Source organism: Salinactinospora qingdaonensis, from assembly GCF_039539445.1.
Lineage (GTDB): Bacteria > Actinomycetota > Actinomycetes > Streptosporangiales > Streptosporangiaceae > Salinactinospora > Salinactinospora qingdaonensis.
Genome location: NZ_BAABDD010000016.1, coordinates 57672 through 114157, shown reverse-complemented (window position 1 = coordinate 114157; position 56486 = coordinate 57672). Strand labels below are relative to the sequence as shown.

Annotated in this window: 49 protein-coding genes and 1 pseudogene (1 of these 50 only partly in view); 34 read left to right on the top strand and 16 right to left on the bottom strand. The window is 67.9% G+C overall.

All coding sequences use genetic code 11. The annotated features are described in order from the left end of the window. Window positions 1-830: 830 nt before the first annotated feature. The 9 genes and pseudogenes from ABD848_RS16705 to ABD848_RS16665 form a co-directional block, all read left to right on the top strand. Window positions 831-1655, top strand: a complete 825-nt coding sequence (locus tag ABD848_RS16705) for a hypothetical protein (RefSeq protein ID WP_344972965.1) — start codon at window positions 831-833, stop codon at window positions 1653-1655. Between the two features lie 33 nt (window positions 1656-1688). After that, window positions 1689-2738, top strand: a complete 1050-nt coding sequence (locus ABD848_RS16700) for an ROK family glucokinase (RefSeq protein ID WP_344972963.1) — start codon at window positions 1689-1691, stop codon at window positions 2736-2738. A 153-nt stretch (window positions 2739-2891) separates the two neighbouring features. Next, complete coding sequence (locus tag ABD848_RS16695; protein ID WP_344972961.1) at window positions 2892-3665, top strand: SDR family NAD(P)-dependent oxidoreductase; 774 nt, start codon at window positions 2892-2894, stop codon at window positions 3663-3665. Between the two features lie 12 nt (window positions 3666-3677). Then, window positions 3678-4451: a crotonase/enoyl-CoA hydratase family protein gene (locus ABD848_RS16690; RefSeq protein ID WP_344972959.1), complete on the top strand. Its 774-nt coding sequence runs from the start codon at window positions 3678-3680 to the stop codon at window positions 4449-4451. 276 nt (window positions 4452-4727) lie between these two features. Further along, window positions 4728-5879, top strand: coding sequence for an ABC transporter ATP-binding protein (locus ABD848_RS16685; RefSeq protein WP_344972957.1), 1152 nt, complete (start codon window positions 4728-4730; stop codon window positions 5877-5879). A gap of 8 nt (window positions 5880-5887) precedes the next feature. Continuing rightward, the gene (locus ABD848_RS16680; protein ID WP_344972955.1) at window positions 5888-7099 is read left to right on the top strand and encodes an ABC transporter substrate-binding protein; all 1212 of its coding nucleotides are present in this window, start codon (window positions 5888-5890) and stop codon (window positions 7097-7099) included. Between the two features lie 5 nt (window positions 7100-7104). Next, window positions 7105-7971 (top strand): ABC transporter permease, encoded by an 867-nt coding sequence (locus ABD848_RS16675; RefSeq protein ID WP_344972953.1) that lies wholly within the window; start codon window positions 7105-7107, stop codon window positions 7969-7971. Continuing rightward, entirely contained in the window at window positions 7968-8774 is an 807-nt protein-coding gene (locus ABD848_RS16670; RefSeq protein ID WP_344972951.1) for an ABC transporter permease, read from the top strand. The genes ABD848_RS16675 and ABD848_RS16670 overlap by 4 nt, the downstream gene beginning before the upstream one ends. A 158-nt stretch (window positions 8775-8932) precedes the next feature. Beyond that, window positions 8933-9189 (top strand): annotated as a pseudogene (locus ABD848_RS16665) (response regulator transcription factor); the annotation flags it as partial. Window positions 9190-9231: 42 nt separating this feature from the next. Here ABD848_RS16665 and ABD848_RS16660 read toward each other — a convergent pair. Further along, window positions 9232-11439, bottom strand: a complete 2208-nt coding sequence (locus tag ABD848_RS16660) for a SpoIIE family protein phosphatase (RefSeq protein WP_344972949.1) — start codon at window positions 11437-11439, stop codon at window positions 9232-9234. A 352-nt stretch (window positions 11440-11791) separates the two neighbouring features. Here ABD848_RS16660 and ABD848_RS16655 point away from each other — a divergent pair, with 352 nt between their 5' ends. The 3 genes from ABD848_RS16655 (at window position 11792) to ABD848_RS16645 (ending at window position 17165) form a co-directional block, all read left to right on the top strand. Next, window positions 11792-16150 carry a HAMP domain-containing protein gene (locus ABD848_RS16655; RefSeq protein ID WP_344972947.1) on the top strand — a complete coding sequence of 1453 codons (4359 nt, stop codon included), beginning with the start codon at window positions 11792-11794 and terminating at the stop codon, window positions 16148-16150. 89 nt (window positions 16151-16239) lie between these two features. Beyond that, complete coding sequence (locus ABD848_RS16650; RefSeq protein ID WP_344972945.1) at window positions 16240-16881, top strand: response regulator; 642 nt, start codon at window positions 16240-16242, stop codon at window positions 16879-16881. Window positions 16882-17000: 119 nt separating this feature from the next. Next, window positions 17001-17165 carry a hypothetical protein gene (locus tag ABD848_RS16645; protein WP_344972944.1) on the top strand — a complete coding sequence of 55 codons (165 nt, stop codon included), beginning with the start codon at window positions 17001-17003 and terminating at the stop codon, window positions 17163-17165. A gap of 47 nt (window positions 17166-17212) precedes the next feature. Here the strand turns inward: ABD848_RS16645 and ABD848_RS16640 are convergent, their stop codons facing one another. After that, entirely contained in the window at window positions 17213-18388 is a 1176-nt protein-coding gene (locus ABD848_RS16640; protein ID WP_344972943.1) for a GAF domain-containing protein, read from the bottom strand. Window positions 18389-18552: 164 nt separating this feature from the next. Between ABD848_RS16640 and ABD848_RS16635 the strand changes: the two genes are divergently transcribed. Further along, window positions 18553-19299 (top strand): ANTAR domain-containing response regulator, encoded by a 747-nt coding sequence (locus tag ABD848_RS16635; protein WP_344972941.1) that lies wholly within the window; start codon window positions 18553-18555, stop codon window positions 19297-19299. 99 nt (window positions 19300-19398) lie between these two features. Further along, the gene (locus tag ABD848_RS16630) at window positions 19399-19755 is read left to right on the top strand and encodes an STAS domain-containing protein (RefSeq protein ID WP_344972939.1); all 357 of its coding nucleotides are present in this window, start codon (window positions 19399-19401) and stop codon (window positions 19753-19755) included. A 68-nt stretch (window positions 19756-19823) separates the two neighbouring features. On the opposite strand, the gene ABD848_RS16625 is transcribed toward ABD848_RS16630, so the two are convergent. Continuing rightward, entirely contained in the window at window positions 19824-21110 is a 1287-nt protein-coding gene (locus ABD848_RS16625) for an HNH endonuclease signature motif containing protein (RefSeq protein WP_344972937.1), read from the bottom strand. 679 nt (window positions 21111-21789) lie between these two features. Beyond that, on the bottom strand, window positions 21790-23046 hold the full coding sequence (locus tag ABD848_RS16620; protein WP_344972935.1) for a glycosyltransferase: 1257 nt from the start codon (window positions 23044-23046) through the stop codon (window positions 21790-21792). A 996-nt stretch (window positions 23047-24042) separates the two neighbouring features. Between ABD848_RS16620 and ABD848_RS16615 the strand changes: the two genes are divergently transcribed. Then, window positions 24043-24804, top strand: a complete 762-nt coding sequence (locus ABD848_RS16615) for a PP2C family protein-serine/threonine phosphatase (RefSeq protein ID WP_344972981.1) — start codon at window positions 24043-24045, stop codon at window positions 24802-24804. A 197-nt stretch (window positions 24805-25001) separates the two neighbouring features. On the opposite strand, the gene ABD848_RS16610 is transcribed toward ABD848_RS16615, so the two are convergent. Both ABD848_RS16610 and ABD848_RS16605 read right to left on the bottom strand, forming a co-directional pair. Beyond that, a complete protein-coding gene (locus ABD848_RS16610; RefSeq protein ID WP_344972933.1) occupies window positions 25002-25652 on the bottom strand; it encodes a copper resistance CopC family protein in 651 nt (216 codons plus the stop codon). 119 nt (window positions 25653-25771) lie between these two features. Continuing rightward, window positions 25772-26035: a WhiB family transcriptional regulator gene (locus tag ABD848_RS16605; protein ID WP_344972931.1), complete on the bottom strand. Its 264-nt coding sequence runs from the start codon at window positions 26033-26035 to the stop codon at window positions 25772-25774. Between the two features lie 831 nt (window positions 26036-26866). On the opposite strand from ABD848_RS16605, the gene ectA reads away from it, so the two are divergent. The 14 genes from ectA to ABD848_RS16535 all read left to right on the top strand — a co-directional run bounded on the left by ectA (window position 26867) and on the right by ABD848_RS16535 (window position 40463). Further along, window positions 26867-27445, top strand: a complete 579-nt coding sequence (gene ectA, locus ABD848_RS16600) for a diaminobutyrate acetyltransferase (protein WP_425567573.1) — start codon at window positions 26867-26869, stop codon at window positions 27443-27445. 92 nt (window positions 27446-27537) lie between these two features. Then, the gene (ectB, locus tag ABD848_RS16595; RefSeq protein ID WP_344972929.1) at window positions 27538-28803 is read left to right on the top strand and encodes a diaminobutyrate--2-oxoglutarate transaminase; all 1266 of its coding nucleotides are present in this window, start codon (window positions 27538-27540) and stop codon (window positions 28801-28803) included. Window positions 28804-28914: 111 nt separating this feature from the next. Beyond that, the gene (locus tag ABD848_RS16590; protein ID WP_344972927.1) at window positions 28915-29319 is read left to right on the top strand and encodes an ectoine synthase; all 405 of its coding nucleotides are present in this window, start codon (window positions 28915-28917) and stop codon (window positions 29317-29319) included. Between the two features lie 81 nt (window positions 29320-29400). Beyond that, the gene (gene thpD, locus ABD848_RS16585; protein WP_344972925.1) at window positions 29401-30312 is read left to right on the top strand and encodes an ectoine hydroxylase; all 912 of its coding nucleotides are present in this window, start codon (window positions 29401-29403) and stop codon (window positions 30310-30312) included. Between the two features lie 365 nt (window positions 30313-30677). Then, on the top strand, window positions 30678-31586 hold the full coding sequence (gene ehuB / locus ABD848_RS16580; protein WP_344972923.1) for an ectoine/hydroxyectoine ABC transporter substrate-binding protein EhuB: 909 nt from the start codon (window positions 30678-30680) through the stop codon (window positions 31584-31586). 70 nt (window positions 31587-31656) lie between these two features. Beyond that, window positions 31657-32397 (top strand): ectoine/hydroxyectoine ABC transporter permease subunit EhuC, encoded by a 741-nt coding sequence (ehuC, locus tag ABD848_RS16575; protein WP_344972977.1) that lies wholly within the window; start codon window positions 31657-31659, stop codon window positions 32395-32397. Beyond that, window positions 32394-33041 carry an ectoine/hydroxyectoine ABC transporter permease subunit EhuD gene (ehuD, locus tag ABD848_RS16570; protein ID WP_344972921.1) on the top strand — a complete coding sequence of 216 codons (648 nt, stop codon included), beginning with the start codon at window positions 32394-32396 and terminating at the stop codon, window positions 33039-33041. Before ehuC ends, ehuD begins: the two co-directional genes overlap by 4 nt. After that, the gene (ehuA, locus tag ABD848_RS16565; protein WP_344972919.1) at window positions 33028-33849 is read left to right on the top strand and encodes an ectoine/hydroxyectoine ABC transporter ATP-binding protein EhuA; all 822 of its coding nucleotides are present in this window, start codon (window positions 33028-33030) and stop codon (window positions 33847-33849) included. Before ehuD ends, ehuA begins: the two co-directional genes overlap by 14 nt. A gap of 94 nt (window positions 33850-33943) precedes the next feature. Further along, entirely contained in the window at window positions 33944-34411 is a 468-nt protein-coding gene (locus ABD848_RS16560) for a flavodoxin family protein (RefSeq protein WP_344972917.1), read from the top strand. 84 nt (window positions 34412-34495) lie between these two features. After that, complete coding sequence (locus ABD848_RS16555) at window positions 34496-35398, top strand: CPBP family intramembrane glutamic endopeptidase (RefSeq protein ID WP_344972915.1); 903 nt, start codon at window positions 34496-34498, stop codon at window positions 35396-35398. 122 nt (window positions 35399-35520) lie between these two features. After that, entirely contained in the window at window positions 35521-36453 is a 933-nt protein-coding gene (locus ABD848_RS16550; RefSeq protein ID WP_344972913.1) for a CPBP family intramembrane glutamic endopeptidase, read from the top strand. 86 nt (window positions 36454-36539) lie between these two features. Continuing rightward, window positions 36540-37211, top strand: coding sequence for a GOLPH3/VPS74 family protein (locus tag ABD848_RS16545; RefSeq protein WP_344972911.1), 672 nt, complete (start codon window positions 36540-36542; stop codon window positions 37209-37211). 188 nt (window positions 37212-37399) lie between these two features. Further along, on the top strand, window positions 37400-39487 hold the full coding sequence (locus ABD848_RS16540; RefSeq protein ID WP_344972909.1) for an RNA degradosome polyphosphate kinase: 2088 nt from the start codon (window positions 37400-37402) through the stop codon (window positions 39485-39487). Continuing rightward, the gene (locus ABD848_RS16535; RefSeq protein WP_344972907.1) at window positions 39480-40463 is read left to right on the top strand and encodes an NUDIX hydrolase; all 984 of its coding nucleotides are present in this window, start codon (window positions 39480-39482) and stop codon (window positions 40461-40463) included. The genes ABD848_RS16540 and ABD848_RS16535 overlap by 8 nt, the downstream gene beginning before the upstream one ends. A 595-nt stretch (window positions 40464-41058) precedes the next feature. Here the strand turns inward: ABD848_RS16535 and ABD848_RS16530 are convergent. The 4 genes from ABD848_RS16530 to ABD848_RS16515 form a co-directional block, all read right to left on the bottom strand. After that, on the bottom strand, window positions 41059-42132 hold the full coding sequence (locus tag ABD848_RS16530) for an ABC transporter ATP-binding protein (RefSeq protein WP_344972905.1): 1074 nt from the start codon (window positions 42130-42132) through the stop codon (window positions 41059-41061). Continuing rightward, window positions 42129-42914, bottom strand: coding sequence for an ABC transporter permease (locus ABD848_RS16525; protein WP_344972903.1), 786 nt, complete (start codon window positions 42912-42914; stop codon window positions 42129-42131). The genes ABD848_RS16530 and ABD848_RS16525 overlap by 4 nt, the downstream gene beginning before the upstream one ends. Window positions 42915-43206: 292 nt before the next feature. Next, complete coding sequence (modA, locus tag ABD848_RS16520; RefSeq protein WP_344972901.1) at window positions 43207-44037, bottom strand: molybdate ABC transporter substrate-binding protein; 831 nt, start codon at window positions 44035-44037, stop codon at window positions 43207-43209. A 378-nt stretch (window positions 44038-44415) separates the two neighbouring features. Continuing rightward, window positions 44416-44826: a TOBE domain-containing protein gene (locus ABD848_RS16515; protein ID WP_344972899.1), complete on the bottom strand. Its 411-nt coding sequence runs from the start codon at window positions 44824-44826 to the stop codon at window positions 44416-44418. A gap of 229 nt (window positions 44827-45055) precedes the next feature. Between ABD848_RS16515 and ABD848_RS16510 the strand changes: the two genes are divergently transcribed. The 4 genes from ABD848_RS16510 to ABD848_RS16495 all read left to right on the top strand — a co-directional run bounded on the left by ABD848_RS16510 (window position 45056) and on the right by ABD848_RS16495 (window position 48931). Next, window positions 45056-46426: a sensor histidine kinase gene (locus ABD848_RS16510; protein ID WP_344972897.1), complete on the top strand. Its 1371-nt coding sequence runs from the start codon at window positions 45056-45058 to the stop codon at window positions 46424-46426. A gap of 2 nt (window positions 46427-46428) precedes the next feature. After that, entirely contained in the window at window positions 46429-47094 is a 666-nt protein-coding gene (locus tag ABD848_RS16505; RefSeq protein ID WP_344972973.1) for a response regulator transcription factor, read from the top strand. Window positions 47095-47124: 30 nt separating this feature from the next. After that, window positions 47125-48054: a DUF4097 family beta strand repeat-containing protein gene (locus ABD848_RS16500; protein ID WP_344972895.1), complete on the top strand. Its 930-nt coding sequence runs from the start codon at window positions 47125-47127 to the stop codon at window positions 48052-48054. 166 nt (window positions 48055-48220) lie between these two features. After that, entirely contained in the window at window positions 48221-48931 is a 711-nt protein-coding gene (locus tag ABD848_RS16495; RefSeq protein WP_344972892.1) for a M50 family metallopeptidase, read from the top strand. Between the two features lie 27 nt (window positions 48932-48958). Here ABD848_RS16495 and ABD848_RS16490 read toward each other — a convergent pair whose 3' ends face one another. The 3 genes from ABD848_RS16490 to ABD848_RS16480 form a co-directional block, all read right to left on the bottom strand. Next, window positions 48959-49444: an STAS domain-containing protein gene (locus ABD848_RS16490; protein WP_344972890.1), complete on the bottom strand. Its 486-nt coding sequence runs from the start codon at window positions 49442-49444 to the stop codon at window positions 48959-48961. A gap of 398 nt (window positions 49445-49842) precedes the next feature. Next, window positions 49843-52089, bottom strand: a complete 2247-nt coding sequence (locus ABD848_RS16485) for a glycosyltransferase family protein (RefSeq protein WP_344972885.1) — start codon at window positions 52087-52089, stop codon at window positions 49843-49845. Between the two features lie 376 nt (window positions 52090-52465). Beyond that, entirely contained in the window at window positions 52466-52999 is a 534-nt protein-coding gene (locus ABD848_RS16480; protein WP_425567570.1) for a DUF6069 family protein, read from the bottom strand. A 690-nt stretch (window positions 53000-53689) separates the two neighbouring features. Between ABD848_RS16480 and ABD848_RS16475 the strand changes: the two genes are divergently transcribed. Beyond that, the gene (locus ABD848_RS16475) at window positions 53690-54463 is read left to right on the top strand and encodes an SDR family oxidoreductase (RefSeq protein ID WP_344972880.1); all 774 of its coding nucleotides are present in this window, start codon (window positions 53690-53692) and stop codon (window positions 54461-54463) included. Between the two features lie 57 nt (window positions 54464-54520). Here ABD848_RS16475 and ABD848_RS16470 read toward each other — a convergent pair whose 3' ends face one another. The 3 genes from ABD848_RS16470 to ABD848_RS16460 all read right to left on the bottom strand — a co-directional run. Next, a complete protein-coding gene (locus ABD848_RS16470; protein WP_344972878.1) occupies window positions 54521-55195 on the bottom strand; it encodes a Uma2 family endonuclease in 675 nt (224 codons plus the stop codon). Window positions 55196-55353: 158 nt separating this feature from the next. Further along, entirely contained in the window at window positions 55354-56310 is a 957-nt protein-coding gene (locus ABD848_RS16465; RefSeq protein ID WP_344972971.1) for an ABC transporter ATP-binding protein, read from the bottom strand. Then, on the bottom strand, window positions 56289-56486 hold the 3' portion of the coding sequence (locus tag ABD848_RS16460) for a FecCD family ABC transporter permease (RefSeq protein ID WP_425567575.1). It continues 834 nt past the right edge of the window; 198 of the gene's 1032 nt are visible here — the last part of the coding sequence; its start codon lies off the right edge, out of view; the stop codon is at window positions 56289-56291. Before ABD848_RS16460 ends, ABD848_RS16465 begins: the two co-directional genes overlap by 22 nt.

Here is a 56486-nt window from a genome sequence, read left to right as displayed (position 1 = left end):
TCGTGGCGATCATGCCCCGACCACCGCCCCTCTCCCACCGTGCACAGACCCACCCCCAACCGAAACCACCCCGCCACCACCCCCACCCACCACTTACCCTCACCGCCCAACGTCGCCACCGGCCCCCAACGCACAGCACCGGTCTCCGAACTCCCCACCCACCGGCTGCTGTCGCCGCCTCCCGTCGCCACCCCCAGCCCGAATCGGCAGCACCGACAACTCGAGGCCCCAGCCACTAGCCGCCCCCGCCACCAGCACCCCCACGGGCGATCACCACCCCGCCACCCCACCCGCCGGCCGCCTTCGCCGCCCTGCGTCGCCGTCGGAAACCCCAGTGCACAGTGGCGGTCTCCGAACTCCCCACCCACCGGCTGCTGTCGCCGCCTCCCGTCGCCACCCCCAGCCCGAATCGGCAGCACCGACAACGAGGCCCGAGCCACCACCCGCCCCCGCCACCAGCACCCCCACGGGCGATCCCACCCGCCGGATCTACCTCGGCGCCGCCCCCACCTCCACCCCACCTCCACCCCACCTCCCCCACTCACCGTTCGCCTTCGCCGCCTCCCCAGCGCACACCACCGACACGCAGCCCCTCTCCCCATCGCTCGCCCTTACCTTCCGCCCCTCGCTGTCCTCCCCGGCCGGTTCGGTTACGGTTCGTCCAGCGCACACCATCGGTATCGGGAAACCTCCTCATGGGTGTGACGCGGCTCCCTCATCGTGTGGGCATAATCGGGCAGGGGCGCGTTGTTTCTTTCGCTGCCGACCCGCTCTCCAGACTCGAAGGGCAAGCCCCGCGCACTCCACGCGCGCGGGGCGGGAAGAGACATATGGCCGCATGGTTCACCGCTCACGTTGTTGCCACCGGTCGGTTACCGCTGTTCAGCTTCTTCGTGGCCTTCGTGGTCGGCTTCCTGCTCATCCGGCTGAGCGTGCGTCTGATCCGCGCTAAGGTGCGCTGGTGGCCGGGTAACGTCCGCGCCGGTGAACTGCATATCCACCATGTGGTGTTCGGGATCGCCTTCATGCTGTTGGGCGGTGTCGCCGCCCTGCTCGTGACCGAACGCGACGGGTGGCCCATCATTGTCGCGGCGGCTCTGTTCGGTTTGGGGGCCGCGCTCGTCCTCGACGAGTTCGCCCTCATCTTGCATCTCCGCGACGTCTACTGGACCGAGAAGGGGCGCACCTCGGTCGATGCGGTGTTCGTCGCCGTCGCCCTGTCCGGCATCCTCCTCATCGGCATCCGCCCCTTCGGGTGGGACGAGATCACCCACGGCGGTCCCCGGGACGGCGTCGTCGAGGTCGGCCTTGTCGCGCTCGCTCTGGTGAACCTTGCCGGTTCGGTGGTGAGTCTGCTCAAGGGCAAGATCTGGACGGGGCTGGCGGGCGTGTTCGTGCCGGTGATATCGCTGGTCGCCGCGGCGCGCCTGGCCGTGCCAGGTTCTCCTTGGGCGCGCTGGCGCTACCAACCGGGCTCGCGCACGCTCACGCTGGCTGTGCACCGCGACGAGCGGCTACGCCGGCCCATCATCCGACTCAAGATCCGGTTCCAGGAGATGATCGCCGGCCGTCATGACCTTATCGCCGAGCCTCAAGTCGAGTTGCCTCCCGTGGCGCACGCGCCGCAGCCGGCCCCCGGTGCGCCCCGAGCCTGAGGAGAGGATTGTTCCCATAGGGTTGCAGGTGTCATGGCATTAACCAGAGGCTCCAGCCGCCACCAGCGGGGGCTGACGATCGGTGTCGACATCGGCGGCAGCAAGGTCGCCGCCGGCGTTGTCACACCCGCGGGCCGGGTCTTGGCGCGGGCGCGCCTGGAAACCCCGCACCGCAGTAAGAGCCCGAAGATCGTCGAGGACACCATCGCCGAACTCGTGGCGAAGCTGCGCCTGGACTACCCGGTCAACGCCGTGGGGGTGGGGGCAGCCGGCTTCGTGGACGAGCAACGCGCCAACGTGCTGTTCGCCCCCCACCTGTCGTGGCGGGATGAGCCGCTGCGCGACGCGCTGCGCACGCGCTTGGGTCTTCCCGTGGTGGTGGAAAACGACGCCAACGCCGCGGCGTGGGCCGAAGTGTGTGCGGGCGCGGGGCGCGACGCCAGCGACGTCGTGGTCGTCAACCTCGGTACCGGCATCGGCGGTGCGATCGTCGTCGACGGCGTGCTCCAGCGCGGGCGCAACGGCCTGGCCGGCGAGTTCGGTCACATGCTCGTGGTGCCCAACGGGCACCGCTGCGAGTGCGGTAACCGGGGGTGCTGGGAGCAGTACGCCAGCGGTAACGCGCTCACCAGGGAGGCTCGGGAGTTGGCGCTGGCCGAGTCCCCGGTGGCTCGCGGGCTGCTCCAGGCCGCCGGCGGCGAGCCCGCCCGTATCACCGGTCCGATGGTCACCGAGCTCGCGCGCGAGGGCGACCGTGCCTGCACCGAACTGTTCGAGGATGTCGGAACCTGGCTCGGTGTAGGGCTGGCTAACCTGGCCGCCGCCTTCGATCCGGAGTTGTTCATCATCGGCGGCGGGGTATCGGCGGCCGGCGAGCTCCTCCTCGCCCCGGCGCGAACAGCCCTTGGCCGCCACTTGACCGGACGTGGCCACCGCCCCGAAGCCCAGGTTGTCACCGCCGCGCTGAGCAACGAGGCCGGGATCATCGGCGCCGCCGATCTCGCTCGCGACGCCTTGCCGCGCTGGCGGCAGGGCCGGAGGCAGGCGCGGTTGCCTCGCCCGCGCTTCCTGGCCCGCGCTTGAGGAACGCGCGGTCTTCCCCAGCTACCGTTTCTCCTGGGCTGCGCTCCCGCCCCCGCGCGTCGGTGATCGGGCGTGCGCCGGTGTGGCACGTCACCGCCCACCGACCGAACCCCGTTCTAGTTTGGGTGGGGTCTGATCTGTAGAGTGCCGGTCATGGAGCTGAATGGAGTTGCCGCCCTCGTTTCCGGGGGTGCGAGCGGGCTGGGCGAGGCCACTGTCAAAGAGTTGGCTGCCGCCGGAGCGACCGTGATCATCGCTGACCTCAACGCCGAGCGCGGCGAGGAGTTGGCCAAGAACCTCGGCGGGGTTTTCGTGTCCACCGACGTTTCCGACGAGGAGCAGGTCCAGGCCGCAGTCCAAGCGGCGGTCGACACTGGCAAACCGCTGCGGGTAGCTGTCTCCTGCGCCGGGATCGGCTGGGCTAACCGCACCGTCGACCGGCAGGGCACCCCCCACGACCTGGCGTCCTACCGGAAAGTCATCGACGTCAACCTGATCGGGACGTTCAACGTGCTGCGCATCGCCGCGGCTGCCATGGGCAAGACCGAACCTGTCGGCCCCGACGGCGCGCGCGGCGTCATCGTCAACACCGCGTCGCTAGCGGGGATCGAGGGGCAGATCGGCCAGATCGCCTACTCTTCGTCCAAGGGAGGCATCATCGGTATGACCGTCCCTGCCGCCCGTGACCTCGCGGCCATCGGTGTTCGGGTGAACACCATCGCACCCGGCATCCTTGACACCCCCATCTACGGCAAGGGGGACGACGCCGAGGTGTTCAAGCAGCAACTGGCGGCGCCGGTGCCTTTCCCCAAGCGACTGGGCACCGCCGAAGAGTTCGGTCAGCTCGCCCGCGCTCTCATCGAAATCGACTACCTCAACGCCGAAGTCGTCCGCTTGGACGGCGGCCTGCGCATGCCACCGAAATAGGAGAGGGCAGTCATGTCTGAGGCAACCGAAGAGGTTCACTACACCGCAGCGGACGGTGTCGCTGTCATCACCATCAACCGGCCCCGTGCCAAGAACGCCGTCAATGGCGCGGTGGCCCAAGGCATCGCCAAGGCCCTGGACGACCTCGACGCGCGGCCCGACCTCAGAATCGGCATCATCACCGGGGCCGGCGGCACGTTCTGTGCCGGTATGGACCTGAAGGGCTTCCTCGAAGGCGACATGCCCACCGTCGGCGACCGCGGTTTCGGCGGCTTTGCGCAGCGCCCGCCGCGCAAACCGCTCATCGCCGCTGTCGAGGGATATGCGCTCGCCGGCGGGTTTGAAGCGGTCTTGGCGTGCGACCTGGTCGTGGCGGCCGAGGACGCCACATTCGGCATCCCCGAGGTCAAGCGCGGCCTCGTTGCCGCCGGCGGCGGCCTGCTGCGGTTGCAGCACCGCATCCCGCGCAACATCGCCATGGAGTTCGCTCTTACCGGAGACTTCCTGCCCGCCACCCGCGCCGCCGAACTCGGCCTGGTCAACCGGCTCACCTCCAGCGGCGGCGCCCTGGAAGGAGCCCACGAGCTGGCCGCACGAGTGGCCGCCAACGCTCCACTGGCGATCACCGCCTCCAAGCGCGTCATCGTCGAGTCCGACGACTGGTCCAGCGACGAACAGTGGCAGCGCCAAGAGGAGATCACGGCCCCGGTCTTCAGCAGCCAAGACGCCATGGAGGGCGCCGCCGCCTTCGCTGAGAAACGCCAACCCGACTGGAAGGGCGCCTGACCCGCGTTCGCACGGTCCGGCCCGCGCGTCGCCTCCTCACCGCGGGCCGCGCTCGGCCCTTCCCCGGCCACGCCTTCCGGGGAGGGGCCTGCCGGCCGGCGTCGCAGCGTCCCGCTCGCCCGCGGGCCCGTCACGCCCATACTCCCCTTCACAAGGGGAAACCTGGCAGTCTGGTATCCGGGACGAGAGCGAGGCCACCCCCTGCCCCCTCGGTGGGGTACAGCGGCCCTAACGTCCCCGCAGCGGCTGGCGACGTCGACTGACAGGGGCAACGCGATGGCGACCACCGGCGAGCAGCCTTCCCCCTCCCGCACTACCGATGCCGCGCCTTCGGCGACCCCGCCCGCCATTGGTCTGGAGCACCTCACCAAGATCTACCGCTCCCGCGCCGGGGTCGTCACCGCCGTACGCGGCGTCGACCTCGCCGTCGAACGCGGCGAGTTCCTCTCCCTGCTGGGGCCGTCGGGCTGCGGTAAAACCACTGTCCTTCGCCTCGTCGCCGGCTTCGAGACCCCCACCTCCGGGACTGTGCGCCTGGCCGGCGCCGAGGTCACCGATCGGCCACCGCACCGGCGCGACGTCAACATGGTCTTCCAGAGTTACGCCCTGTTCCCCCACATGACCGTCGTCGACAACGTCGCCTTCGGGCTCCAGCGCAAGCGCCTTGCCCGAGCAGAGGTCAAGCGGCGGGTCCGCGAGATGCTGGACCTCGTCGAACTCGACGCCTGGGCCGGCCACAAGCCCGGCCACCTCTCCGGAGGTCAGCAGCAGCGCGTCGCGCTCGCCCGCGCGCTGGTCAACCGCCCCAGCGCGCTCCTGCTGGACGAACCGCTCGGTGCCCTCGACCGCAACTTGCGCCAGACTATGGGCACCGAACTCACCCGCATCCAACGCGAGCTGGGCCTCACCTTTGTCCACGTCACTCACGACCAGAGCGAAGCGCTCGCCCTGTCCGACCGCATCGCCGTCATGAACGCGGGAACCGTCGAACAGCTCGCTCCTCCCGCCGAGATCTACGAGCGCCCCGCCACCGCCTTCGTCGCCGGATTCCTCGGCACCTCCAACCTGCTCGCCGGGGTGGTGGCGGACCGCGAGGGGGTCGAACACGCTCTCCTCGACATCGGAGCCGGCCGGCGCCTGCGGGTGCGTAGCCACGCCCCCGAGGGGGCCCGGCTGCACGTCACGATCCGCCCTGAGAAGATCAGCCTCAGCACGACCGAGCCCGATACCGCCACTGACCGGCTGTCCGGCACTGTGCGCGAAATCGTCTACCTGGGAGCGAGCACTCACTACACCGTCGACGTCGGTCAGGGCACCGAGATCGTGGCCCACCGCCAAAACACCGCCAACGCCGGCAACATCGCCGAACGCGGCGACACCGTGTGGCTGTCCTGGCGCGGCGAACACGCCTACGTCCTGCCCCGGTAGGCCCCGGAATGGATGACCACGGCGCGCCCTCCCCGCGCCCCGCCCGCCACAGTCGCCGTGACCTGTTGCGTTACAGCGGCCTAGCCGCGGCGTCGACGCTGGCGGGGTGCGCTATCGAGGGCCGCACCATCGAGCCCGTCTCCCCCGAGCGGTACTGGGCGGGTCGCAGCCGCAACGGTCACCTCCGGTTCGCCAACTGGCCGTTGTACATGGACCCGCAGCGAACCCCGCTCACCCTGTTCCGGCAGCGCACCGGTATCACCGTCGACTACGACGAGACCATTCAGGACAACGCCTCCTGGTTCGGCCGAATCCGACCGTTGTTGGCCGAGGGGGTCGATATCGGCGCCGACCTCATGGTCATCACCAACGGCCTGGAGTTCAACCGGCTCAAAGCGCTGGGCCATCTCGCCCCGCTCGACCACGAGCTGCTGTCCACCTACGCCCAGTACGGCGCCGACCGCTACAAGCACACCTCCTACGACCCCGGAAACCGTTTCAGCGTCCCCTACGCTTCCGGCATCACCGGCATCGCCTACCACCCCGATCTCGTCGGCCGCGAGATCACCTCGTTCGACGACCTGTGGGACCCGGCCTTCGCCGGCCGGGTGGGCATGCTGGGGTCCCCGCAAGAGATCGCCAACGTCGCCCTGCTGCGCAACGGTGTAGCCCCGGCCGATTCCACCCCCACCGACTGGGAGAACGCCGCCAAAGCGCTCACCCGGCAGCGCGACCGCGGTATCGTGCGCGCCTACTACCAGCAGGACTACATCCAGCCGCTCACCAGCGGCGAGCTCTGGCTGAGCATGGCCTGGTCGGGCGACGTCTTCCAGCAGAACACCGTCGAAGGCGCCAACCTGCGGTTCGTGATCCCCCGGGAGGGGGCCACGATCTGGACCGACAACATGGTCATCCCCATCACCGCCAAGAACCCCGTGGACGCGATCACCCTCATGGACTTCCTCTACACTCCTGAGGTCGCCGCCGAACTGGCCGAGTACATCACCTACGTCGCCCCGGTGCCCCAGGCCCAGCGCGTCGTCGAGGAGCGGGCGCGCGCGGCCTCGGCAGAGCGGCGGCGATCCCTGCAACGCCTCGCCCAGAGCCCGCTGGTGTTTCCCACCGAACGGGACTACGCCCAACTGCACAACTACGTGCCACTACCGGCCGGCGAGTCGCAGCGGTTCACCTCCCTGTTCCTCGCCGTCACCCAGGCGTGACGCCTGTGAGAACCGCCCGAGCCACCCCTTACCTGCTGGTGCTGCCCGCCTGGATCTGGCTGGCGATCCTGTTCGTGATGCCCCTGTGCGGCATGCTGTCGGTGTCGCTGATGACCGGCAACGTCATCGACGGCTTCACCCAGACCTGGCACGTCGCCACCTACGCCGACGCCCTCGCCCGGTACTGGCCCCAACTGCTGCGCTCGTTGGGCTACGGGCTGTGCGCCACGGTGCTGTGCCTGGTCATCGGCTACCCCGTCGCCTACTGGATCGCTTTTCGCGCCGGCCGCCACACCTCGACCTACCTGCTGCTGTTGCTGCTGCCGTTCTTCGTCGCCCAGATACTGCGCACGATCTCGTGGCGGTTCGTCCTCGGCGACAACGGGGTCGTGTTGGCTCCCCTCAAGCACATCGGCCTACTCCCCGAGAGTGCCCATATCCTCAGCACCGCCACCGCCGTCATCTTCGGCTTGGCCTACACTTTCCTGCCGTTCATGGTGCTGCCGATCTACGCCGTGCTGCGACGCATCGACCACCGGGTCGTCGAAGCCGCCCGCGACCTCTACGCCGGCCGATGGGCGACCTTCGGCCGCGTGGTGGTGCCCATGTCGCTGCCCGGCGTGTTCGCCGGTGTCCTCATGGTCTTCGTCCCCACCAGCGCCGACTATGTCAATGCCGCCGTGCTCGGCGGCACCCACACCACGATGATCGGTACCATCATCCACGCGCAGTATCTGGTCACCAACACCTACCCCATGGCGGCAGCACTCACGTTCGCGCTCCTGGCCGCCCTGTTGCTGGCTATCTTCGGCTATGCCCGAGCGCTGGGGACCGAACGGGTCATGGCCGTAGCGGCAGGGCGGACACCATGACCGTCCCCCACCGCCGGCCTCGCGTCGACTGGGGCAAGTACGTCACGTGGGCCGTGCTGGCGTGGCTGTTCACTCCCATCGTCGCCATGGTCGCGTTCAGCTTCAACGACATCACCGGCCGGCACAACGTCCGTTGGGAGGGCGTCACCCTCAAGTGGTACGGGCAGGCCTTCGCCTATCCCGACCTCAACGCCGCCTTGCTCAACACCGCCCTCGTCGGCGGGCTCACCATGCTCATCGCCGGCACCGTCGGCAGCCTCCTCGGCCTGGCCCTGGGCCGTCACCGCTTCCACGGCCAACGGGCGACCACCCTCGTCATGGTCGCCGCTGTCTGCGCGCCCGAGGTCGTCGTGGGCGCGGCGCTGCTGTCGCTGTTTTTGACCGTGAACGTCGCCACCGGCCTGGTAACCACCGTGCTCGCCCACGTCATGTTCACCGTCTCCTTCGTGGCGATCACCGTGCGGGCCCGAGCCCTGACCCTTGATCCCCGCCTCGAAGAGGCCGCCCGCGATCTCGGCGCCGGCCCCTGGGCGACGCTGCGCCTGGTGACACTGCCGATGCTGTCCCCGGCCATCATGGCGGGCGGGCTGCTCGCCCTCGCGCTGTCCGTCGACGACTTCATCATCACCACCTTTGTCAGTGGCGAGATGACCACGTTCCCGCTGTGGATCTGGGGCGCCACCCGCCTTGGTATCCCGCCGCAGGTCAACGTCATGGGAACGCTGATTTTCGCCGTCGGGGGCCTCCTGGCCCTCACCAACGCCCTCCTAGCCCGGAGCCGCCGCGCGGGCCGCGGCCTATGACGCTCCATGACAATCGTCATGGTCGGCGCCCCACCATCTCTCACCCCGCACTGGTGACAGCCGCCTCTGCCCGCCCCGCCGGCACCGCAGCACCATGGAGCCATGACCACGACTCGACAGGCTCCCCCACCGAGGCCACCACCCCCACCGAGCCCGCCATCAGTGCCGGGGACCGCTACATCGACACCGAGTTGGCCGTCAGCGCCATGACCGCGGGCGAGAGCCCCCTCACCGGGCGCGAGACCGACGTGCTGCGCGCCGCCGCCGACGGTTCCCCCGTGGCGGCGATCGCCCGCCTCCTGCACCTGACCGAGGGCACCGTCCGCAACTATCTCTCCAGCGCCATCACCAAGACCGGCGCCGACAACCGCATGGCCGCCGGCCGCACCCACCCCAAGAGATGGGCTGGCTCTAGGGGCCTGCCGGCGGTGGAAAAAGGGGCGGTGAAGCTGGGGCGCTACAGGAACCGCAGCACCAGCATCGCTGTGTCGTCGGTGTGGCCACCGGGAGCGAAGTCCTCCAGGTCGCGTTCGATCCGGGAGATCACCGCCTGGGCGGTCAAGCCGGAACAGCCCGCGAAGATCCGGGTCAGCCCCTCGTCGCCGAGCATGTCGTTGTCGTTGCGGCGCTCGGTCACCCCGTCGGTGACGGCCAACAGCACCTCGCCCGGAGCCACCTCAACGGTTTCGGTGAAGAAGTCCACGTCCTCGAACGCGCCCAGCAGCGGCTGGGACGTGGCCAACGCCGTCACCTCGCCGCTGCGACTCAGCCGCAGCGGCAGCGGATGCCCCGCCGAGACCAGCCGAATCCGCATGCCGCCGGCGGAGCCGTCGGCGGCCACGATCGGCGTCATCTCCCCGTAGAGCATCGTCAGGAAGCGCGTGGTCGTCGTCTCGTCCAGGATCGCCATGTTCAGCCGATGCATGATGTGAGCCGGCGAAAAGCCCTCCCGGGCCAGAGCGCGCAGCGTGTGGCGGGCCAGGCCGGTGACCGCCGCCGCCTCCGGCCCCGTGCCGCAGACGTCACCGATCGCGAAGCACCATCGGCCGTCAGTGGCGAACACGTCGTAGAAGTCGCCACCTACCACGGTCCGTTCGCCCGCCGGCTGGTAGAACACCGCGTGATCCACCCCCGGGATATCGGGCTCCTTCTCCCGCGCCGGCAACAGGCTGCGCTGTAGCGCCTCGCTCATCGACGTCTGGTTGGCGTACAGGCGGGCGTTCTCCATCGCCGACGACACCCGCTGAGCCAGATCGTCGGCGACGTTGACGTCCTCGTGGGTGAACTCGCTGTCGGGCCGCTGGCCGATCGTCAACCGTCCTAGCTCCCGCCCGTGCGCCACCAACGGGATGCTGATCGCCGGTGCCGTGGCCAGTTCGGTCGTCAACTCGTCGTCGATACCGGCCCGAATCAGCTCCGCGCGCCGCCACAACGGCCCCGGCTCCTGCTGCTGGCGCGGCGGCAACTCGGTCACCAGGTTGCGTAGCACATCGGTGTAGTTCTCGTTGTGGTGCGTCGCATGCGCCAGCCGCCACGTCCCCAACTCGCCGATCGTGTGCACCACGCACCACTCGCCCAGCCGCGACGTGGTCAACTGGGCGGCCAGCGCCGCCGTCATCTGCTCGTCCAACGTGCCGGCCAGCAAGTCGCTGGCCTCAGCGAGGAAACTCAACGAGGCCCGACGGGTCAGCTCCACCCGCGCCAACCGGGCCCGCTCCACCGGAAGCGCGATCCGGTCGGCTCCATCCTGGAGCCGCTCGGCCGCCGCCTTACCGAAATGGCGGATTCGACGCGAGGCCACACCGATCAGGCCGGTGATGCGTCCCTCTACGATCAACGGCGCCGTCACCAGGGAACGCATCCCCGCCGCCGCCAGCCGTCCCCGGTGGGCGCGCGCCAACATCAGGTCGTCGTTGATCACGGGCCCGGGCTCGGGAGCTGCCGAGGGGAAGGTTTCCTCCGTCCGACTGCGGAACGGTCGCCACGGCCCCGAACTCAACCCCACCGCGGTGCGCACCTCCCACTCGGTCTCGTCGGTGGTGGCCAGCGCGATGTAGGCCGCGTCTCCGCCCAATGCCGCCTTCGCGTACTCCACTGTGCGTTCCAGCAACTCCTCCATGCTCAGCCGCGCCGCCAGCGCGGCGTCGAGCGCGGCCCAAGGGTTGGTGCGCTTGCCGCGCCCGCGCTCCCGCGAGCTGTGCGAGGACGTCGGTGGGGCCAACGACGAGCGGGCACTCGTCTGCGGCTCGGTGTCTGCCACCCGGAACCAGACCGCCTTGTCGTCGGCGCTGTAGCTCACGCCCCAACTTGAGGCGATCGCTCCGGCCAGCGCCAACCCCAGCCCGCCGCTGCGGGTCTCGTCGCCCGGTGACGTCGAGGCGTCGATGCGCAGCGCTCCCACCGTCGGAACGGTACGCTCAGGGACACGGTCGGCCACCACGACTTCCACCGCCTCAGGCAGCCGTCGCACGGACAGCTCAACCGTGGTTTCAGCATGGACGATGGCGTTGGTCACCAGTTCGCTGACCAACAGGATGACGTCGTCGGATGTGCGCTCGGCCTCCCAATCGCGCAGCGTCTCCCGCACGAACTCGCGAGCCTCGCTCACGGCTTCCAGGCTGGGGGAGAACTCCTTGTAGGCAACCTTTATCGCGTCATGTGGCATCGTGAAGCCATGGGGTTTCGTCTCGTAAAGTTGCGATCGGGGCGGAGCGCGGGACGGAACAACGCACAAGCGTGCGCTCGTATCCCCTCATTATGTATCTACCCTGGACGTGGTGGTGCGCTGGAACTCTAGGTCCCCCCGGAACGCCACGGAACTTCGGTCATGATGTCAGAACGTTCACGTACCGAGTAGCCCGGCCAACAACGTAATGCACCTCGGCTCGCCCTGGGCGGGCCCGACACGCTACGGCGCCCTCGCCCCCGACGCGCGCCACCGGAGGCTTCGCACGGCGCCCGCACCACTGCCACCGGCACAGCGGCCGTCCATGGATTTCGCCCGGAGGAGGGGAACGATGCCTGAGGCGATGAACGCTTCAGTGACGGACGGGGAGCTCGACGAGCTCCTGGACGCTCTCTACAGTATGCGCGACGGCGATTTCAGCGTACGGCTGAATCCTCGCGCCCAAGGCAAATACGGTGAGATCGCGACCGTCTTCAACCAGGTGCTCGACCACTGTGATCAGCTTAGCGACGAGCTACAGCGCGTAGGCACCGTCGTCAGCACTGAAGGGCGACTCACCGAACGCCTGTCGATCAGCCCCGCCAAGGGAGCGTGGGGCAAGAGCGTACGCTCGCTCAACCACCTCCTGGACGAGGTGAGCGAGCCCGTCACCTCCGTGGCCCAGATCCTCGACTGCGTGGCCAACGGCGACCTGTCACAGCGGGTCGACCTTACCAGCCGACACGGCTCCCTCCACGGCGACCTGCTGCGACTCGCGACGTCGGTCAACCGTATGGCCGACCAGATGTCCGGCTTCACCCTCGAGGTGACGCGCGTGGCGCGCGAGGTCGGTACCGAAGGCAAACTCGGCGGCAGCGCCCGCGTGGAGAACGTCTCCGGCGCTTGGCGCGACGTGACCGAGGCGGTCAACCAGATGGCGGCGCGCCTGACCGCCCAGGTGCGCGACATCTCCACCGTGACCGTCGCCGTGTCCCGCGGCGACCTCAGCCGCAAGGTCACCGTCGATGTCCAAGGCGAGATGCTCCAGCTCAAGGACACCGTGAACACCATGGTGGACCAACTGTCGACCTTCGCCGACGAGGTGACGCGGGTGGCGCGTGAGGTGGGGACTGAGGGCAAGTTGGGAGGTCGCGCCAACGTCAAAGGCGTCTCCGGCATATGGAAGGACCTGACCAACAACGTCAACTCCATGGCCGACAACCTCACCAACCAGGTGCGCGACATTTCCCAGGTCACCACCGCCGTCGCTCGCGGTGACCTGACCAGGAAGGTCACCGTTGACGTGCAAGGCGAGATGTTGGCGTTGAAGAACACGGTCAACACCATGGTCGACCAGCTCGACTCCTTCGCCGACGAGGTGACGCGGGTGGCGCGTGAGGTGGGGACTGAGGGCAAGTTGGGAGGTCGCGCCAACGTCAAAGGCGTCTCCGGCATATGGAAGGACCTCACCGACAACGTCAACTCCATGGCCAAGAGCCTGACCTACCAAGTACGCAACATCTCGCAGGTCACCACCGCTGTGGCCAAGGGCGATCTCACCAAGAAGATCACCGTGGACGCTCAGGGCGAGATGCTGGCCCTCAAGGACACCGTCAACACGATGGTCGACCAACTGGAGTCGTTCGCCGACGAAGTCACCCGCATGGCCCGCGAGGTCGGCACCGAAGGCAAGCTCGGCGGCCAAGCCCACGTCCGCGGCGTGTCCGGGGTCTGGAAGGACCTCACCGACAACGTCAACTCCATGGCCAACAACCTGACCCACCAGGTGCGCCAGATCTCCATCGTCACCACCGCCGTCGCTCGCGGCGACCTGACCAAGAAGGTCACCGTCAACGCCAAGGGCGAGATCCTCGAACTCAAAGACACCATCAACGTGATGGTCGACCAGCTCTCCGCGTTCGCCGACGAGGTGACGCGGGTGGCGCGTGAGGTGGGGACTGAGGGCAAGTTGGGAGGTCGCGCCAACGTCAAAGGCGTCTCGGGGATCTGGAAGGACCTCACCGAGAACGTCAACTCGATGTCGCACAACCTCACCACTCAAGTGCGCAACATCTCCCAGGTGACCTCAGCCGTGGCCGCCGGTGACCTCAGCAAGAAGATCACCGTCGACGTGCAAGGCGAGATGCTGGAGCTGAAGGACACCATCAACACCATGGTCGATCAGCTCTCGGCCTTCGCCACAGAGGTCACCCGCGTCGCCCACGAGGTCGGCAGCGAAGGTCAACTCGGCGGACAGGCCAAGGTCGACGGCGTCTCGGGCACCTGGAAACAGCTCACCGACAGCGTCAACGAACTCGCCGGCAACCTCACGACCCAGGTGCGCGCCATCGCCGAAGTGGCCAGCGCCGTCACCCGCGGCGACCTCACCCAGTCGATCCACGTCGGCGCCCGCGGCGAGCTCGCCACCCTCAAGGACAACATCAACCTGATGGTCTCCAACCTGCGAGAGACCACGGCGGGCCAGCGCGACGAGGACTGGCTCAAGAGCAACCTCGCCCGCATCTCCGGCCTCATGCAGGGCCACCGCGACCTCAACGAGCTCGCGCGACTCATCATGACCGAGGTCACCCCGCTCGTCGACGCCCAGCACGGCGCGTGCTTCCTGCCCGAGGACGACAACGACAACGACACCTTCCGCCTCTACGCGGGCTTTGGCTACCAGCCCGACGACCCCCGGCGCCGCATCACCTCCGGGGTCGGCCTGGCCGGCGAGGCCATCGCGCAGAAGAAGGAGATGATCATCAACAATGTCCCCGGCGACTACGTCAAAATCGAGTCCGGCCTGGGGCAAGCGCCACCGCTGAGCGTCGTGATCTTCCCGATCCTGTCCGAGGACCGGGTGCTGGGCATCATCGAACTCGCCTCCTACGGCGAGTTCCGCGAGATCCACCTCAATTTCTTGCGCCAGCTCATCGGGCTCATCGCCGCCACCATCAACACCATCCTGGCCAACTCCAAGACCGAATACCTGCTGTTGCAGTCCCAGCAGCTCACCACCGCCCTGCAAGAGCGCTCCAACGAGCTGCAACGCCAGCAGGAGGAACTGCGCCGCAAGAACGCCGAACTGCACAGTAAAGCCGGTCAGCTCGCCAGCCAGAACCGCGCGATCGAGCTACAGAACCGCCAGATCGAGCGGGCGCGGCGTTCCCTGGAGGACCGTGCCCACCAGCTCCAGGTGTCGTCGAAGTACAAGTCGGAGTTCCTGGCGAACATGTCGCACGAGCTGCGGACTCCGCTCAACAGCCTGCTCATCCTGGCCCGGCTGTTGGCCGACAACACCGAGCAGAACCTCACCTCCAAGCAGGTGGAGTTCGCCCAGACCATCCACAAGGCCGGCAGCGACCTGTTGCAGCTCATCGACGAGATCCTCGACCTGTCCAAGGTGGAGGCCGGCCGTATGGAGCTGCGCCCCGGCGACGTGTCGATCAACCAACTCGTCGACTACGTCGAAGCCTCCTTTCGCCCCATGGCCAGCGACAAGGGTCTCGCGTTCACGGTGGAGGTCTCCCCGGACATTCCGAACTTCCTGTGGACCGACGAACAGAAGATGCAGCAGGTGCTGCGCAACCTGCTGTCCAACGCCGTCAAGTTCACCAGTACCGGGGAGGTGCGCCTCCTCATCGAGCCGGCCTGGGCCCTAGAAGACGCTGACCTCGACGTCTTCGGCGAGCACGAGGAGGTCATCGCCTTCTCTGTGGCCGATACCGGTATCGGCATCCCCAACGACAAGCTCCAGGTCGTCTTTGAAGCCTTCCACCAAGGCGACGGCGGCACCAGCCGCAGGTTCGGCGGAACCGGGTTGGGGCTGTCCATCAGCCGCAACATGGCGCGACTCCTCGGCGGCGAGATCCGGGTGCAAAGCTCGCTCGGCGAAGGCAGCACGTTCACCCTGCTGCTGCCCGTGCGCCTGCCCGAAGGCACCAGCGAACGGCTCGACGCCACCGACGTCATGCCTCCCCTGGCGATGAGCGAGTCCCAATCCGACATCGAACGGTTCACCGAAGCCGAGGACACGCCCACCGTCCCTGTCGAGCGCGAGACCAGCGCCACTGCGCTCGAATCCGAGGACACCGAGGAGCCCTCGTCGGTCCCCGTCCTGCAAGAACCCCAAGCCGGAGCACAGGGGAGCCACGGCGGCCACGAGCCCCGAGAGGACCCCGAACGCGACAGTGTGCTGGCAGGCAAACGAGTGCTCATCGTCGACGACGACATCCGCAACGTCTTCGCCCTGACCAGTGCCCTCGAAGCTCACGGGTTGGAGGTGCTCTACGCCGACAACGGCCACTCGGGCATCGAAAAACTCGAAGCCAACGAGGATATCGCCCTCGTCCTCATGGACATCATGATGCCCGAACTCGACGGTAACGCCACGACCCGGGCCATCCGCGAAATGCCCCAGTTCGCCGATTTGCCCATCGTCTCGCTCACTGCCAAAGCCATGCAGGGCGACCGTGACCGTAGCCTCGAATCCGGCGCCTCCGACTATGTCACCAAACCGGTCAACCTCGACCACCTGCTTGACGTCATGCGGTCGTGGTTGGATCGGGGAGACACCGTGCCCCCTGAAGCGACCCCCGAAACCACCGAACCCGAAGCCGACAGTGCGACCGGTAACACGACAGGCAGCGTCGCCAAAAGTGTCGCCGGCAGCCACGACGACCACGAACAACGGAGCGGCGATGCGCAGTGAGCCAGCCCCCTACGGGGCACACGGTCACATCCCGGCGTCCGGACCGCCGAATCCGCGGCCGGCGAGCACCGGAAGGCGGGTGGGCGCCCGTGCCGCGTAAAGCCAACATCCTGCTCGTCGACGACCGCGAAGACAACCTCACAGCGCTGGAGGCCATCCTCACCTCCCTCGACCAGAACCTGGTCCGCGCCAGCTCCGGCGAGGCCGCGCTCAAGGCGCTGCTCGAAGGGGACTTCGCCGTCATCCTCCTCGACGTGATGATGCCCGGCATGGACGGTTTCGAGACCGCCGCCCACATCAAACAGCGCGAGAAGACCAAAGACATCCCCATCATCTTCCTCACCGGCGCCGGCATCGACCGCCATCAGGTCTTCCGCGGATACGCCTCCCGTTCCATCGACTACCTCACCAAGCCTTACGACCCGTGGGTGCTGCGCTCCAAAGTCGAGGTCTTCGTGGAGCTGTACCAGACCAAACGCCAGCTCTACGAACAATCCGCGCAGCTTCGCCGACAACTCGGCGACGACGGCAACGACAGTCGCACGCTCTCGGCTATCGACCACCTCGTCGCCACGACCGAAGAGATCGACGTCGAGATGGGACGCCTCCGCCAGCGGCTCCTTGACGACGAGCGCGAGACCGACGGTCACACTATGGCCATAGTGCGCGAACTGGGGCGTTCCGTATCCGAGATGAAGACCCTCGTCGAGGCGTTGCGCGGCCCCGAGTGACCTGCCCCAACGGCCGGCTGGTCTCCCCGACAGCCACGCCACGCCGGCCAGACCGCGGGAATCACGCGACAGCGTGAACTCTCTCCCCAACGGGCGGGGGGAGAGCTAGCCTAGAGGGCATGGATCTCGCGATCGTGTGTCCCGAATGCCAGGGCACCGGCTACCGCGTCAGCGTCGTCGGATACGTCGGCAGCGACATAACCGGGGAGATGGTCGTCCCTCGAGAATGCCGCTGGTGCAACAACACTGGCCGCATCCAAACCTCGGGATGGAGCTGGCCCTAACCCGTTCCCGTAGCAGCCCAGCCGGCTCCCCCGTCCCCATCTGGCACTCACCCGGTGGGCGGCGGGGGCAGCGCCAACCCGATGTGTTCCCCGATCTCCTCGATCAGCCCCAGGTCAGCTAGCCGGAACGAGCCTCGGTTACTGCGTCGGATCAGCGTCAACGCGCCACGTACCTCCTGGTGGGCGCGTAGCGGAACACACATCAGCGACCCCGCGCCCAGCACGCTGAGCAGCGGCACACCATCGGGTGTGCGCCCGAGCAGCGTCTCGTCGTCGATCAATTGGTACAACTGCGACTGCTCACCGGAGAGCACCTCGCGCACCAGCTCGGAGGCCAGCGGGTCCAGCTCCTGCACCAACGCGCGGTGCTCCCCTTCGCTCGGGCCGGCCACGACCGCCCGCCGTGCCTGCTGCGCACCTTCGGCCACGTCGCACAGATCCAGCACCACCCAGTCGGCGTAGGAGTCGGCGAGCAGCTCGGCCGCCTCGTCGAGCGCCAGCCCGGAGCCGCCCCCATCGGGGCCGGCGCTGCGCAGCAGCAACCGCGTCATCCGCGTCAACACATCCAGTCGCCGCGCCGCCAACACCACCACCTGCTCCTCTACCTCCGGCTCCAGCGGCGCGGGCCCCTCGTCGCCCCCTTCCAAGGTCGGCGACACCACCACCAGCACCAGCGGGTTGGTCTCGGTGGGCACGTCCAGCCGCGACAGCGTCAACCGCACGTCCTCAGCCCACCCGCGCCGCGCCAGCCGCGAGTCGAAAGACACCGGTTCACCGCCCCGCAGCACGGTCGCCAGCCATGACCGCATAGCGGCCCGGCTGCGCAGATCCACGAAGATAGCGAAGGGTTTGCCCGTTAGGTAGCCACTCGCACTGCCCAGTCGCTGCGCCCCCAACGTGTTGACGCGCCGGATATAGCCCTCGTGGTCCAGCAGCGCCACAGGCACGCTCAACTGCGTGAAAACGGCCCGCAGTACTGCCCGCTCCTCGTCGGCCGAACTACGCCGGGGCGTCCCACCGCTTTTCCCCGAATCGTTTTCCCCCGAACTCAGCCGTCCCGCGCACGCGCGCAGCAGCTCCTCAGCAAACCCCAACTCGGCCAATGCCGCGTCGGCCGTACTCGCGGCCTCACCGGGGTAGGTGGCGTGGGTGTCGCGCAGGGCCGTGATCCGGCCGCTCAGATCGGTGATCTCTCGTTCGAGATCAGTCAGGTTCTCCGCCACGTCCCCGCCTCCTGAGCTCCCGTCTGCTGGCTTGCCCCCGGCAAGGGACCGCGCCCCCATCCCCGAGGACGACGTTAATGCATGCTCTTGCTTGCCGGATTCGAGCGGTTACCGTGGGCGGGAAGGGGCGCCGGCCGGCGGAGCGACCGAAACGGGGCGAAGCGATGTGGGTCGAACGGTTCGCGAGAGACATCGGTGAGCTTGGGCAAACCGGGACCGGCACCCCGCAGCGCGCCCTTGACCAGATGAGCCGAGTGGCAGCGCGCGACATCCCCGGCTGCTCAGCCGCACTCATGGTGCTCTGGCGCGATCTCGGGGCCCACGGCCACGCGGCCCCCGCTGGACGTCACGTCGTCGTCGACTACGGCGCCTCCCACTCCGATCTCGCTACCGCCTTTGAATACCAGTACACCACCGACCAGGGGCCCACGGTCGCCGCGGTGCGCGACATGGTCACCGTACGGGTCGGCGACACCCTCCGCGACCAGCGCTGGCCCCGCTACACCAGCATGGCCGTCCAATGCGGCGATCGCTCCTCCGTGACCTTCCCCTGCGAGCTGGACGAGGAGGTCGTCACCTTCGGCCTGCACTCGGTGCGAGCCGACACCTTCGACGGGGAGCGGGTCACCCCGCTGGTCGTCCTGCTCGCCGAACACGCCGCCATGGCGTTGCACAGTGCCGGCCGCTACACCGACGCAGCCAAGGACGCCGCCCACATGCGGCGCGCCATGTCGGCCCGCTCCGTCATCGAACAAGCCAAGGGGATCGTCATGCACGCGCGCGGCTGTGACGCCACCGAAGCGTTCGAGGAGCTACGGGCGCTCGCCCAGCGTAAGCGGATCAAAGTCACAGAGCTCGCTCAGCGTCTGGTCGAAGAGAACGCTGCGGCCACCGGGACGGGTGGCGCCTGACCCCTGAGTCGGCGCGGTGCCTCTCGAATCCGGGATTGTCCCTGTGATCACGGTCTACGGAATATATGTGGCCACCCCAAATGACGCTAAGGTGGCGGAGTGGAGTTCACGTCCGACATAGCTGTCCGGACCGAGGGCGAGGTTGTGGTGGTGGCGCCGGTGGGCGAGCTTGATGCCACAACATCCCCACGGCTCGCCGAGACACTTGAGGCCATCATCAGCGCCGACACCTCCTGTCGAGGGCTCGTCCTCGACTTTTCCGGCGTGGACTTCTGCGACTCCCGCTGTATCGGGGTGCTCGTTTCCTCCTACCGGATGGCTAGGGACCGGGGGATCAGGTTGGCAGTCGCCGCTCCTCAACGTGGTGTGCTGCGGTTGTTTGTCATCGCCGGTATCGATCAGGTCCTCACGGTCGAGGACGATCCCCAGCGGGCCATGAAGACCGTGCTGGGCTAAGCGAGGGGTGAGCATGGGTCTGTCCCCCTCCGGCGGGGCCGGACGGGGCAGGGTGGGGGAGCTGCGCGTTAGCCGCCGGGTGGGTCGTGGATCGGGGGATGGTGCCGGGTGGCTTGGTAGTGCTTGTGCAGATTGTGGGTGCGGCAGAGCGGTTGCAGGTTCGCCAGGTTGGTGGAGCCGCCGCGACTCCAGGGGGTGACGTGGTCGCCCTGGCAATACCGTACGGGTACGTCGCACCCTTCGTGCCAGGCGCAGGTGGTGTGGTGGACCTGGAGGGCACGGCGTTGGCCGGGGGTGATCAAGCGGTGGGTGCGGCCGACGTCGAGGACGGTGCCGCTGGCGGGGTCGGTGAGGATGCGCCGCAGCCAGCAGTCGGTGGCCAGTGCGCGAACGGCCGCATCGGGCAGCAGGGTGCCGGTGTCGGTGCGGGCGGGTTCGGCGTGCGGTAGGGCTTTCTCCGCCGCTCCCGCTGCCTGGTGGTTCTGGTCGGCGGTGAGACGGCCCAGCGGCACGATGACGTTGAGCAGCGGCTTGCGCGGGCTGGTGGTGGGGGCATCGTCGCGGTGCTCCGCGGCCCACGTCAGGGTGTGGACGAGGGCGTCGAAGCGGCGCTGTCCCGAGGTGCGTTCGTCGCCGCTGGTGGGGGCGGTGTCGAGACAGGCGCGCAGGATCTCACCGTGGAGCGCGTCGCCCCAGGCTTCCAGGTAGAAACCGCCGCCCGGTGTGGCGGTGAGGTTGAGTGAGCGCTGCTCGTGGCGGTGCCGGAATTCTTGGTCCGCGCGATCGGGGTTCAACGCTAGCCGGAGGGTCCGCACGGCTCGGCCGATGTGTCCGCAGGTGGCCTGGGGGAGTCGGGCCACCTCCAAGAGCCGCTGTTCGGCGGCGGCCTGGAACTCGGTTGCCTCGGGCCACTGCTCAGTGCAGCGCTCGCGGGTGGCCTTCTCGACTCCGTGGGCCAGCTCGCCGTAGTGACCCAACGAGATCTCGTTCGCCTCGAAGGCGGCCTGGGCGTCGGGCAGTGTGGCGGCGGCCCGGGCGGTGGCGGCCAACTTGGTGGCGTTGCTAGCGGGTATGCCGGCGCTGGTCTGCATCCATTTTTCCAAGTTGGGCTGCCCGGTAGCGCCGCGCCCGGCGCTGCGGTGAGCTTGGTGGGCCGCGCGCGCCCACGCCGCGGTTGCATGGTCCAGGTGGGGCCAGAGGTCGGCGAGAGCCTGGGCCTGTTCACCGGCGACTCCCGGAGGGAGATCCTGCTCGGCGATCCTGGAGAGTTCCTGGGCAGCCTCAGCCAGCAAGGCGGCGGCGCGTTCGAGCCCATTGGGGCTAGGCGCCTGTTGCGGGCCGGGCTGCTCGATCATGTCTCCATTCTATCCGGCTTCTTTGGTCCATTCCAGCTTTCGGGGAAGAATTGTCGATTGATTTTCGAGGCTTCTGTGAGCTGCTATGGCTAAAGAAAATGTGCAGAAAAATCAAGAGGGAATTTGCTCTTGTGGATAACTTGTCCTCTGGATGTGTCGCATGGGGAATGGTGGGGGTGAAGGTGTGCCCCTCCTAGCCGAGGCGCGCCCGCCCCCTTGCTCGTCCTCGCTGCCCTAGCCTGCCGCTGCGGCTTCCGATGGGCAGTGCCTCACCCCAAAGGCGCCCCTAACGGCGGCGAGAACAGTTCGCGCGCTGCGGGCCCGCGAACCAACGCCCTGTTCTCCTCTGGTTGCGTCCTCTATTTGCCTCGCGTCGACCGGAATCGTGCGGCAGTTTTTCTTCTGGAGAGGCGGAAGTATAGCTTCAGCGTCTTCGAGTGAGAAAAGAAACGAAAGTATGTGGAAAAGATATCCCGAGGAGGACACGCCGTCCGGTGGCTGTGCCGGATTCCTGTTCGGCGCCGCGGATGTGGGGAACGGTGATCTCGCACAACCCGGTGTCGGAGCTGAAGAGCGCCGCCCGATGGTCGATCTCCGCGGTCTCGCAGCCGTTGGCCGTTGCCCTTTCCGCAGGTGGCGTCATGCCATCACTCCGGACATCAGTGTCGCTGTCCCCCGCCTAGTCTGGAGTGCTGTCGTGGGTGGCCGACAGTTCGCTCCCGCCGGTCAGCGTCTGCTCGTAGACGCGCACGGTCTCCTCGGCGACGCGCGTCCAGGTGAACCGGGAACCTGCCCGGTCGCTCCCGGCGATACCGAAGGCGGTTCGGGAGGTGGCGTCGGCGGCGAGCTGCCGCACAGCACGCGCCAGTCCCTCCGGGCGGGAGGTGCGCAGCAGTGTGCCGGTGGTGCCGTTGAGGACGGCGTTGGCGGTGTCGTTGCTGGCTTTGGCCACCACGGGCAGGCCGCAGGACATCGCCTCCAGTACGGCCCCGCCGTAGGGATCGTACTCACCGGCGGAGAGGTAGATCTCGGCCGAGCGCAACAGTCGCGGCAGCTCCTTGCGCGACACGTTTCCCACCAGCGTCACGCGGTCGTCGACGCCCAGTTCCTTGGCACGCAGTTCCAGGCGGCGGACGTGAGGGTCGAGGGCGAATTCCTCGGCCTCGGGGCCGCCGGCGATGGCCAGCTCGGTGTTGGGAACGCGGGCGATGATGTCGATGAGGTGTTCAGCGCCCCAGCCCGCGCTCAGGTTGGCCACGGATACGATGCGCCGGCGGCCCGCGCCGCTTCTCTGGTTGCGAGGCCATGGCCAGCCGCCTGCGCTGCCTTCGGGGGTGAAGTGGTCGGTGTCGACACCGTAGGGGATGACGTTGATGTGGGCGCGTGGCCGGCCCGCGCGCGTGAGTTCGAGGCGCTGGTCGGTGGAGTTGACGATCACCGCGTTGGCGCGGCCGGCGATGGCTGATTCCATGCGGTTGCGGTCCTCGCGGCGGGGCAGGCCGGCGCGTTGTTCGGCGCTGTTGAGCGAGTGCAGCGTCTGCACGATGGGTGGGGTGTCGATGGCCTCGGCGGCGGTGCGGCTGGCTGATAGGGCCGCCAGTCCGCTCGTCCAGTTGACGGCGTGGATGACGTCGGGTCTGTCGGCGGCGAGAGCGGTGGCGAGGTGTCTGGCGAAGGTTCCGGTGTGGTCGACGGCTTCGTCCTCGGTCAGGGGACGCTGTGGCCCGGCCTGAAGGTGATCGACGGTGACGCCACGCCCCATGCGGGCGTGATCCGGTGTGTGGGGGGAGCTACTGCGGGAGTAGACGCTCACGCGGTGGCCCAAGGCGGCCAACTCCCGGGCGAGGCAGGCGATGTGGACGCTGTCAGCGGTGCTGGTTCCGCCTTTGTAGGCAGTCAGTGGAGCGGCGTGTTCACAGATCAGGGCGATCTTCACTAGAGACTCCTCTTCGGCGAGACAGCGATGCTCGGCGAGATAGCGGTGCTCGACGAGGTAGTGGTGACGCGGTCGCTGCGGAAGTGGGTAAAGCGATCGGGGCGATCGCGGTGCGCGCCTTGGTCAGGCGCGCGGCGGGGGGTGCGTGACCCGGCAGCGACTGGGCTAGGGCGCGAAAGGCGACAAGAGGAAGGAGAGGGGCCGCAGCGGGGATCGTGGGAGGGAAAGAATGGAAAAGCAGCGGGAAGACGCATGGGGACCACACCTTGAGCCGTTCGTTCGATACGGAGGGCGTTCGTCGCCCTGACCGGCTGTCGCTGCCGGGTGCGAGCGGCCACCGGCGAAGGTGTGTCTGCGTCTTAGACACTCACTACTCGCCATTTTTCCAGATCCCCCTGGGGCAAACAAATGTCGTAGCCGGTGTGGTGCGGACACGTCGCCGCTCGGCAGGGGGAGGGGCGCACGGGCGCGGTGGAGCGCGGTGGGAGCGAGAGTTGCGGGCGCGTTTCGGCGTTGGCCGCTCGTCCTGCTCACGCCGCTAGAGTCGCCGGTGACGGGATTGCGGTGCGTTCGCTTGGCGCGGTTGCCGCGCGGGGTGGGACTTGTGTGGACGGTGTGGTTGTCGATGCCGGCGACGGCGGCTCTGCAAGAGTGGCGGCCTATGGTGGTCTGCTGCCTCATCCTACGGTCGCGCCGGTGCGCTCGCCCTGGTTCCGGCTGTTCACGTGCGTGGTTTTGACTAACCCCCGAAGGGCGCACAGGCTTTGCTATGCGGGCAGGATGTGGCCTGAGTGGGTTTCTCTTGCCTTGGGACAGTCACAAGAACTGCGCATCATGGCGATTTCCGCCATGATGTACGCGGATTTCGTCCACGGCCGGCGGTCCACCGATACGGTTACATGATCAACGCGCTTCATCCAACGTCCGGATGGGGCGTTGTTTGGGAGTGTGCGGCAGAGGCGGCAGACACTGCCGATGAAACAGGAGGTAGGGCGCATGGGTGTCGATGGCGGGGCAGTAACGGTTACGGCCCTCACGCACCGGGGCGCTGTTCGCAAGGCCAACGAGGATGCCGTGGTCATGGGGTCACTCACGGTCGCGGGGGCCGATATGAACGCGCCCGCCCGCTGTGTGCTGCCGCTGACCGGTTCGGTCGTCGTCGCGGTCGCCGATGGGCTGGGCGGCCATGCCGCCGGGGAGATCGCTTCGGAACATGCCGTGCACCGCATGGCGGAGAGTGGCCCCAATATTCAGCGTCCCGAGGATGTCGACGAACTACTCAAACACGTTGACGAGGAGATCAAGGAGCACGCCGGGCAGCACGCCGAGTTCTCGGGCATGGGAACGACGGTGGCCGGCATGCTCCTTACCAGTGAGGGCAACTTCTGGTTCAACGTGGGCGACTCTCGCACCTACCGGTTGCAGGACGGGCGGCTGATTCAGCTCTCCCAGGACGACTCCCCTTCGTTGCCCCCGGGGGAGGACGGCGCCCCGATCACCACGAATTTCATCACGCAGTCTCTGGGCGGCAGCGGTGCCCACGCGATGACCCCCCACGTGGGCCGGGACCCCGAGCCTGGTCCCGGGGCCTGGCTGATGTGCAGTGACGGGCTTTCCGACCTGGTGCCGTTGGAGGAGATGGAGCGCATTATCGCCAGCTCCGACGGCGACCAGCTCGCTGTGCACCGGCTGTGGGAGGCGGCGATGGAGGCATCGGGGCGCGACAACATTTCGATCATCCTCGCCCGCCGCGGCTGAGCCCCTCGCGTGTCCCCACTGGTGTGCTTTGAGGGGCGTCTCAGCGGCACCTCGCGGCCAAGCGAGGTGCCGCTGAGACGCCGCTAGGGCGTCATTCGGTGATGCTGCGCCCGGTGGGACCACTCCCGCCGCTCGCCTGGGGGCTGGGGTGGTCGCCGGCCGCGACGGCTGGCTTCGCGAGCCGGGCCTTGGGCCGCTCATCTTCGGGAGGAAGTGCCCCCCGAACCGCCGCGCCGTATCCGGATGAGAAGGATCACGATTAGCGCGACGATCGCAATCGCCACGATCGCCCCGACGACGGGGCCCATAGCCGACGTGGGCGACGACGTTTCGCTCGCCTCGTCGGCTGTCAGTGACGTGCTCGTTGCATCGGGGTGCGGTTCGTCTGGGGCGGCCGAAGTCGGCGTGCTGTCCGCTGCGGTTTCCTGTGCGGTTTCCTGGGGTGCGGCCACGGCTTGCTCAGGCAGCGTGAACGTCAGTTCGTCCTCAAGTGGGTGGCCGTCGGCCGAGATGATGCGGTATGAGACGGTGTACTCGCCAGCCGACTGTAGCGGCGCCAACGCGACGCTGGCCTTGCTGCCGTCGATGCTGACATCGCCCTCGCTGTAGCTCGCGCCCTGCGGGCCGGTGACGACGATGCCGTTGCCGCCTTCGCCGACCTCGGCGTTGAAGGTCAACGTGACGCGCTCGGGCATGCTGTCGACGGTGGCCCCGTCTTCGGGGAAAGAGCTGATCAGGGCGTTGTGGGCCTGGGCGGCCGGCGCCGGGCCCAGCACCAGCAGCAGCATCGCGGCCAGGAAAGCCGGCAGGGCGCCATGGCGCCGCATGACCGCGGGCATGGGGTGCATGTGATTACCTCTCGCGGGTGTTCGGTCGTGTGCGTCCATGTATTACGGACACACCGACGCCGCTGGGGCAACCGGGCGGGGAAACCTTTCGGCAGTACCGGCGGGATGAGAGAGCCGTTTCAGCTCGCTATGGCGAGCTCGCGGCGCATGGAGCGGCGCTCTTCGGGGGTGGTGCCGCCCCAAACGCCGTGTGCTTCCCCGGCGCGGAGGGCCCACCGTAGGCACTCGCGTTGGACGACGCACGTGCGACAGATGGCTTTGGCCAACGCGGCGTCGTTCTCCCCGGTGCCGGTGGTGGTCACGGGAAAGAACAGTTCCGGGTCGTACTGCCGGCACGCTCCTTGCAGGACCCAGTCTTCGCTTTCGTGGTAAAGGCGGTTCACCAGGTGCCTCCGATCCCTGGTTCGTGTTTTTCGCCCCGTGGCACGCCGCCGTGGGGCGGGTTGTGGCCGCCCAGCGACCGGGTCACTTCCCGGCGGTGGGAGGCGCGTCCTCGTTGCGGGCGGTCACGGGCTTTCCGCGCGGAGACGGCTCGCGCGCCCGAGGGACGCCACCACAACGTGACTCGACCAATTGTAGTACTACGTTTGGTCGTACTACAGGAGGTAACCGGCAAAACTTTTCCGTTGGAGGAACGGTCAGTATCGGCTGTGAGCTGCGCTTTTATTAGTCATATGCCGTGTTGGCGCCCCTGGAGTCCCGGTCGTTCGGCGCGCGGTGGGCTTCGCTGCCATTCGGCGGGTTCATTACCGCTGTGGACTGGGGTTTTGCATGGCGGCGGCTGTCTGTTGGCCGGGTGGGGCGGTTCCACTGGGGGTGCACGTCTCCATTCCCCATGGCGCCATTGAGACGTGTCTTACAGTGATGGGCGCCACGAGTCCAGTCAGATCGGCTAAGAACGTATTAATTCTTTGTGAGTTATGACACCCTTAAAATTTCGTCAGAGCCGCGTGGCGAGGACTGCGCCGAAGGGTTCCGCTCCAGCGGGGAGGTGTGTCGTGACTGGGGAGGCTCTCGGCATATGGCGCTCGAAAACCCTGGTGAAGCCAGTGGTTCCGGCTCAGTGGGGTGGGGGTACCTCCCCGGGAGGAAACCGGGTGGGAGGTTATGATCCAGACTAAATAGACAGGCCATACCCATTGAAACATAGGCGAAACATTTGGGGTCGAGCGAGGGAAATCGCTGCTCAGGAACGTTCGCTATGTTTTTGGTCCGTGCCTCAGCAACGAACACACGTCGCCGACCAAGACGACCCGGCCCATACCGAGGAGGGCGCCCGGGCCGCCCTGAGCGTTAGCTCCGATGGAGTGCGCCTAGGGGTGCCTTCGCTCGATGACGGTCGACACCTATGGGAACTGGCCCGAGACTCGGGACTGGACGTCAACTCGCCCTACGCCTATGTCATGTGGTGTCGCGACTTTGCAGAAACCACAGTCGTGGCCCGCGACGCCCAGGGACGGCTGCGTGGCTTTGTCACGGGCTACATTCGGCCCGGTCAGTCCGACACCTACTTCCTGTGGCAGGTCGCGGTGGACGGACAGTTCCGGGGGCGCCGTTTGGCCCGCCGCATGCTCGATCACATCGGTGATCGCATCGTCAGCGCGGGCTTGACGTATCTGGAAGCCACCGTGACGCCCGACAACACCGCCTCGCGCGCCCTCTTCGCCTCCTTTGCCCGCGACCGGGGTGCCGAGCCGGTATGGACGTCGCTGTTCGAGCGCGAGCACTTTCCCGACAGTGGTACCGAGACCCACGAACCAGAGGAACTCGTCCGCATCGGCCCGTTGTCCTGAAGCCTTCGCATCCGCCCAGACAACATCCATCGACCCACCCAGTCGTCAAAGCCACGAGCCCACGAACTTGGGGAAAGGATTCAAGAAGAACGATGGAGATCTTCGACCGTCTCGAATCAGAAGTCCGCAGCTACTGCCGTAGCTGGCCGGCTGTCTTCAACGAGGCGAAGGGCAGCTACCTCTATGACGAAGCGGGGCATCCTTACCTCGACTTCTTCGCGGGGGCTGGTTCGCTCAACTATGGGCACAACCACCCCGAGATCAAGACCAAACTCATCGAGTACCTCATGAGCGACGCCGTGGTCCACAGCCTGGACATGTACTCGGCGGCCAAACGGGAGTTCCTGCGTACCTTCGGAGAGGTCATCTTGCAGCCGCGGGGACTCGACTACAAGATCCAGTTCCCCGGCCCGGCGGGTAACAACGCCGTCGAGGCCGCACTGAAACTGGCGCGAAAATACACCGGTCGTGAGACCGTCATCAGCTTCACCAACGCCTTCCACGGCATGACACTCGGCGCGCTCGCGGTCACGGGGAACTCGATGAAGCGCGGCGGCGCCGGTGTGCCGCTCAACCACGCGGCCACGATGCCCTTCGACAACTACATGGACGGCCAGACGCCCGACCTGCTGTGGCTGCGCAGTCTGCTGGAAGACAGCGGTAGCGGGCTCGACAAGCCCGCCGCGGTCATCGTCGAGACCGTGCAGGGTGAGGGCGGCATCAACGTCGCCAGCCCCGAGTGGCTGCGCGGCCTGGCCGACCTGTGCAAGGAATACGAGATCCTGCTCATCGTCGACGACATCCAGATGGGCTGCGGGCGCACGGGGAGCTTCTTCAGCTTCGAGGAATCCGGCATCGTGCCCGACATCGTCACTCTGTCGAAGTCCATCAGTGGCTACGGCCTGCCAATGGCCCTCACGCTGTTCAAGCGCGAACTGGACGTGTGGGAGCCGGGCGAGCACAACGGCACCTTCCGCGGCCCCAGCCCCGCCTTCGTCACCGGCACCGCGGCCCTCGACACCTTCTGGCGCGACGACCGCCTGGAGAAGGAGATCCGCGTCAAGGGCGACATCGTTCAGGCCAAACTGCGCGAGATCGCTGACGAGCACCCCGAGCTTGGGCTCCAGACGCGCGGGCGCGGTCTCGCCCACGGGTTGGTTTTCGAGCGGCCCGAGGTGGCCGACAGCGTCTGTGAGGAGGCGTTCAAGCGGGGGCTCCTCGTGGAGACCTCCGGCCCTGAGGACGAGGTCGTCAAGTTGCTTCCCGCGCTGACGATCAGCACTGGGGACCTTGAGCGCGGCCTGGATATCCTCGCTGAGGCCACCCGTGCCGCCACCAAGGCGCCCCAGCCGGCCTAAGAAACGTATCTCCGCCGTCACACGGCGCATAGTTCGGGGGCTCCGGCAACGTTCCGGAGCCCCCCTCGTGGGGCACAACACCACACACAGCGACTAGAGGGGCAGCAAGACGTGATCGTGCGCAGCCTAGACGAGATCGACGGCACCGACGCCGACGTCAAGACCGACAACTGGAGGAGCCGCCGGATCGTCTTGGCACGGGACGGCGTCGGTTTCTCCTTCCACGAGACGGTTCTCTACGCCGGTACCGAGACCAGCATGTGGTACGCCAACCATGTCGAGCTCGTGCACTGCATCGAGGGCGAAGCCGAGATCACCAACGACGAGACTGGTGAGACCCATCACATAACGCCGGGGACGCTGTATCTTCTCGATGGCCACGAGCACCACACGGTTCGCGCCAAGACCGACTTTCGCGTGCTGTGCGTGTTCAACCCACCGGTCACAGGACGCGAGGTACACGACGAGAACGGGGTCTACCCGCTGCTCGTCGAGGAACCGGCGACCAAAGAGTGAGCCTTAGCACTGGTTATAACCGTCGCCGCCGGAAAAGTCGCCTACCAGCGTAAGGAGAAGATCCCTAGAGGGGGTATCGGCATGACTGCGTTGACGACCGATTTCGAGCAGCCGACCATGGACGACTACCCGACCCGCAAGAGCACCGAGCCTGCGCTGCTGTACCGCAAGGACCCGGTGGTGTGGGGTACCCCCGCCGACGGCCCTATGGACCAGTCCAGCCTCGACAGCTTCGACGAAAAGGGCTATTTGCAGGTCGAGTCACTGGTCACCCCGGAGGAAGTTGAGAAGTACCGCGCCGAGCTGGACCGCCTGGCCGGCGACGAGGATCTCAAACGCGACGAGCGCACCGTTGTGGAGCGCTCCTCCAACGAGGTGCGCTCGATCTTCGAGGTGCACAAGATCAGCGAGGTCTTCGCTGACCTGGTGCGCGATCCCCGGGTCGTCGGTCGCGCCCGCCAGCTCCTCGGATCTGACGTCTACATTCACCAGAGCCGTGTCAACTACAAGCCCGGTTTCGGGGGCGGAGACTTCTACTGGCACTCCGACTTCGAGACCTGGCACGCCGAAGACGGGATGCCTCGGCCTCGTGCGCTGAGCCTCTCGCTCGCGCTGACCGACAACTACCCCTACAACGGTCCGCTCATGATCATGCCGGGCTCGCACAAGACCTACGTCTCGTGCGTCGGTGAGACGCCCGAAGAGCACTTCCGGGAGTCGTTGAAGAAGCAGGAGATCGGCACACCCGATCAGGCCAGCCTGTCGATCCTGGCCGACAAGCACGGCATCGACCTGCTCACCGGCCCGGCCGGCGGCGGTCTGTTCTTCGACTGCAACTGTATGCACGGCTCCGGCGGCAACATCTCGCCCTACCCGCGCTCCAACGTGTTCATCGTCTTCAACAGCGTTGAGAACACCTGCGTGGAGCCCTTTGCCGCGCCTTCGCCGCGCCCGCCCTTCATCGGCGCGCGCGACTTCACTCCCGTGCGATAGGTCCCTGCTGCCCTGACGCGAAGGGCGCAACGATCCCATGCGGGGCCGGTGCCGGCCCCGCGAACCGCGCGTGAGGCAACTGCCGGTGACTGGGGCACCCGTGCGGCCCCGGTCACCGGCTTTTGTTATGCCGGCTTCTGTAACGATCAGGTACTACTTCGTTACTCATAGACGATCTTGGGCACGCATGTTCCCAAGTGTCAGACGTTCCGGTTACCCGGAACCCGGTTGGTTCTCGGAGGCGGCTGTTCCCCACGACATCTCTATCTCTGCCGGCCTCCGGCCAACCCGCCCGCATCCCACGGCGCCTCCCCTTATCGGGCGGGCGCCGTCCTGGTTCCCCGAGCAAACACGAGGTGACAAGGATGACCAGTAGAGGTCAGTGGCGGCGTCGAGACTTCTTCACGGTGGGCGGGATCGCGCTCGCCGCTGTTGGGTTGGCCGGGTGCACTCGCTCCGGCGATCCCCGCAGCGGTGGTGGTGGCGACGGGGGGCAAAGCACCCTGCAACGGCTCCGGGAGCAGGGCTATATCAGCGCGGGCTTCGCCAACGAGCAGCCCTATGGCTACACCAACGACGAGGGAGAGCTGACGGGGGAGTCGGTGGAACTGGCCAAGGCCATCTTCCCCGAATTGGGCATCGACGAGGTCCGCGGCGTCCAGGTGCAGTGGGACGGGCTGATCCCCGGGCTGACCGCCGGCCAGTTCGACTTCGTCGCCGCCGGCATGTTCATCACCCCCGACCGCTGCGAGGAAGTCGCCTTCTCCAACCCCGAGTACCAGGCCACCACCGCGTTCATGGTCCCCGAGGGCAACCCCGCCCAGCTCAGCGACTTCCAGAGTGTCGCCGACAATTCCGATGTCACCTTGTGCGTCCTCAACGGCGCGGTCGAGCAGGGCTACGCCGAAGAGTTGGGGGTGCCCGCCGACCGGATTCAGCCGGCCCAGGACCAGGCATCCGCCTACGAGTTGCTGGAGACCGGCCGGGTCGACGCGATCGCGCTCACCAGCATCTCGCTGCGCTGGCTACTCAAACAGCGCGGCGGCGACTTCGAGGTCACCGAGGGGTTCATCCCGATCGTCGGCGACCAGCGGCAGAGTAACGCCGGCGCTTTCGCCTTCCAACGGGGCGAGACCGAGTTGATCGACGCGGTGAACGACAAGCTGGCGGAGTTCAAGGACAACGGCAGGCTGTTGGAGATCCTGCGCCCCTTCGGGTTCACCGAGAACGAGCTTCCCGGCGACCTCACCGCCGAACAGTTGTGCCGGGCGTGAGGGGCGCGGGGCTTACATGGCGGCGTTGAGCGACTGGCTCGCCGGGATCGCGGGCTATCTGTACGACATCGTGCTCTTCTTCGTGGATCGACTCCCGCTGTATCTGGAGGGCGCCTATTACACGCTGGTGATCACGCTCGGTGGCTGCGCCCTGGCGTTCGTATTGGCCATGATCGTGGGCGTCATCGGCTCGACCGACAACCCGGTGGGGCGGGTGGTCGCCAACGTCTACGTGGAGTTCTTCCGCGGGGTCGCGGCGCTGGTGCTGATGTTCTGGCTGTTCTACGGGCTGCCCAACGTCACCCCCTACCAGTTGGCTCCGGTGTTCGCCGCGATCTTGGCGTTGGGGCTCAATGTGGGCGCCTACGGCGCCGAGAACGTGCGGGGCGCGATCAAGGCGGTACCAAAGGCCCAGTACGAGGCCACCGTCGCGTTGAACCTGCGGTGGTTCCAGCGCATGCGGCTGGTCATCCTGCCACAGGCGTGGGCGCAGATGCTGCCGACCTTCGGCAACCTCGTCATCGAGCTGATGAAGGGCAGCGCCGTGGTCGCTCTCATTGCGATCTCGGATCTGACCTTCGTGGCCCGCCAGCAGAGCAGTGCCTCGGGCCAGACGCTGGCGGCCTTCGCCAGTGCGCTGGTGATGTACTTCGTTATCGCCCAGACGTTGCAGTTGGGCGTGCGCGTGCTGGAGCGGCGGGCCAACCGCAAGCTCGGTCGGCTCCCGGCCCGAGGGCGCTCACCGCGTCCGCCGCGCTCGCCACGCTCCCCGCGTTCGCCGAAGGTCCGTGCGGTCGGGGGTGTGCGATGACGTGGGACTGGCAATTCACGTTCGACCTCCTGCCGCCGCTGCTGGTGGGGGTGGGCTACACCGTTCAGGCCACCGTCCTGGGCTATCTGCTCGCGCTGGCCGCGGGGCTGGCGGTGGCCCTGATCCGCCGTCTTCCCGGTATCGGCCGAGGGGTGTTCTGGGTGATGGAGTTCATCCGGTCCACGCCGCTGCTGGTGCAGTTGTTCCTGGCGTTTTACGTGCTGCCCGATGTCGGGATCGTGCTGAGCCCGATGGTGACCGGGGTGATCACGCTCGGAATCCACTACGCCGCCTACACCGCCGAGGTGTACCGCTCCGGGATCGAGGGGGTGCCCAGGGGGCAGTGGGAGGCCAGCCGAGCACTGAGCCTGCCCCGCTACCGGGTCTGGGGTGCGATCGTGCTGCCGCAGGCCGTGCGCAAGGTGATTCCGGCCCTTGGTAACTACCTCATCGCGATGTTCAAGGACACGCCGTTGCTGTTCGCGATCACCGTGCCGGAGATGCTGTCGGTGGCCCAGCGGCTGGGTTCGCAGCAGTTCCGCTACTTCGAGGCGATGACCATGGTGGGGTTGTTCTTCGTCTTGGTCAGCGTGCCCTCTGCTCTCCTCTTCCGCTATCTGGAGCGACGCTATGCAGCAGTCTGACGGTTTCGAGGCCATGGCGCCGGAGGCCGGCACCGCCGGGCGGCCCTTCATCAACTTCGACCGGGTCGTCAAGCGCTACGGCGACAACGTGGTGCTGCGCGAACTGGACTTCGCCGTCACGGCGGGGGAGCGGGTCACCCTGATCGGCCCCAGCGGATCGGGGAAGACGACGATCCTGCGGCTGCTGATGACGTTGGAGCGCGTCGACGGCGGCGTCATCTGGGTCGACGGCGAGCCGTTGAGCCATGTCTACAAGGATGGCCGGCTCATGTCCGCCGGGGAGAAGCACATGCGTCGGATTCGGCGCAAGATCGGGATGGTCTTTCAACAGTTCAACCTGTTTCCCAACATGAGTGTCCGGCGCAACGTGACCGAGGCGCCGGTCCACGCGCTCGGGCTGTCGCGCGACGAGGCCGACCAGCGGGCCGAGGAGCTCCTCGACATGGTGGGACTGGGCGAAAAGATCGACCAGCACCCCACCCAGCTCTCCGGGGGGCAGCAGCAGCGGGTCGCGATCGCGCGCGCCCTCGCCATGCGCCCGGAGATCCTGCTGCTCGACGAGGTCACGTCGGCGCTCGACCCCGAGTTGGTCTCCGGCGTGCTCGACGTGCTGCGCGAGATCGCTGAGAACACCGATATCACGATGCTGTGCGTCACCCACGAGATGCAGTTCGCCAAAGACGTCTCGCATCGGGTGTTGATGTTCGACCACGGCCAAGTTGTCGAGGAGGGAACGCCGGAACGCATCTTCAACGACCCCCGCGAGGATCGGACTCGCTCCTTTCTCAAGGCCGTTGTGGAGGCCTGACCGTCGAGGAGCCGCGTGCCTCGGGCGGGGAGGAGGGGCGCGCCTCGTTCTCCCCGCCCACGGCGGGCGGGGCCGCGCCTGCTAGCTATGGGGTATGGCACGCTTGCTCATCGTTCACCACACTCCCTCACCTGCCACCCAGGCCATGCTGGAGTCGGTTCTGGAGGGGGCGGGCACCGACGAGATCGAGGGCGTCGAGGTGGTCAGCCGGGCCGCTCTGGGAGCCACGCCGGTTGATCTGCTCGCCGCCGACGCGGTGATCCTGGGAACCCCCGCCAACATCGGCTACATGTCGGGGGCGCTCAAGCACTTTTTCGACACCGTCTACTACCCCTGCCTGAGCGACACCGTCGGGTTGCCCTACGCGCTCTACGTCCACGGCAACAGCGACACCACTGGTGCCGTGCGCGCTGTGGAGTCCATCGCCACGGGGATGGGGTGGCGTCGGCACCGTCCGCCGGTCACCGTCACCGGCGAGGTCACCCGCCGGCAGCGCGAGGCCTGCTGGGAGTTGGGTGCTGTGACCGCGCTCGCCGCTGCCGAACGGGCCCAGGGAACATGAATCGCGACATACCGTAATCGTTTACATCCATTGGGTTTCTTTCGGGGCAGACTGGAGGCTGATCTCGGGGAGCGGGAAGTGGATGTGGCGAGAAAGACAATCCTGTGGGGTGGGCTGGCCGTATTCGCGCTCGCCCTCGCGGTGACCGGGTATGCGCTGCTGACCACTGGCTTGGCTCCGTTGCCCCCTGTGCCGTTCACCGTGTGGTTGCCGGTGGGGGTGGGGCTGCTCCTGCTGTCGCTGATCACCCCGCCGGCTCGCAGCGCCGAGCTGGAAGCGCGGGTGCGCCACGCTATGGCCCCCCACTCCGTCGAGCGGGAGTTAGGTTATCTCGCCTTCTGCCTGGCCGGCTTCATCTTGGGGATGATCGGTCTTTCCGGGCTGCTGGGCCTGCTCTACGGCAACATGGCCAACCTCGCCGCGCCAGCGGTGCGGCTGCTGTTCCTGCTCTTCATCCCCTTGCTCCTCGTCGACTGGGCCCAGGTCGGGCGGGCGGGGGACCGTCCGACGATCCCGCGTATCGCCATGGCGGTAACCGAGCCGTGGCGCTGGCTGGGGCTGATCGCGGTGCTGGTCGGTGTGGTCCTCCTCGCTTCGGCGGTCGACCTGGCCACGATGATCGCCGATCGAGCCCTCCCGGTCGGCCTGCTCGGCATTGTCGTCACCATCAGCGTCCCCGAGGAGATCTTCTTCCGGGGGATGGCACAGACGCGCCTGGAGATTCTGGTGGGCCGGTGGAGCGCCGTCCTCCTGACGTCGCTGTTCTTCGCTGCGACCTATGCGGCCATGGGTACCGATGTGGATGTGGTGCGCGGGGAGGCGACGCTGCTCCACGGCGACCTGTTGCGCGCGATCGCCACCTATGGAGTCTGGGGGGTGTTCTACGGCTACTTGTGGTCGTGCTACCGCAATATATGGCTCAACATCATCCTCCGCTCCTGCGTAATCGCTCTCATCACTATTCCGCTCCAGCATCCGCCTGGATGATTGCTTTTGCTTGTGACCAGCGGTTTCGTGGGGAAGAGCACGGAAAGCGGCAGGCGGGGTGGCGGGGCCACGCGCGGCACCGAGGGGTCGCGGCAGCGATCCGGCCACAAAGGGGTGGGGAGATGCTCGGGCAAGGGGCGCGCCGGACCATCCTGCTTGTCGGGGCGGTGGTGTTCGTCGCGGCGGGCGGCTACCTCTATGTCACCGACCACACCGTCGTCACCCAGGCACAGGGCCGGGTGAGTAACCCGATCTGGACGTTGTGGCTGCTCGTCGCCGTCAGTGCGGCGTGTGTGCGGCTGCTGCCGTGGCGGGCGCCTGACGCTGTGCTCATGAGCCGGGTGCGCACTGCCATCGCCGGCCACGACGTCAGGCGCGAGATGGTGGTGCTGTTGGGCTGTCTGGCCGGCGTATACCCGCTCTACTGGATGCTCAGCCAGTTATTGGCGCTGGTCGATCCCAAAGTGGCCGTCTTGGCCTACTTCACGGCCAAGGTTGTGTTACTGCTCATCGTGCCGGTGGTGTTCGTGGGCAGTAGCGGCCTGCTGCGGCGGGGAACGGGCGGCGCCGACCTGATGGAGCTGGTCACCTCCGTCACCGACGTGTGGCGCTGGGCCGGTCTGGTCGCCTTCGCTGCCTACTTCTACCTGCATTTCTTCGCCCCGTGGGCCATGGCGGTACCCGCGCGGGACCGGCTTCCCGAGGACTATGCGGCACTGCTGGAGGTGCTGCTCGTGTTGGCTACGGCCGCGCTGCTGGAGGAGTTCTTCTTCCGTGCCCTGCTGCAAACGCGGCTGGAGCTGCTGTTGGGGCGCTGGTCGGCGATCGTGGTCACCTCGCTGTTGTACGCGCTGGCCAGCCTCATCGCTGCTGAACCGCCGGCCGGGCCGCTGCTGGCGGTGGCTATGGCGGTGGCAGTGCAAGGGGCGGCGGGGCTGCTGTACGGCTACCTGTGGTCGCGCTACCGCAACATCTGGGTCAACTTCCTGTTCCACGCCGGGGTGAGTGTGCTGGCGATCTACCCCGAGCTGACTGTGGGCGGCGCCCCGGGTTAAGCCCGCCATAACGGGTAATGGTCAACAGAACCAACGGATATGGTCGTCTGACTTTCCCCGTGGCTGAGAGGAGACCGCCCAGCGCCATGACCGATCCACTCATCGCTGAAGACCTGCTGCTTGTCGCCCACGCACCTGATACCGGTCGCCCCCTGACCGACGCGACGCGGCTCACCTGCGGTCTGGCCGGAGCGCTCCTAGCCGAGTTGGCTCTGCTGCAACGGATTACGATCGAAGGGAAGCACCTGGTGGTGGAGCCCTCCCACCCAGACACCGGTGACTCTGATCTCGATCCTGTCCTCCACCAAATGGCCGCCCCGTCGCGCCGACGCAAAACCAAGGACTGGGTGCAGCGGTTGCAGTCGGGTCGGCTGCGCAACCGGTTGCTGCAACGCGCTGTGGCCGGCGGACTGCTGCGGTCCGGTTCCTCAACCGTGCTGGGGATCTTCCCGGTGCGCCGGTATCGGCCGGTGGCTGTCGACCGTCGCGAGCAGTTGGTAGCCGAGCAGCGCGGGATGCTCACCGGCGAGTTGACCCCCAACTCGCGTGGAGTCGCGCTGTTGGCGTTGATCAGCGCGGTGCACCTCGACGGCAAGCTCTTCCCCGATCTCCCCCGCGCGCAACGTCGCCAGATGACGAAGGCGGTTCTCCGCGACGACCGGATCGGTTCGGCGGTGCGCGAGGTCATCCAATCCATCGAGATGGCCGCCGCTGCCGCCACGGCGGGTGGCGCCGCTGCCGCGGGGAGCGGCGCGTGATGAAACGGCTCGCCATTATCGCAGGTTATGGTGTGTTTCCAGCGGTAGCTGGTGCGGCTTGTGAGAAATTTATCGACTTCTCTGCTCGTTCCGATAAGGATAGAAGGGTATAGACCACGGTGAAGTAGTCATATGGGAGCTACTCCGGCGTTCGCCGACGTTCATGGATATGGGGGACTCTGCTGACTGTGAGCGTGGAATCGGTTCATAAACCACAAACCGGTGACGGCCTGCCCGGGGATAGATTCCTGGACCGGGAGGAAGGGTGGCTGCGGTTCAACCAGCGCGTGCTGGAACTCGCGGAGGACACGGACATCCCCCTCCTTGAGCGGACCCGCTTCCTCGCCATCTTCGCCAGTAACCTCGATGAGTTCTTCATGGTGCGCGTGGCCGGTCTCAAACGTCGCCTGGCCACCGGGGTCGCCCTCTCCTCGCCGAGCGGTCACCATCCGCGTGCCCTGCTGGAACGCATCGCGGAGGTCACCCACGAGCTGATGCTGCGCCACGCCCAGTGCTTCCACGAGTCGGTTTCGCCCAGTCTGGTCAAGGCCGGCATCCGCATTGTGCGCTGGAACGAGCTGAGCGAGGCCGAGCGCCAACACATGCAGCGGTTCTTCCGCCGCTCCATCTACCCCGTCCTCACCCCCTTCGCCGTCGACCCCGCCCACCCCTTCCCCTACATCTCGGGGCGCTCCCTCAACCTCGCCGTCACCGTCCGCGACCCCCACACGGGCCGGCGCATGTTCGCCCGGATCAAGGTGCCTTCGGTGCTGTCGCGTTTCATCGACCTGGGCGAGGACCGCTTCGTCCCGGTGGAAGACGTCATTTCGGCGCACCTGCCCCAGTTGTTCGAGGGCATGGAGATCCTGGAGCACCACGCCTTCCGGGTTACCCGCAACGCCGACCTCGAAGTCGACGAAGACGAGACCGACGACCTCGTGCAGTCGCTGGAGAACGAGCTGCTGCGCCGAAGGTTCGGGCCGCTCGTGCGGTTGGAGGTCGAGGAGACGATCTCGGAGTCGGTGCTGGAGATCCTCAGAGAGGAGCTGGGCGCCGAGGAGGAGGAGATCTACCGGGTTCCCGGTCCCCTCAACCTGGCGGGCCTGGACCAGATCGCCGACCTTGACCGGCCGGAACTGAAGTACTCCCCCATGGTGCCGGTGGAGCCGCGCTCGCTGACCCAGGAGGATTTCTTCGCCACGCTGCGCGAGCGAGAGCTCCTCGTCCAGCACCCCTACGAGTCGTTCGCCACGACCACGGAGCGGTTCATCGCCCAGGCGGCCACCGATCCCAAGGTGGTGGCGATCAAGCAGACCCTCTACCGCACCAGCGGGGACTCTCCCATCGTGGAGTCGCTCATCGAGGCGGCCCGCGCCGGCAAGGAGGTCGTGGCGCTGGTCGAGATCAAGGCGCGCTTCGACGAGCGCAACAATATCCAGTGGAGCCGCAAGCTTGAGGACGCCGGCTGCCACGTCGTCTACGGGGTCGTGGGTCTGAAGACCCATTGCAAGCTCGCTCTTGTCGTCCGCCAAGAGGAAGACGGCGACTTGCGCCGCTACTGCCACGTCGGCACCGGAAACTACAACCCCAAGACGGCCAAGGGCTACGAGGACATGGGCCTGTTCAGCGCCGAACGCGAGGTCGGCGAGGATCTCAGTGACCTGTTCAACCACCTCACCGGCGTCTCCCGCAAGAAGCACTACCGTCGACTCCTGGTGGCGCCGCACGGGCTGCGCCAGGCGCTCATGCGCCAAATCCAGCACGAGATGAACAACCACCTCCAGGGCAAGCCGGCCCGTATCCGGATCAAGGTGAACTCCTTGGTCGACGAGGAGATCATCGACGCGCTCTACGACGCCTCGCGCGTGGGGGTGCCCATCGACCTGTGGGTGCGGGGCAGTTGTGTGCTGCGCCCCGGCATCCCCGAGCTCTCCGAGACGATTCGGGTGCGCAGTATCCTCGGCCGGTTCCTGGAGCACTCGCGGGTCTTCATCTTTGAAAACGGTGGAGAGCCGCAGGTCTACATCGGTAGCGCCGACCTTATGCCGCGTAATCTCGACCGTCGGGTCGAGGCCCTGATCCGGGTCGTCGACGCCGGACAACGGATGCGACTGGTGGGAATGATGGATCTGGCGATGGCCGACAGCACGTCGTCGTGGCACATGGACCCCGACGGGAACTGGACCCGATTCACCCACGACGCCGCGGGGACGCCGCTGTTGGACTTGCAGAACACGTTACGGGGAGATCGGCATCTACGGGTCGTCGATGCCTGAATACGCGGACGGGCGACCGGTCACCGTCACCAGCGCCTTCCCCAACCAGGCAACCGCGCCGGGCGGCTACATGGAGCCCATACGCGCCGGCGGGGCGGTGCTGTGGCGCGAGATCGACACCGAGATCGAGGTCGCGCTGATCCACCGCCCGGACCGTGACGACTGGACGCTGCCCAAGGGCAAACTGCGCAAAGGCGAGCACATGTTGACCGCCTCTGTGCGCGAGGTGACAGAGGAAACAGGGGTACGGCCGTTCCTGGGGCGGCGGCTCCCGCCACAGCGCTACCTCAAGGACGGCTGGCCCAAGCAGGTCGAATGGTGGGCCGCCACCCCGGCGCGGGGACAGTCCTCCTTCACCCCCAACGAGGAGGTCGACGCCCTGGAGTGGGTGGGCCTGATCGAGGCCCGGCAACGCCTCACCTATGACCACGACGTGCAGGTCCTCGACAACTTCGTCGCCGGGCCGGCCCGCACGGCTCCCATCATCCTCCTGCGCCATACCTCGGCCGGCGAGAAACAGAACTGGCCCGACAACGACCTGCTGCGCCCCCTCGACGAGACGGGGCGCGCTGACGCGCTGGCCTTGGCCGACGTGCTCGCCGTCTACGCGGTGCCCCGGGTGGTCACCTCGGCCGCGGCGCGCTGTTCGGAGACGGTGCTGCCCTACGCCGTCAGCAACGACGCCGAGGTGCGCACGGAGCGGTTGTTCACGGTGGGCGCGCTGGACGCCGGTCCCGAGTCCTTCGACCGAGCCGGCGCCCAAGCGGAATTCGTGTCCCTAGTCGGCGAGCGCCGTCCCACCATCGTGTGCACCCACGGCGAGTTGATCGCCGACCTCATGCGTGCGGCGCTGGACAAGCTCGGCTCCCCCGTATCGCAGCAGCTCACCCTCCGCAAAGGCACATTCTGGGTGCTGCACGTCTCGGTGGAGAACGGGTCGCTGGCCGCGATCGAGCGGCACCGAGCCAGCGAGTGAGTCACGCCCCCTTTTTTCCGCCTGAACGATTCAGGTTGAGGATATGGGGCCGTCGTGTGTCCAATGGTCCCCGATAAGCCCCCGGAGCGGGGGGTTGCGGCGGGGTGTGGTGGTGCTGGCCTGAGGAGAGTATGGGGGGTTTCCCGTCGTTCGTGCCTCGATCGCTGCGCGATCTCGGCAGCCTGAGGTGGGCTGGGGTCGAGGTGGGGCGGATACCGCATGAGGGGGCTGTGGCGGGGGTGGGTGTGGCGGCTCAACGCCTTGTGGGGCCCTCGGCCACCACCCTGACAGGGATCGCCGCCTACCGCCGTATCCCCCGCCGCAGTGGGGCCGTCGTGGTGGGAGCGTTTTGGGTCATGCGGGAGCGTGCCGCAGCGGGGCCCGTGAAGCGGGTCCTGGGGCGCAGCATCATCGCGCGCGACCGCGACATCCCGTGCGGCAGCGACGTTTCCTCACCCCTGGGCTGTCCATCGTTTCCGCTCACCCCCAGCCACAGCGCCCCTTCAAGCTGCCGAGATCGCGCAGCGATCGAGGCACGAGCGAACGAAGAACACCCCCCACAGCCCCCACACCCCAGCCGCCCGAACAACAGAACCTAGGCGGGGTAGCAGGCCACCTCTGCGGCCTTGACCGCGGCCCACACCCGGTCGCCGACGTCGGCGCCCAACTCGGCCAGCCCGGCGGGAGTGATGTCGGCGCTGAGCGCCACCTCGCCGCGCAGGTGCACCCGCACCTGATCTCCCAACCGGTCGATGCCCTCGACGGTGACCGGCCACATGTTGCGCGGGGTGCCCTCCGGCGGTTCCCGGAACAGGGCCACGGCGCTGGGGGGAAACGCCACGAACACCTCGCCGCTGTGCGCGCTCGCGGTGACGATGCGGGGGACCGCTGCCTGGGCCAGCGCCACGTGCGTCCCCGACGCCGTTCCCCGGTACAGGTTGAGCCCGACCAGGCGGGCGACGTAGTCGGTGCGGGGCCATCGGGCGATATCGGCGGGCGGGCCGTCCTGCACTACGGAACCGTCTTCGACCACCGTCACCCGGTCGGCGAGCACCATCGCGTCCAGTGGATCGTGGGTGACCAGCACGGTCGCTCCGCCGAACCCGGCGAGGTGGCGGCGCAGCTCGGAGCGCACCGTGACACGGGTGTGGGCATCCAAGGCGGCCAGTGGCTCGTCGAGCAGCAACAGCCGTGGCGCTACGGCCAGCGCCCGCGCCAGCGCCACCCGCTGGGCCTGGCCTCCCGACAGCGACCGCGGTCGGGCCGCTGCGTAGTTGGCCAGCCCCACGCGCTCCAGCAGCTCCGCGGCCCGGGCGCGGGCCTCGCGCCGGCGCACTCCTTGGCAGCGGGGGCCGAACGCCACGTTTTCCAGCGCGCTCAGGTGCGCGAACAGGAGGTAGTCCTGGAAGACCATCCCGATCGGGCGGCGTTCGACCGGTGCCGTGGTCACGTCGGTGCCGTCGAGGTGGATGTGGCCGTCCACGATGGGGGTGAGGCCGGCGAGTGCGCGCAGCGCCGTGGACTTGCCGGCCCCGTTGGGGCCCAGCAGGGCCACGACTTCGCCGGGGGCTACGGTCAGGTCGAGGCCGAGCCGGAAGGCGCCGCGGCGGACCAGGAGCCGGGCCGCCAGGGCCGGCGGGCTGGGGGTGGGGGGCGTGGAATCGGTCATCCCGGGCTCACCCACCGGTCCCGGAGGGTTACCAGGATCAGCAGGGACACCACCAGCAGCACCAGGCTCAGCACGATCGCGGCATCGGGACTGTCCTGCATGGCCAGGTAAACCGCCAGCGGCATGGTCTGGGTGCGGCCGGGGAAGTTGCCGGCGAACATGATTGTCGCGCCGAACTCGCCCAGGGCGCGCGACCAGCACAGTACGGCGCCCGCGACGATCCCGGGGCCCACCATGGGCAGCGTGACCCGGCGGAAGATCGTGGTGCGCGAGGCCCCGAGTGTGGCTGCGGCCTCCTCGTAGCGGCGGTCGGCGCCGCGCAGCGCCCCTTCCACGCTGACCACGAGGAACGGCATCGCCACGAACGTCTGGGCCACCACCACCGCCGCGGTGGTGAACGGTAGCGAGTACCCCGTCCAGGCGTAGAGGTACTGGCCGACCACGCCGGTGCGCCCGAGCACCAACAGCAAAGCGACCCCGCCCACCACGGGTGGCAGCACCAGCGGGATAGTCACCAGCGCGCGCACCACGCGCCGCCCCGGGAAGGCGACACGGGCCAGCAGCCACGCCAAGGGCACACCGAACCCCACCGAGAGCGCTGTGGCCACGGTCGCGGTCGTCAGGGACAGCCGGAGGGCATCCATGACCTGCGGCGTCATGAGCCGGGCCCCCAGGGTCGGCCAGGGTGCGCGGATCAGCAGTCCCGCGAACGGCAGAACGAGGAACACCAGCCCGATCAGGGCGGGCAGCAGCAGCGGCCAGGGCGGGCGCCCGGTGGCCACGCGCGGGCTCCGTTGCCGTCGGGGGCGGCCATCGCGGGTGAGGGACCGCGTTGCCGCCCGGCCGTCGTCGTTCACCGGCCACCTCCGGGGAGGGGGCCGGCCAGCGGCGCTGCTGTCTGGCCACGCCGTGGCCAGACAGCGGCTATAGCCGCGTCGACCTGCCGGGCGACGAGAGCGGCCGTGGCCGCCGCCCAGTGGCAAGGTGGCGGCGCTGGGCGGTCGCTGCGCGGAGGCTGCGGGAGGTCGGGGCGTGTCGCCGTAGTGGTGGGCGTGGCGGCGAAGGACAGCGGGCTCACGGCGTCTGGAACCCCGCGTCGGTGAGGAGCTCGCTGCCCGCCGGGGAGGTGACCGTGTCGAGCCACGCTTGGGCGAGCTCGGGGCGGGCAGTGTCGCTGAGCACCACGATCGGGTAGTCGTTGACCGCCGTCGTCGCCTCGGGGACGTCGATACCTTTCACCTGGTCGCCGGCGGCGATGACGTCGGTGCGGTAGACCAGTGCCGCGTCGACCTCGCCCAGTTCGACCTTGGTCAGGGCAGCTTTGACGTCTCTTTCCCAGGAAGCGGGCGCAACATCGAGTTCGGCCTTCGCCATCACCGTCTGCGACGCCGCTCCGCAGGGCACGTTCTCGGCGCACAGGGCGACGGTTGTGCCTTCGCGGGCCAGGTCAGCCAACTCGTCGACCCCGGCGGGGTTGTCGGGCGGCACCGCGATTTGCAGCGTGTTGCGTGCGAAGATCTGGGGGTCACCTGCCGCGCGTCCGGATTGGGTGACTAGGTCCATGGTGTGGGTGTCGGCTGAGGCGAAGACGTCGGCGGGCGCGCCCTGCTCGATCTGGGCGGCCAGGTCGGAGCTGCCGGCGAAGTTGAGTTCGACGTCGACACCGGGGCGCTCATCCTCGAACCGCCGTTCGAGGTCGCTGAACGCGCCCGTGAGAGAGGCGGCGGCGAACACGGTCAGCTTCTCCTGCCTGCTCTCGTCGGTCACCGGTCCGCAGGCGGTGGTGGCCAGCAGCAGTGTTGTGGCCAGGGCGGCGACGGTGCGCGAGGGTTCGCGCGGCCGGGCAGGGCTCGATGGGGCGGCCGGACCGGGAACCGAGGTGGGAAAAGCGTGCTGTGCTGTCATGACTCCTGGCTTTCGAGCCGTGGCTGGTCGCGACCGGCCGGGCGTCGTGGAGGTGCCGGCCGGTGGCGACCATGGTGGGCCGCTGCGCTTCACCCCCGCGGTTTTCTCGCTGACCCGGCTCCCCGCCGGGACCGTGGCAGCCATGCGGACAGCTCCGTGGTCTTGTGGCGCGCCCCTCACCGGCATCGCCAGGCTGGTTCGGGCCGGTGTCGGCTGGGTTCTGTGGTGCCGACGTCTGGGTGTGGGGGCTGTGGGGTGTTCTTCGGTGGCTCGTGCCTCGATCGCTGCGCGTTTTCGCCAACTTGGGGACGACAGTGGATGCGCTCACCCGTGTGCGCCCACCGACTGCCCCTCGCTGCCCGTTCAAAAAAACAGAACCTAGGCATGCGGGCTCCCCGACGAGCCGGCGGCTTCCACGATGACATTGGTCGACTTGACGAGGGCCGTGGCCACGCGGCCTACCTCCAGCCCCAGATCGTCGGCGGCCTCCCGGCTCATCAGCGACACCACACGCTGGGAGCCCACCTGTAGCTCTACCTGTGCCATGACGCCGTCGCGGGTCACGTCGGTGACCAGGCCGCGGAACCGGTTGCGCGCCGAGGATAGGTTCAGTCCGGGGTTGTGGCCGGTGCCGGAACGCATGAATTCCGCAAGGTCGGTGCCCGCCACGATCCGCCACCCTTGCTCATCGCGTTTGGCGGCCAGCCGTCCGGAGTCGATCCACCGCCGTACGGTGTCGCCGCTGACCCCGATCAGTTCGGCGACCTCGCTGATGCGGAAATTCGTCATGGAAACACCATACACATCGCAATTGCCAGCGAAAATAGAAATATCATCCGCAGGTGCCAGTGATGATCGCAAAACTATTCGCATCCGCGAATCCACGGCCGTGCTCGGCCGCCTCGGGAGTAGCGGTAGGGACAGCACTACCCCGAACTGGTGTGGTGTCGCCATGGCTCCGCGGGCCGCAGCGTCCTAGGTTGAACAGGAAGCCATACCACGGGGGAGGAGAGCAGACATGGGTGAAGCGCCGGCGGCTGTTCCCGACGCCGCCGCGGCGCCCGGCACTCCCGACGAGCCGGCCCTCCGTCCGTGGCAGCGGCGCGTCTTCGCGCTGCTGCACCTGCTCACCACGTTCGCCTTGGCGCCGCTGTACCTGCTGCCCGCCGTGCTGTTGTTCGCCGGCGTCAACCAGTACTCCACCGAGGTCTACGACGCGCTCACCGGACAGTGGTCGCTGCCGGGCCTGCTCGCGGCCACCGTCGCGCTGCTGGTGCTGCCGTTGAGCCTCCTGCTCGCCCGGTTGTGCTGCTGGTTGCAGAAGCGGCGGCTTGCGGCCATGTTCGGGATCAGGGAAACCAGCCTGACCGCCTCGCGCGAGGATCGGGGGGCCGTAGCCGCCGCGGTGGCCTACCTCTTCGGCCGAGAGGCGTGGACGGCCCTGCTCGCCTGTACCCTCGTCGGCCTGGTGGGCTGCACTGTCGGACTGCTCGCCTTCGCGCTGGTCGCCTACGGAATCGGTACCGCGGTGGGCACCGTCCTCGCCGTGGGCTATGTGCTGCTGGGGAGTATGGCCGGCACCCTGTCGCTCACCTCCATCGCCAACCTCGCAATGCCGCTGGTGCTGGCCGCGCCCGCCCCACTCCTGCTGGCCCTCGGGATCTGGTCAGCGCCCACCCTGGCGCGCCCGGAAATCGCGCTAGCGCGGCGCCTGCTGTTCGACCCTCCGGACAAGCGGGTGCGTCACCGCCTCGTGCACCTACAGGACACCCGGCTGCGCATGGTCGACGCCGCCGAGGCCGAACGTCGCCGCATCGAGCGCGATCTCCACGACGGTGCCCAGCAGCGCCTGCTCGCCGTCACTATGACGCTGACCCGGGCGCGTGCCAAGTTCGACCGCTCCCCGGAGCAGGCGCGTGCGCTGCTCGTCGAGGCTCAGGAGGAGGCTAAGGCCGTCATGGCGGAGTTGCGCGAGGTCGCCCGCGGGCTGCACCCGCGGGTCCTGAGCGACCATGGGCTGTCCGCCGCCCTGCCGGTGGCCGCCGGGCGCTGCCCAGTGCCGGTGTGGGTCGACGTCGACCTGCCCAAACGTCCCTCCAGCCGGGCGGAGGGCATCGCCTACTACGTCTCCTGCGAGGCCCTGACCAACATCGCCAAACACGCCCAGGCCACAACGGTGCGGGTGCGTTGCGAGCGCGTTGCGCGCCGCCGCGGCGATTTGCTGCGCGTCGTCGTCACCGACGACGGGGTGGGCGGAGCCGACCCCGAGACCGGAACGGGCCTGTACGGCCTGTGGGACCGGGTCAACGCCGTCGACGGCACGCTCGTCGTCGACAGTCCAGCCGGCGGGGGCACGGTCCTCACTGCCGACATCCCCTGGGAGGCATGACCGTGCGCGTGATCATCGCTGAGGACTCGGTACTGCTGCGCAGCGGCATGGCCAAGCTCCTTGAGGACGAGGGCATGGAGATCGTCGCCGCTGTCGGCGACGCCGACGAGCTCACGGCCGCCTTGGACAAGCACGGCGACGTGGACCTGTGTCTCGTCGACATCAGGATGCCGCCCACCTACTCCGAAGAGGGGATGCACGCCGCGATCGACATCCGCCGCGATTACCCCGGTGTCGCCGTCCTGTTGCTGTCGCAGCACGTGGTGGGCCGCTACGCCGCCGAACTGCTCGGCGGCGGCGCGACGAGGGTCGGTTACCTGCTCAAGGACCGGGTGGCCGACATCGACGAATTCATGGTCACCGTACGGCGCGTCGCCGACGGTGGCACGGCAATCGACCCGGAGGTGGTTGCGCAGTTGCTGAGCCGTACCGATCACAGTGCGCTGGACCTGCTCAGCCCCCGTGAAGGCGAGGTGCTGGCCGCGATGGCCGAAGGGCTGAACAACGCCGGCATCGCCGCGCGGCTGGTCATCACCGAGCGCGCTGTGGAAAAGCACATCAGGGCCATTTTCACCAAGCTCGACCTGGGCCACGACGACCACGACCACCGGCGAGTGCGCGCGGTCCTGCGCTACCTGCGCGGCTGTGGCGACGACACCGCCTCCTGACAGCCCCTGCGCCCATGAGAGGAAACGAGCATGACCTTCACCAGTCGCGGGCTCTACGCCACATCGAGCAAGATCCCCCGCCGGCGCCGCTACGGCTGGCTCGCTTTCGGCGCCGCCGTCGCTGTTTTGGCGGTGCTCCTGGGGGGCGTCAACGCGCTCGGCGCGATCCCGGTCGCCGTCGAGGGCAGGAACGACTCCTTCGAGGGGGTGCACGAAATCGTCATCGACAACGCCACCGTGGGCGAGGTCACCGTCACCGGCACCGATGACGGCGCCGTCACCGTGCAGCGGGAGTTGCAACGGGCCGTTACGGCCACGCCCGAGGAGAGCCTCGCCGCCGACGGCGGCACCCTGCGTGCCGAGGCCACCTGCACCGGAGGGTGGCTCTTCCTCGGAAGTAGCTGCGCCATCGACTACGAGATCCGGGTCCCCGCCGACGCCGACATCGCCATCGACGCCCGAACCTCCACCGGCGACATCACCGTCACATCGGTGCGCGGCGACATCACCGCCGCCAGCAGTACCGGGGAGTTGCGGTTCGAGGAGGTCACCGCAGCGTTGGATCTGGAGACCAGTACCGGCGAGGTCGAGGCGTCGGGCTCGGGCGAAAGCGCCACGGTCACCTCATCCACCGGTTCGGTCGACTTGGCCGACTTCACCGCCGACCGTTTCGACGTGCGCACCTCCACCGGCGATATCGCCATCGGCGGCGGTTTCACCGAGGTCGAACTCCAGACCTCCACGGGGGAGGCCACCATCGAGACCGGCGAGACCTTCGACAACATCACGGCCAACACCGGCACCGGGGATCTTGAGATCGAGGTTCCCGAAGGGGCTTACCACGTCACCGGCGACTCCACCAGCGGCGACCGCGAGGTCGACGTCAGTACCGACGCCGCCGCAGCAGCCAGCATCGACGCCACTACGACCACGGGCGAGGTCACCATCGAGGCGGATTAGCCCGCTTCTGGGGCTCCCGTGGCGGGGAGCGGTCGCCTCGGGGCCGTCCCCCGCGTGCACCGGCGCCGTGTCTGGATATGTCGCCCTATCGCTTACAGTGCTAGCGGCTAGCGGGTCAGTCGTTGGCGCGCGTGGGAGCAAACCAAGGCCGGGACGGAGCGCGACCATGGAAGCAACGTCATTCGCACAGGTGTGGCAGGACGTCTTCTCGACCCAGACCGCGCCACCGCAGTGGCTCGTCATCGCTACCGGTGTGGTGGCCCTGGTCGTCGTGGTGGCGCGCGGCCCTTGGCGGGTGGCCCGCAACGTGGTGACGATCGCCCACGAGGGCGGGCACGCGCTCGTGGCGCTCCTCAGCGGCAGGCAACTCACCGGTATCCGGCTGCACTCCGACACCTCCGGGGTCACCGTCTCCCGAGGTCGCACGTCTGGCATCGGCATGATTCTCACGGTCGCCGCCGGCTACGTCACGCCCTCGCTTGTGGGGCTCGTGGGCATTCTGCTGCTGTTGCAGGACCGCATCACCGCCCTATTGTGGATCAGCATCCTGGTGTTGACCGCCATGCTGCTGCTGATCCGCAACGTCTACGGGGTGGTCTCCGTGGTGGGAACCGGGGCAGTGGTGTTTTTGATCTCGTGGTTCACCCCCGCCGAGGTGCAGGCGGTGTTCGCCTACCTGTTCACCTGGTTCCTTCTGCTGGCAGGGGTGCGTCCGGTGTTTGAGCTTCAGGTGCAACGCAGCCGCCAGCCCTCGCCGCACTCCGACGCCGACCAGCTCGACCGGCTGACCGGCGTACCCGGCACTCTGTGGGTCGTCCTGTTCGGCGTGGTCAACCTGGCGACGCTGGGGGCCGGCGTGTGGCTGCTGCTGTTCTAGCCGCCGGGAGGGAAAACGGCAGCCGACTCAGCCGGTGCCCGTGGTTTCTACGGGGGCATTGAGGGCCGCCTCGACCGTCGGGAAGACGGGAATCCGAGTGTCGATTCCGGTGACCCGCAGGATCTGGGCCACCCGCTCCGACGGTGCGGCGATGAGCAGCCGACTGTCGTGCTCCTTGCCGGCCTTGTTGGACTGGATGAGCACCCGCAGCCCACTGGAGTCGATGAAGGCCAGGTTGGCGCAGTCGAGCACGACACGGCCGTGCTTGCACTCCCTGGCAGCATCGATGACGGCCCGGTGGAACTCGTCCTCGGTGGAGATGTCGATCTCCCCGTTCAGGACGAGGACGGTGCCGTCCTCATGGCTGCGATGGTTGATCTGCAAGGCGGGCATGCTCGCTCCGGGGTTATTCGCCGATGCCGTTGCCCGGCCGGAATGCATGGCGGCTCGGTCGTGCCCGAGATGGATACCGACCTTGGTTCCGCTGTTCAACGCGCTCGTCGGCGCGTTCATGTGGCGAAAGTGCTGTTTCATCCTTCGTGCTACCCCTCATGCCAGCGGTGAGACGCTGGACATGTACAAAGTGAACGTCGCGTGCCAGGGGTCGTGGAAATTCGGCGTGGGCGGCTGGGGCACCGACCCCGGCGCGAGTAACCGAGGTGGACGGATGTGCGGCTTAACTACGCGCCCGCTGCTTGTCCAGGCATTCATGTCCCAGGCAAGCCTCTGAGAGGCTATCACACTGGAATCCATCGATTTGTGACCTGCGATCGCTCACATGCTGCTCGTGACCTTATCCATCGTGACGCCTCAGCCGTGAGCAGCGCGTTAATCGGGGAGTGATAATAGACACCTCCTGTGCCGGTTGGGGAGACAGCGGTCACATTCGGGCGTTCAGTCGGCTGTGTCTCCTATGTCGCCGATCTATCAACCGGCTGGCGGTTGTGTCCAACGCTGGGGCCCTCGCGGCGCAGCACCCATGCGCACGCCGCCAGGGTCAGCGGGACCGCGACCGTCAGGGCCAAAGCCGGGATCGCGATCCCGGAATCGTTGGCTGCGAACCCGGCCAGCGCCGTCACCAGCGATCCCGTCAACCCCGCGCGTAGGGTCGGAGCGTACTCGTAGGCGCGCTGTAGCGCCCCCATGCGCCAGTCGGTCGGCTTGTTCAACACCGCGAACAGGAACAGCAGCGCACACGCCGAAAGCAAGGTCAACTGCCAGTTGCCCAGCGTGCCCAGCATCGCGTTGAGCTTACGGAAGACGATCGTCCACGCTTCGCCGCTGACGACCTGCTCGACGAACAGTCCGAAGTGGCTGCGCTCGTTAGGGGGGCGCAGGTAGTCCATGTAGGACAGCGTGCCCAGGAGGACTATGGCCGCGCCGACGACCCCGAGCAGCCGCGTCATCGTGATACGCAGCCCCGCGATCATCAGCACGGTCACCGCCAGGCCCGGCACGAGGGCGATCACCCCGCCGAAGTCGGTGCCCAGCCCGGGCCAGCCGATGACCAGCAGGGTGGCTCCGCCGATCAGCAGCGCCGCCACGACCGCCCAGGTGCGCCGGCCCCGCTCCAGCAGCACGTGGGCCAGGCCGGCTATGGTCATGAGCGTTCCGGTGGCAAACGTCGCGAAGGCGATGTTGCCCAGCCCGTAGTAGCGCCCGCCCACGATGGGGGTGTAGCCGGTGGGCGAGTTCATTTGCAGATGCGCGCCGGTGCACATGTCGACGAACAGCACCCCTGTGGTGATAGCGGCCACGATCGTGCTGGGGGCGAGCATGTCCCGCCGCCACGGACCTGCCATAGCTGCCCCCACCACGAGCGCGTCGGCCAGCAGCACACACCCCAACAGCGCCAGGTGCGGCATCGGCGCCGACCACCACGGGATGAGGTTGGCCAGATAGCTCGACACCGGGAACGCCGCTCCCCCCAACGCGACCACACGGGTCACCGACAGCACCACATGGCGTTTCTTGCGGTCGCGGTCGCCGTAACGCTTGAGGGTGTAGGCCGCGGCGGCATAAATCAACAACTGGATGGCGACCAGGCCACTGAAGAATCCGGCCATCAGCGATTCCACGACCTTGGCGGCTGTGTTGAACCGGATGAGCCGCTGTAGCGCCGTGTCGAAGTCGGCCGGCCGGTCGGCGACCATCCAGGCCCGCCCCACCGCCTCCGGCAGGCTTGGCAACTCCAGCGCACGCAGCAGTGTGGGCGTGATGTCGGTGAGCGTCACCAGGCCGGGGCGGCGCGTGGACTCCGAGGTGAGGTAGCCGCCGTCGTAGGTGGTGCCGTCAGGGCCGGTACCGTGCAATAGTGCCGCGTTGAGCTGGGAGTCTCCGGCCTCCACGGACACCCCGGCCACCATGAGGGGCGCGTCGTCGGGCAGGGTGGTGCGCACGACACCGATCTGCCGGTCGATCGCGGCCAGCCGCTCCACCCGATCGGCGGCGTCCACGGGTGCGGGCTCCGGTTCGGAGCGGTTATCGATCGAGGACTCCTCGTCCACCGTCTGGTCGGGGTGGGGCGGCAGTTCAAGGTAGAGGTCGGCGAGGTCGTCCAGGTCGATGACGGCCAGGCTGGCCTGCTCCCAGTGTTCGCGGCGCAGTTGGTCGACGTTGGTGAGGTAGTGGTCCACGCGCCCGTTCCGGTTGGCCGCGGCCAGCGCCGCACCGGGCCCGACGGCCAGTGTGGTGCCCCCGGATCGCTGAACCGCCTCGCCGAGCAGCCCCACCTGCGCGTCGAACTCCGAGCCGGTGTTGAAGGCCACGTGCTCGGGGTAGTCCGGCACCACAGCGCCCATGCCGCGCTGTTCGGGCAGCCGCGGAAGTTCGCAGATGGAATAGGTTTGGCGCTCGCTGGCGGCGCGCTGGCCGGCGGAGACACTCAACCAGCCGTCCACCGGGCAGGTGCGCGAGGTCGCGGTGCGGATCGACATCGTGCCGATCGCGCTGTTGTGGGCCAGCGCCCACAGGTGGGGGGTGGTCGTGGGAGTGATCTCCTCCCACACCAGCCCGGGCACCCCCACGAGCACGACTGGGCCGCTCGCACGTTCAGGCGGCGCGGCGCCGGCCGGCGCCGCGCCCAGGCTGAGCAGCCCCACGAGCACACTGAGCAGGGCTGCGATGAGTGTGGTGACACGCCGGTGGTTCCGCTTCATCCGCGGCCTCCACCGCCGTCCTCGCCGAGGCCGCGCGGCGCGCCCGCGTTCCCGCACGGCAGCGCTTCAGCCTCGGCGGCCTCCCGCTCACCCCGCCGAGGTCCGTGGCGACCCCACCGCGGTGGGGTCTTGGGCGCATGGCCGAGTCGGCGCCGATGAGGGGCGGCGGTGCCCTTTCCGGTGCGCGGGCGCCCTGGAGCGGGCGCTCCCGCCGCCGCGGGCGGGAAGCGCCGCGCTCGGGTGCGAGGAGAAGTCACCACGGTGCCGATCCCCCCTTGCTCGCCCCGCGGGTGCCTCTGGATTCACCGTAATGGCGGTGCGACGGTTGCCGGTGGAGCCGCTCCGCGGCGCCACGCGGGCCGGGTGGGGGCTGGCGTCACCCCTCCCGACTTCGGTGCTGGGCGCCGGCGACGCCGTCGTGGCCCTCGCTATGGTGCTCGCGTTCCGGGGGAGCCGGTGGGGGCTGGAGCCACCCGTTGTCGAGCGCGGACTCCGCGTCGTCGTCGCCGTCGGTCTCCCAACGGCGGGGGTAGCTCCACTCGCGGGCGCTGACCCCGACCCCCATCAGCAGGGTGACGATGGCGACCCCGGTGACGAGGTTGACCATCGCCGTGGCGAACTGTACGAGCGGTGGGTTCGACAGGCTGAATGGGCTGACGGTGGCCACTGCTGTGGCCAGCCAGACGATCCAGTTGAAAAATCGCAGCGCTCGGGGAGCGCTCACCAGCAGCAGGTGTAGCAGTCCGGTGGCGGTCAGCGCGGCCGTGGCCGCGGTGAGGGCGTGCAGGCTCGTTCCCACGCCGCCGAAATCGCCCGCCGTCGCGTCTGCGAACACCGGGATGTTGAGGACGCCGCGGAAGATGAGCGCGCCGACCAGGGTGGTCAGTCCCGCCACGACCGCTGTCGCCAATCCTCCCGCCCACAGTCTTGTCGCGTTGATTCTCCGTCCGCCACCGTTGCCGAAGCCATATCCGCCCATGCCGATCCCCCTGATGCGGCGCAGAAAACGGTCATAACCACAAATACCCGTAATTCACCGGCAATAATCCCTAAGGGTGTTTGTGTCGTGACGGAACGTCGTAGTGATGGTGGGGCGACAGCCAGGTAGGGAGTGGCGTGCCACCGCCCCTGCCCATCTGCGGTGAGCCCCCGTGGCCGGTCGCAGGGTTCTGTTTTGGAGGGGCGGCGAGGGCGGGCGGTGGGCGTACGCGGGTGAGCACCCCTCGCGGGCTGGCCAGATTGCGCAGCGATCGAGGCACGAGCCGACGACGCCCCCACAGCCCCTCCACCCCAGCCGTGCGAAAAACAGAACCTAAGACCCGAGCGCGATCGGTGTGCTTGAGCCGCGGCTGGCCGGGGGTGTCGTTTGGTCCCGAACCGGCCCCGCTCGTGACCGAATGCCCGGATCTCGCCGATCGCCGCCGGGGGTGGCAGTGTTATCCCGGGCGACGTCACCGATGTCGTGGGTGTGGCGACTGTGGACGCGCCTGGCGGTTGGACGTGTGGGCTCCGCCGGAGCGTCCCCGCACCCGTTCGTCACAATGGTCGCCGGCGCCCGCCGATCGTGGGAGCGCGGGCCGGGGGAAGGAGCGACACGGTTATGGACACTGGACTCGCGGGACGCACCGCCATCGTTCCCGGCTCCAGCAGCGGCATCGGTCTGGCGATCGCCACCATGCTCGCCGCGGAGGGGGCGAACGTGGTGATGGCAGCGCGCCGCGGCGACCTCTTGCGCCGCCACGCCGCCCAGTTGCCCTCCGCGCTGGCCGTGGAGTTGGACCTCACCGAGCCCGACGGCCCGTCCCGACTGGCCGACGCCGCCATCGGATGGTTCGGGGGCGTGGACGTGTGCGTGCTCAACGGCGGCGGACCGCCTCCCATGACTGCCGCCGAGATCAGCGACACCGAACTGTTGCGCGCGATGGAAACCCAGTTGCTCGCCCACCAGCGCCTCATCGCCGCCGTCCTGCCGGGCATGCGCGAACGCCGCTGGGGGCGGATCGTGGGCGTGGGGTCGTCGTTCGTGCAGGAGCCGGCGCCGCGCATGGTGGGCTCCAACGCCGGCCGCGCGGCACTGGCCAGCTACCTCAAGACCCTGGCCGCTGAGGTGGCACCAGAGGGGGTCACCGTGAACCTGGCGCTGCCCGGCCGCATCGACACCGACCGGCTGGTGGCGCTGGATCACGCCACGGCTGAACGCACCGGCCGCTCACCCGAACAGGTCCGCGCCGAGTCCATCGCCCGCATCCCCACTGGCCGGTTCGGCACCCCCGAGGAGTTCGCCGCCGTGGTCACCTTCCTGGCCAGCGAGCCGGCCTCTTATGTCACCGGCAGTCAGATCCGCTGCGACGGCGGTGTGCTGCGCTCCTTGTGACAGCGCGCCGACCCCGGCGCCTCCCACGCCTCGTGTTCACGGAGGCGCGGGGGTCCCTCACTCCTCGGCGGCCTCCGTCGCCTCGGCGTCTTCGGCCTGTTCGGCCGGCGCCGCCTGCTCCTCGCCGCCGATGTGGCGTTTCCACGGTCCGTCTTGGACCAGCCAGCGCGGCACCAGCCGCACCGGGAAGGGCAGGTCGGTCTCGAAGACGTCGGTGTCGACCGCTTGGGCCACCTCGCGGTACTCGCCGTCGACCAGCCGGAACTCGATCAGCGCCGGCTTCTCCAGCGCCGGGCTGACCACCCAGTAGGCCGGCACGCCGAACTCAGCGTACTCACGGCGCTTGGTGTGGTTGTCGCGGAACACGCTCTCCGGAGAGACCACCTCGACCACGAGGGCCGGCGGTGTGGTCTGGTAAGGACTGTCTCTTTCGTCGCAGCGCAGCACCGCCACATCGGGGATGCGATGGCGGGTGCGCATGTCGTTGAGGGTCATGCCTGGACTCGGATGAACCTCGAACTCCTCGGGCGCTGAGATGCCCAAGTGGACTACGAGCCGACCTTCGGCCCGTGTAGGGAGCGAGACGGGAGCCGCCGACACGTCAAGCCTCCCGTCGGCCAGCTCGTACTTGCGGCCGTCGTCCGGCGTATTCGCCAGATCGTCCACCGTCAGTGGCCGGTCCTGGGGGAGTGACACGTGGGGTGGTGTCTCGCTGATGCTCATGACAGTCATTGTGCCTCCCCGGGTACATGCGATCCAGCCTTGACCATCACAGAACGTCATCACAGGAAAACGCTAAGAAAACCCGAAAAGATCAGCGACACACCACTCAGGGTCGCCCCCGTCTATCGGCATCCGGCGCCGTGACCGCCCGCGCCGGGCTGTTCCGCTCAGGCCGACTGGCGCGCCCCCGCCGCTACGGGGGCTTCTTCCGGTGGTGTGCTCCCGTCCTGCCGCGCGGCGGCGCGCTTGGCGATCTTGCCGCGGCGGTCGGCGGGCACCACCAGCGGCGTGCCGGTCTCGGGGTCGGGGATGATCCGGCAGGGCAGCCCGAACACCTCCTCCACGAGTTCGGCGGTGATGATCTCGGCCGGATCGCCTTGGGCGACCACTTGGCCGTCACTCATCGCGATCAGGTGCGTGGCGTAGCGGCAGGCGTGGTTGAGGTCGTGCAGCACCGCCACGAGCGTGTGGCCGCGGTCGTGGTGCAGTTCGGCACACAGGTCCAAGACGTCCATCTGGTGGGCGATGTCGAGGTAGGTGGTGGGCTCGTCGAGCAGCAGCAGCGGCGTCTGCTGTGCCAGCACCATGGCCAGCCACACTCGCTGGCGCTGGCCGCCGGAGAGCTCGTCGACCATGCGCGAGCCCAGGTCCGAAACCCGCGTCGCCGCCATCGCCTCGGCGATGATGCGCTCATCGGCGCGCGACCACTGCTTCAGGAACTTCTGGTGCGGGTAGCGGCCCCGCGCGACCAGGTCGGCCACGGTGATGCCGTCCGGCGCGATCGAGGACTGCGGCAGCAGCCCCAACCGTCGCGCCACCTCCTTGGAGGGGTAGGAGCTGATGAGCCTGCCGTCGAGGTGGACGGCGCCGGCCGCCGGCTTGAGCATCCGCGACAGCGCCCGCAGCAGCGTGGATTTACCGCAGGCGTTGGGACCCACGATCACCGTCAGGGAGCCGTCGGGGATGGTGATCCCCAACTCCCGCGAGATGACGCGCTGGTCATAGGCCAGCGTCAGGTTCTCTCCCCACAACCGTGCGGGCTCGGACATGGTGCTCTCCCCTCGATGGGTACGACGTGCGCGACTTGCGTGTCTCGGCCGGCTCACCCCCGGCCGGTGCGCCATTCCCGGTACAACAGCCACACCAGGTAGCTCCCGCCCACCACGGCCGTGACCACCCCCACGGGAAGCTGGATGGGCGCCAGTGCCCGCTGGGCGATGAGGTCGGCGGTCAAGAGCAGGAAACCTCCCATCAGCCCGGCGCCCAACAGCGTCGTGCCGTTGGCGCGCACCAGTCGCCG

What these genes read in the sequence shown, in the direction of transcription:
- ABD848_RS16705 (WP_344972965.1), top strand. Translation starts at nt 831, where the DNA reads ATGGCCGCATGGTTCACCGCTCACGTTGTTGCCACCGGTCGGTTACCG.
- ABD848_RS16700 (WP_344972963.1), top strand. Translation starts at nt 1,689, where the DNA reads ATGGCATTAACCAGAGGCTCCAGCCGCCACCAGCGGGGGCTGACGATC.
- ABD848_RS16695 (WP_344972961.1), top strand. Translation starts at nt 2,892, where the DNA reads ATGGAGCTGAATGGAGTTGCCGCCCTCGTTTCCGGGGGTGCGAGCGGG.
- ABD848_RS16690 (WP_344972959.1), top strand. Translation starts at nt 3,678, where the DNA reads ATGTCTGAGGCAACCGAAGAGGTTCACTACACCGCAGCGGACGGTGTC.
- ABD848_RS16685 (WP_344972957.1), top strand. Translation starts at nt 4,728, where the DNA reads ATGGCGACCACCGGCGAGCAGCCTTCCCCCTCCCGCACTACCGATGCC.
- ABD848_RS16680 (WP_344972955.1), top strand. Translation starts at nt 5,888, where the DNA reads ATGGATGACCACGGCGCGCCCTCCCCGCGCCCCGCCCGCCACAGTCGC.
- ABD848_RS16670 (WP_344972951.1), top strand. Translation starts at nt 7,968, where the DNA reads ATGACCGTCCCCCACCGCCGGCCTCGCGTCGACTGGGGCAAGTACGTC.
- ABD848_RS16660 (WP_344972949.1), bottom strand. Translation starts at nt 11,439, where the DNA reads ATGCCACATGACGCGATAAAGGTTGCCTACAAGGAGTTCTCCCCCAGC.
- ABD848_RS16655 (WP_344972947.1), top strand. Translation starts at nt 11,792, where the DNA reads ATGCCTGAGGCGATGAACGCTTCAGTGACGGACGGGGAGCTCGACGAG.
- ABD848_RS16645 (WP_344972944.1), top strand. Translation starts at nt 17,001, where the DNA reads ATGGATCTCGCGATCGTGTGTCCCGAATGCCAGGGCACCGGCTACCGC.
- ABD848_RS16635 (WP_344972941.1), top strand. Translation starts at nt 18,553, where the DNA reads ATGTGGGTCGAACGGTTCGCGAGAGACATCGGTGAGCTTGGGCAAACC.
- ABD848_RS16625 (WP_344972937.1), bottom strand. Translation starts at nt 21,110, where the DNA reads ATGATCGAGCAGCCCGGCCCGCAACAGGCGCCTAGCCCCAATGGGCTC.
- ABD848_RS16615 (WP_344972981.1), top strand. Translation starts at nt 24,043, where the DNA reads ATGGGTGTCGATGGCGGGGCAGTAACGGTTACGGCCCTCACGCACCGG.
- ABD848_RS16610 (WP_344972933.1), bottom strand. Translation starts at nt 25,652, where the DNA reads ATGCACCCCATGCCCGCGGTCATGCGGCGCCATGGCGCCCTGCCGGCT.
- ectB (WP_344972929.1), top strand. Translation starts at nt 27,538, where the DNA reads ATGGAGATCTTCGACCGTCTCGAATCAGAAGTCCGCAGCTACTGCCGT.
- thpD (WP_344972925.1), top strand. Translation starts at nt 29,401, where the DNA reads ATGACTGCGTTGACGACCGATTTCGAGCAGCCGACCATGGACGACTAC.
- ehuB (WP_344972923.1), top strand. Translation starts at nt 30,678, where the DNA reads ATGACCAGTAGAGGTCAGTGGCGGCGTCGAGACTTCTTCACGGTGGGC.
- ehuD (WP_344972921.1), top strand. Translation starts at nt 32,394, where the DNA reads ATGACGTGGGACTGGCAATTCACGTTCGACCTCCTGCCGCCGCTGCTG.
- ehuA (WP_344972919.1), top strand. Translation starts at nt 33,028, where the DNA reads ATGCAGCAGTCTGACGGTTTCGAGGCCATGGCGCCGGAGGCCGGCACC.
- ABD848_RS16560 (WP_344972917.1), top strand. Translation starts at nt 33,944, where the DNA reads ATGGCACGCTTGCTCATCGTTCACCACACTCCCTCACCTGCCACCCAG.
- ABD848_RS16550 (WP_344972913.1), top strand. Translation starts at nt 35,521, where the DNA reads ATGCTCGGGCAAGGGGCGCGCCGGACCATCCTGCTTGTCGGGGCGGTG.
- ABD848_RS16545 (WP_344972911.1), top strand. Translation starts at nt 36,540, where the DNA reads ATGACCGATCCACTCATCGCTGAAGACCTGCTGCTTGTCGCCCACGCA.
- ABD848_RS16535 (WP_344972907.1), top strand. Translation starts at nt 39,480, where the DNA reads ATGCCTGAATACGCGGACGGGCGACCGGTCACCGTCACCAGCGCCTTC.
- ABD848_RS16530 (WP_344972905.1), bottom strand. Translation starts at nt 42,132, where the DNA reads ATGACCGATTCCACGCCCCCCACCCCCAGCCCGCCGGCCCTGGCGGCC.
- modA (WP_344972901.1), bottom strand. Translation starts at nt 44,037, where the DNA reads ATGACAGCACAGCACGCTTTTCCCACCTCGGTTCCCGGTCCGGCCGCC.
- ABD848_RS16515 (WP_344972899.1), bottom strand. Translation starts at nt 44,826, where the DNA reads ATGACGAATTTCCGCATCAGCGAGGTCGCCGAACTGATCGGGGTCAGC.
- ABD848_RS16510 (WP_344972897.1), top strand. Translation starts at nt 45,056, where the DNA reads ATGGGTGAAGCGCCGGCGGCTGTTCCCGACGCCGCCGCGGCGCCCGGC.
- ABD848_RS16500 (WP_344972895.1), top strand. Translation starts at nt 47,125, where the DNA reads ATGACCTTCACCAGTCGCGGGCTCTACGCCACATCGAGCAAGATCCCC.
- ABD848_RS16495 (WP_344972892.1), top strand. Translation starts at nt 48,221, where the DNA reads ATGGAAGCAACGTCATTCGCACAGGTGTGGCAGGACGTCTTCTCGACC.
- ABD848_RS16490 (WP_344972890.1), bottom strand. Translation starts at nt 49,444, where the DNA reads ATGAACGCGCCGACGAGCGCGTTGAACAGCGGAACCAAGGTCGGTATC.
- ABD848_RS16485 (WP_344972885.1), bottom strand. Translation starts at nt 52,089, where the DNA reads ATGAAGCGGAACCACCGGCGTGTCACCACACTCATCGCAGCCCTGCTC.
- ABD848_RS16475 (WP_344972880.1), top strand. Translation starts at nt 53,690, where the DNA reads ATGGACACTGGACTCGCGGGACGCACCGCCATCGTTCCCGGCTCCAGC.
- ABD848_RS16470 (WP_344972878.1), bottom strand. Translation starts at nt 55,195, where the DNA reads ATGACTGTCATGAGCATCAGCGAGACACCACCCCACGTGTCACTCCCC.
- ABD848_RS16465 (WP_344972971.1), bottom strand. Translation starts at nt 56,310, where the DNA reads ATGGCGCACCGGCCGGGGGTGAGCCGGCCGAGACACGCAAGTCGCGCA.